The sequence below is a fragment of the Blastococcus sp. SYSU DS0617 genome, from assembly GCF_054051075.1.
The window spans coordinates 1-55752 of sequence record NZ_JBJHAO010000003.1 but is presented as its reverse complement, the minus strand read 5'-3'; the positions used below and the strand labels follow the sequence as shown (position 1 = coordinate 55752).

58 protein-coding genes, 1 rRNA gene and 2 riboswitches (1 of these 61 only partly in view) are annotated in these 55752 nt (G+C 74.0%); of the genes, 31 read left to right on the top strand and 28 right to left on the bottom strand.

Annotation, left to right across the window (positions count from 1 at the left end; all coding sequences use genetic code 11):
* From ACI793_RS04895 to ACI793_RS04880, 4 genes are all read right to left on the bottom strand, one after another.
* Positions 1–38: the 5' end (the start) of a thiazole synthase gene (locus ACI793_RS04895; protein WP_456605248.1), read on the bottom strand. It extends 790 nt beyond the left edge of the window; only the first 38 of its 828 coding nucleotides appear in the window; the start codon lies at positions 36–38; its stop codon lies beyond the left edge, outside the window.
* A 1-nt stretch (position 39) separates the two neighbouring features.
* Positions 40–240, bottom strand: coding sequence for a sulfur carrier protein ThiS (gene thiS / locus ACI793_RS04890; protein ID WP_456605247.1), 201 nt, complete (start codon positions 238–240; stop codon positions 40–42).
* On the bottom strand, positions 231–1370 hold the full coding sequence (gene thiO, locus ACI793_RS04885; protein ID WP_456605246.1) for a glycine oxidase ThiO: 1140 nt from the start codon (positions 1368–1370) through the stop codon (positions 231–233). The genes thiS and thiO overlap by 10 nt, the downstream gene beginning before the upstream one ends.
* Positions 1367–2686 (bottom strand): purine-cytosine permease family protein, encoded by a 1320-nt coding sequence (locus ACI793_RS04880; protein ID WP_456605245.1) that lies wholly within the window; start codon positions 2684–2686, stop codon positions 1367–1369. The genes thiO and ACI793_RS04880 overlap by 4 nt, the downstream gene beginning before the upstream one ends.
* Positions 2676–2788, bottom strand: a riboswitch (TPP riboswitch). (Overlaps the previous gene by 11 nt.)
* Before the next feature lie 33 nt (positions 2789–2821).
* On the opposite strand from ACI793_RS04880, the gene ACI793_RS04875 reads away from it, so the two are divergent.
* The 5 genes from ACI793_RS04875 (at position 2822) to thiD (ending at position 6421) form a co-directional block, all read left to right on the top strand.
* On the top strand, positions 2822–3415 hold the full coding sequence (locus ACI793_RS04875; RefSeq protein WP_456605244.1) for a thiaminase II/PqqC family protein: 594 nt from the start codon (positions 2822–2824) through the stop codon (positions 3413–3415).
* A complete protein-coding gene (locus ACI793_RS04870; protein WP_456605243.1) occupies positions 3412–4041 on the top strand; it encodes a TenA family protein in 630 nt (209 codons plus the stop codon). Before ACI793_RS04875 ends, ACI793_RS04870 begins: the two co-directional genes overlap by 4 nt.
* A gap of 21 nt (positions 4042–4062) precedes the next feature.
* Positions 4063–4156: riboswitch (TPP riboswitch) on the top strand.
* Complete coding sequence (gene thiM / locus ACI793_RS04865) at positions 4150–4935, top strand: hydroxyethylthiazole kinase (protein WP_456605242.1); 786 nt, start codon at positions 4150–4152, stop codon at positions 4933–4935. It overlaps the preceding riboswitch by 7 nt.
* Positions 4932–5588 carry a thiamine phosphate synthase gene (gene thiE, locus ACI793_RS04860; RefSeq protein WP_456605241.1) on the top strand — a complete coding sequence of 219 codons (657 nt, stop codon included), beginning with the start codon at positions 4932–4934 and terminating at the stop codon, positions 5586–5588. Before thiM ends, thiE begins: the two co-directional genes overlap by 4 nt.
* The gene (gene thiD, locus ACI793_RS04855) at positions 5585–6421 is read left to right on the top strand and encodes a bifunctional hydroxymethylpyrimidine kinase/phosphomethylpyrimidine kinase (RefSeq protein ID WP_456605240.1); all 837 of its coding nucleotides are present in this window, start codon (positions 5585–5587) and stop codon (positions 6419–6421) included. Before thiE ends, thiD begins: the two co-directional genes overlap by 4 nt.
* 7 nt (positions 6422–6428) lie before the next feature.
* Here thiD and ACI793_RS04850 read toward each other — a convergent pair whose 3' ends face one another.
* Positions 6429–7727, bottom strand: coding sequence for an Nramp family divalent metal transporter (locus ACI793_RS04850; RefSeq protein WP_456605239.1), 1299 nt, complete (start codon positions 7725–7727; stop codon positions 6429–6431).
* A gap of 277 nt (positions 7728–8004) precedes the next feature.
* Between ACI793_RS04850 and ACI793_RS04845 the strand changes: the two genes are divergently transcribed.
* From ACI793_RS04845 to ACI793_RS04835, 3 genes are all read left to right on the top strand, one after another.
* Entirely contained in the window at positions 8005–8517 is a 513-nt protein-coding gene (locus ACI793_RS04845; protein ID WP_456605238.1) for a VOC family protein, read from the top strand.
* 75 nt (positions 8518–8592) lie between these two features.
* Positions 8593–9393 (top strand): SDR family NAD(P)-dependent oxidoreductase, encoded by an 801-nt coding sequence (locus tag ACI793_RS04840; RefSeq protein ID WP_456605237.1) that lies wholly within the window; start codon positions 8593–8595, stop codon positions 9391–9393.
* Between the two features lie 32 nt (positions 9394–9425).
* The gene (locus ACI793_RS04835; RefSeq protein WP_456605236.1) at positions 9426–10013 is read left to right on the top strand and encodes a GNAT family N-acetyltransferase; all 588 of its coding nucleotides are present in this window, start codon (positions 9426–9428) and stop codon (positions 10011–10013) included.
* Here ACI793_RS04835 and ACI793_RS04830 read toward each other — a convergent pair.
* The 5 genes from ACI793_RS04830 to ACI793_RS04810 are packed head-to-tail and all read right to left on the bottom strand — an operon-like array spanning position 9977 to position 12728.
* Positions 9977–10282 (bottom strand): hypothetical protein, encoded by a 306-nt coding sequence (locus ACI793_RS04830; protein ID WP_456605235.1) that lies wholly within the window; start codon positions 10280–10282, stop codon positions 9977–9979. The genes ACI793_RS04835 and ACI793_RS04830 overlap by 37 nt on opposite strands.
* Positions 10279–10665 (bottom strand): DUF1622 domain-containing protein, encoded by a 387-nt coding sequence (locus tag ACI793_RS04825; protein ID WP_456605234.1) that lies wholly within the window; start codon positions 10663–10665, stop codon positions 10279–10281. The genes ACI793_RS04830 and ACI793_RS04825 overlap by 4 nt, the downstream gene beginning before the upstream one ends.
* A gap of 49 nt (positions 10666–10714) precedes the next feature.
* Complete coding sequence (locus ACI793_RS04820) at positions 10715–11434, bottom strand: alpha/beta hydrolase (protein WP_456605233.1); 720 nt, start codon at positions 11432–11434, stop codon at positions 10715–10717.
* 25 nt (positions 11435–11459) lie between these two features.
* Complete coding sequence (locus ACI793_RS04815) at positions 11460–11660, bottom strand: hypothetical protein (protein ID WP_456605232.1); 201 nt, start codon at positions 11658–11660, stop codon at positions 11460–11462.
* A gap of 45 nt (positions 11661–11705) precedes the next feature.
* Positions 11706–12728, bottom strand: coding sequence for an NADP-dependent oxidoreductase (locus ACI793_RS04810; RefSeq protein WP_456605231.1), 1023 nt, complete (start codon positions 12726–12728; stop codon positions 11706–11708).
* Positions 12729–12819: 91 nt separating this feature from the next.
* Here ACI793_RS04810 and msrA point away from each other — a divergent pair, with 91 nt between their 5' ends.
* The 6 genes from msrA (at position 12820) to ACI793_RS04780 (ending at position 19381) form a co-directional block, all read left to right on the top strand.
* Complete coding sequence (gene msrA, locus ACI793_RS04805) at positions 12820–13473, top strand: peptide-methionine (S)-S-oxide reductase MsrA (protein WP_456605230.1); 654 nt, start codon at positions 12820–12822, stop codon at positions 13471–13473.
* A 56-nt stretch (positions 13474–13529) separates the two neighbouring features.
* The gene (locus ACI793_RS04800; RefSeq protein ID WP_456605229.1) at positions 13530–14444 is read left to right on the top strand and encodes a haloalkane dehalogenase; all 915 of its coding nucleotides are present in this window, start codon (positions 13530–13532) and stop codon (positions 14442–14444) included.
* The gene (locus tag ACI793_RS04795) at positions 14441–15565 is read left to right on the top strand and encodes a class I SAM-dependent methyltransferase (RefSeq protein ID WP_456605228.1); all 1125 of its coding nucleotides are present in this window, start codon (positions 14441–14443) and stop codon (positions 15563–15565) included. Before ACI793_RS04800 ends, ACI793_RS04795 begins: the two co-directional genes overlap by 4 nt.
* A 135-nt stretch (positions 15566–15700) precedes the next feature.
* Positions 15701–17287, top strand: a complete 1587-nt coding sequence (locus ACI793_RS04790; protein WP_456605227.1) for a methyl-accepting chemotaxis protein — start codon at positions 15701–15703, stop codon at positions 17285–17287.
* A 167-nt stretch (positions 17288–17454) separates the two neighbouring features.
* Positions 17455–18459, top strand: coding sequence for an anti-sigma factor RsbA family regulatory protein (locus tag ACI793_RS04785; RefSeq protein WP_456605226.1), 1005 nt, complete (start codon positions 17455–17457; stop codon positions 18457–18459).
* A 73-nt stretch (positions 18460–18532) separates the two neighbouring features.
* Positions 18533–19381 (top strand): SDR family oxidoreductase, encoded by an 849-nt coding sequence (locus tag ACI793_RS04780; protein ID WP_456605225.1) that lies wholly within the window; start codon positions 18533–18535, stop codon positions 19379–19381.
* Between the two features lie 33 nt (positions 19382–19414).
* Here the strand turns inward: ACI793_RS04780 and ACI793_RS04775 are convergent, their stop codons facing one another.
* The gene (locus ACI793_RS04775; protein WP_456605224.1) at positions 19415–21259 is read right to left on the bottom strand and encodes a diguanylate cyclase domain-containing protein; all 1845 of its coding nucleotides are present in this window, start codon (positions 21257–21259) and stop codon (positions 19415–19417) included.
* Positions 21260–21341: 82 nt separating this feature from the next.
* Complete coding sequence (locus ACI793_RS04770; RefSeq protein WP_456605223.1) at positions 21342–22355, bottom strand: ATP-dependent DNA ligase; 1014 nt, start codon at positions 22353–22355, stop codon at positions 21342–21344.
* A gap of 148 nt (positions 22356–22503) precedes the next feature.
* Here ACI793_RS04770 and ACI793_RS04765 point away from each other — a divergent pair, with 148 nt between their 5' ends.
* Positions 22504–22983, top strand: coding sequence for a DnaJ family domain-containing protein (locus ACI793_RS04765; protein WP_456605222.1), 480 nt, complete (start codon positions 22504–22506; stop codon positions 22981–22983).
* A gap of 7 nt (positions 22984–22990) precedes the next feature.
* On the opposite strand, the gene ACI793_RS04760 is transcribed toward ACI793_RS04765, so the two are convergent.
* Positions 22991–23116, bottom strand: coding sequence for a hypothetical protein (locus ACI793_RS04760; RefSeq protein WP_456605221.1), 126 nt, complete (start codon positions 23114–23116; stop codon positions 22991–22993).
* A gap of 128 nt (positions 23117–23244) precedes the next feature.
* Complete coding sequence (locus ACI793_RS04755; RefSeq protein ID WP_456605220.1) at positions 23245–23658, bottom strand: hypothetical protein; 414 nt, start codon at positions 23656–23658, stop codon at positions 23245–23247.
* An 87-nt stretch (positions 23659–23745) separates the two neighbouring features.
* Here ACI793_RS04755 and ACI793_RS04750 point away from each other — a divergent pair, with 87 nt between their 5' ends.
* The gene (locus tag ACI793_RS04750; RefSeq protein WP_456605219.1) at positions 23746–24525 is read left to right on the top strand and encodes a helix-turn-helix domain-containing protein; all 780 of its coding nucleotides are present in this window, start codon (positions 23746–23748) and stop codon (positions 24523–24525) included.
* A 66-nt stretch (positions 24526–24591) separates the two neighbouring features.
* The gene (locus tag ACI793_RS04745) at positions 24592–25851 is read left to right on the top strand and encodes a hypothetical protein (protein WP_456605218.1); all 1260 of its coding nucleotides are present in this window, start codon (positions 24592–24594) and stop codon (positions 25849–25851) included.
* Positions 25852–25914: 63 nt separating this feature from the next.
* Here ACI793_RS04745 and ACI793_RS04740 read toward each other — a convergent pair whose 3' ends face one another.
* The gene (locus ACI793_RS04740; RefSeq protein ID WP_456605217.1) at positions 25915–26331 is read right to left on the bottom strand and encodes a MarR family winged helix-turn-helix transcriptional regulator; all 417 of its coding nucleotides are present in this window, start codon (positions 26329–26331) and stop codon (positions 25915–25917) included.
* A gap of 86 nt (positions 26332–26417) precedes the next feature.
* Here ACI793_RS04740 and ACI793_RS04735 point away from each other — a divergent pair, with 86 nt between their 5' ends.
* Positions 26418–28262, top strand: coding sequence for an ABC transporter ATP-binding protein (locus ACI793_RS04735; RefSeq protein WP_456605216.1), 1845 nt, complete (start codon positions 26418–26420; stop codon positions 28260–28262).
* A 222-nt stretch (positions 28263–28484) separates the two neighbouring features.
* Complete coding sequence (locus ACI793_RS04730; protein ID WP_456605215.1) at positions 28485–29381, top strand: diguanylate cyclase domain-containing protein; 897 nt, start codon at positions 28485–28487, stop codon at positions 29379–29381.
* 193 nt (positions 29382–29574) lie between these two features.
* Here ACI793_RS04730 and ACI793_RS04725 read toward each other — a convergent pair whose 3' ends face one another.
* Positions 29575–30093, bottom strand: a complete 519-nt coding sequence (locus tag ACI793_RS04725) for a hypothetical protein (protein WP_456605214.1) — start codon at positions 30091–30093, stop codon at positions 29575–29577.
* A gap of 140 nt (positions 30094–30233) precedes the next feature.
* Between ACI793_RS04725 and ACI793_RS04720 the strand changes: the two genes are divergently transcribed.
* The 3 genes from ACI793_RS04720 to ACI793_RS04710 are packed head-to-tail and all read left to right on the top strand — an operon-like array spanning position 30234 to position 32533.
* The gene (locus tag ACI793_RS04720) at positions 30234–31370 is read left to right on the top strand and encodes a serine hydrolase domain-containing protein (RefSeq protein ID WP_456605213.1); all 1137 of its coding nucleotides are present in this window, start codon (positions 30234–30236) and stop codon (positions 31368–31370) included.
* A gap of 25 nt (positions 31371–31395) precedes the next feature.
* Positions 31396–31584: a hypothetical protein gene (locus ACI793_RS04715; protein WP_456605212.1), complete on the top strand. Its 189-nt coding sequence runs from the start codon at positions 31396–31398 to the stop codon at positions 31582–31584.
* A gap of 19 nt (positions 31585–31603) precedes the next feature.
* Positions 31604–32533, top strand: a complete 930-nt coding sequence (locus tag ACI793_RS04710) for an oxidoreductase (protein WP_456605211.1) — start codon at positions 31604–31606, stop codon at positions 32531–32533.
* A 24-nt stretch (positions 32534–32557) separates the two neighbouring features.
* On the opposite strand, the gene ACI793_RS04705 is transcribed toward ACI793_RS04710, so the two are convergent.
* Both ACI793_RS04705 and ACI793_RS04700 read right to left on the bottom strand, forming a co-directional pair.
* Entirely contained in the window at positions 32558–32968 is a 411-nt protein-coding gene (locus ACI793_RS04705; RefSeq protein ID WP_456605210.1) for a hypothetical protein, read from the bottom strand.
* A gap of 175 nt (positions 32969–33143) precedes the next feature.
* Positions 33144–33596, bottom strand: a complete 453-nt coding sequence (locus tag ACI793_RS04700) for a winged helix-turn-helix transcriptional regulator (RefSeq protein ID WP_456605209.1) — start codon at positions 33594–33596, stop codon at positions 33144–33146.
* 219 nt (positions 33597–33815) lie between these two features.
* Here ACI793_RS04700 and ACI793_RS04695 point away from each other — a divergent pair, with 219 nt between their 5' ends.
* Positions 33816–35291, top strand: a complete 1476-nt coding sequence (locus ACI793_RS04695; RefSeq protein ID WP_456605208.1) for a DHA2 family efflux MFS transporter permease subunit — start codon at positions 33816–33818, stop codon at positions 35289–35291.
* Positions 35288–36058, top strand: coding sequence for a thioesterase family protein (locus ACI793_RS04690; RefSeq protein ID WP_456605207.1), 771 nt, complete (start codon positions 35288–35290; stop codon positions 36056–36058). The genes ACI793_RS04695 and ACI793_RS04690 overlap by 4 nt, the downstream gene beginning before the upstream one ends.
* 92 nt (positions 36059–36150) lie before the next feature.
* Here ACI793_RS04690 and ACI793_RS04685 read toward each other — a convergent pair whose 3' ends face one another.
* A complete protein-coding gene (locus ACI793_RS04685; protein ID WP_456605206.1) occupies positions 36151–37518 on the bottom strand; it encodes an alpha/beta fold hydrolase in 1368 nt (455 codons plus the stop codon).
* 78 nt (positions 37519–37596) lie between these two features.
* Between ACI793_RS04685 and ACI793_RS04680 the strand changes: the two genes are divergently transcribed.
* Positions 37597–38676 (top strand): alkene reductase, encoded by a 1080-nt coding sequence (locus ACI793_RS04680; RefSeq protein ID WP_456605205.1) that lies wholly within the window; start codon positions 37597–37599, stop codon positions 38674–38676.
* A 64-nt stretch (positions 38677–38740) separates the two neighbouring features.
* Here the strand turns inward: ACI793_RS04680 and ACI793_RS04675 are convergent, their stop codons facing one another.
* The 7 genes from ACI793_RS04675 to ACI793_RS04645 all read right to left on the bottom strand — a co-directional run bounded on the left by ACI793_RS04675 (position 38741) and on the right by ACI793_RS04645 (position 45608).
* On the bottom strand, positions 38741–39655 hold the full coding sequence (locus tag ACI793_RS04675; RefSeq protein ID WP_456605204.1) for a hypothetical protein: 915 nt from the start codon (positions 39653–39655) through the stop codon (positions 38741–38743).
* A 245-nt stretch (positions 39656–39900) separates the two neighbouring features.
* Positions 39901–40539 (bottom strand): hypothetical protein, encoded by a 639-nt coding sequence (locus ACI793_RS04670; protein WP_456605203.1) that lies wholly within the window; start codon positions 40537–40539, stop codon positions 39901–39903.
* Positions 40536–40973, bottom strand: coding sequence for a MarR family winged helix-turn-helix transcriptional regulator (locus ACI793_RS04665; protein ID WP_456605202.1), 438 nt, complete (start codon positions 40971–40973; stop codon positions 40536–40538). The genes ACI793_RS04670 and ACI793_RS04665 overlap by 4 nt, the downstream gene beginning before the upstream one ends.
* A 105-nt stretch (positions 40974–41078) precedes the next feature.
* Positions 41079–42629, bottom strand: a complete 1551-nt coding sequence (locus ACI793_RS04660) for a methyl-accepting chemotaxis protein (protein WP_456605201.1) — start codon at positions 42627–42629, stop codon at positions 41079–41081.
* Positions 42630–42756: 127 nt separating this feature from the next.
* Positions 42757–44262, bottom strand: coding sequence for a uracil-xanthine permease family protein (locus ACI793_RS04655; protein WP_456605200.1), 1506 nt, complete (start codon positions 44260–44262; stop codon positions 42757–42759).
* 90 nt (positions 44263–44352) lie between these two features.
* Positions 44353–44760 (bottom strand): DUF4345 domain-containing protein, encoded by a 408-nt coding sequence (locus ACI793_RS04650; RefSeq protein WP_456605199.1) that lies wholly within the window; start codon positions 44758–44760, stop codon positions 44353–44355.
* 56 nt (positions 44761–44816) lie between these two features.
* Positions 44817–45608, bottom strand: coding sequence for a DUF2470 domain-containing protein (locus tag ACI793_RS04645; protein WP_456605198.1), 792 nt, complete (start codon positions 45606–45608; stop codon positions 44817–44819).
* A 63-nt stretch (positions 45609–45671) separates the two neighbouring features.
* On the opposite strand from ACI793_RS04645, the gene rpsD reads away from it, so the two are divergent.
* Positions 45672–46274: a 30S ribosomal protein S4 gene (rpsD, locus tag ACI793_RS04640; RefSeq protein WP_456605197.1), complete on the top strand. Its 603-nt coding sequence runs from the start codon at positions 45672–45674 to the stop codon at positions 46272–46274.
* Positions 46275–46331: 57 nt separating this feature from the next.
* Here the strand turns inward: rpsD and ACI793_RS04635 are convergent, their stop codons facing one another.
* The gene (locus ACI793_RS04635) at positions 46332–47390 is read right to left on the bottom strand and encodes a PP2C family protein-serine/threonine phosphatase (protein WP_456605196.1); all 1059 of its coding nucleotides are present in this window, start codon (positions 47388–47390) and stop codon (positions 46332–46334) included.
* Between the two features lie 342 nt (positions 47391–47732).
* On the opposite strand from ACI793_RS04635, the gene ACI793_RS04630 reads away from it, so the two are divergent.
* Both ACI793_RS04630 and ACI793_RS04625 read left to right on the top strand, forming a co-directional pair.
* A complete protein-coding gene (locus tag ACI793_RS04630; protein WP_456605195.1) occupies positions 47733–48161 on the top strand; it encodes a hypothetical protein in 429 nt (142 codons plus the stop codon).
* A 20-nt stretch (positions 48162–48181) separates the two neighbouring features.
* Positions 48182–49795, top strand: a complete 1614-nt coding sequence (locus ACI793_RS04625; RefSeq protein ID WP_456605194.1) for a signal peptidase I — start codon at positions 48182–48184, stop codon at positions 49793–49795.
* A 15-nt stretch (positions 49796–49810) separates the two neighbouring features.
* Here the strand turns inward: ACI793_RS04625 and ACI793_RS04620 are convergent, their stop codons facing one another.
* Complete coding sequence (locus tag ACI793_RS04620; RefSeq protein WP_456605193.1) at positions 49811–50701, bottom strand: PHP domain-containing protein; 891 nt, start codon at positions 50699–50701, stop codon at positions 49811–49813.
* 22 nt (positions 50702–50723) lie between these two features.
* On the opposite strand from ACI793_RS04620, the gene ACI793_RS04615 reads away from it, so the two are divergent.
* From ACI793_RS04615 to ACI793_RS04605, 3 genes are all read left to right on the top strand, one after another.
* On the top strand, positions 50724–52952 hold the full coding sequence (locus ACI793_RS04615) for a DEAD/DEAH box helicase (RefSeq protein ID WP_456605192.1): 2229 nt from the start codon (positions 50724–50726) through the stop codon (positions 52950–52952).
* 61 nt (positions 52953–53013) lie between these two features.
* On the top strand, positions 53014–53643 hold the full coding sequence (locus tag ACI793_RS04610; protein WP_456605191.1) for an alpha-ketoglutarate-dependent dioxygenase AlkB: 630 nt from the start codon (positions 53014–53016) through the stop codon (positions 53641–53643).
* Between the two features lie 411 nt (positions 53644–54054).
* Positions 54055–55573, top strand: a 16S ribosomal RNA gene (locus ACI793_RS04605).
* The last annotated feature ends 179 nt before the right edge of the window (positions 55574–55752 follow it).

Here is a 55752-nt window from a genome sequence, read left to right as displayed (position 1 = left end):
GGCGCGAGGTCGTCGGTGCGCAGGTCCTCGGTCGTCATCTCAGCCTCCTGCGGTCGGGGCGAGCACCTCGACGGCGTCGCCGGGTGCCAGCGGGGTCTGCGCCCAGCTGCTGCGCGGGACGACGTCGCCGTTGCGGGCCACGGCGACGCGGTCGTGCCCGCCGGCGCGGTCCGCGACCAGATCGGCCACGGTCGCACTGTCGCCCAGCTCGACCATCTCGCCGTTGACGGTCACCTGCATCTCGGATCTCCCTCCGACGTGCCGACGGCGAACCGGTCGGCGGTGAACGGCGCGGCCACCTCGGGCAGGGAGCCGCTGACCAGCAGCTCGGCCGTCGTCTCGGCCGTGACCGGGGTGAGCAGCACACCGTTGCGGTGGTGCCCGGTGGCCAGCACCAGGCCGGCCAGGGACGACGGACCGAGCAGCGGGGCGTTGTCCGGGGTGCCCGGGCGCCAGCGGGCCAGGGTCTCGGCGAGCTCGAGCTCCTCCACCTCGGGCACGACCTCGATCGCGTCGTGCAGCAGGTCGTGCACGCCGCCGGCGGTCACCCGTGCGTCGAAGCCGCGGTCCTCCACCGTGGCGCCCACGATCACCCCGCCGTCGCCGTAGGGGACGAGGTAGACGTGCCGGCCGCGCACCAGGGCCCGGACGGTGCCCTGCAGCAGCCCGTCGGCACCGGCCAGCCGCAGGATCTGCCCCTTCACCGGCCGGACGGGCAGGGCGGGGAGGCCGGGCAGGCCGCCGCTGTGCGCGCCCAGGGCCAGCACGGTGCTGCCGGCCGGGACGAGCCGCCCGGAGGCCAGCCGCAGGCCGACGGCGCGGTCGCCCTCGACCACCACCTCGGCCACCCGCTCGCGCACCAGCTGCACGCCGGCCGCGGCGGCCGCGGCCAGCAGCGCGGCGTGCACCGCGCGACCGTCCACCGAGTGATCGCCCTCGACCAGCAGCCCACCGCGGACCCGCGGGGTGAGCGCGGGTTCCCGGCGGCGCGCCTCGCGGGGGGTCAGCCGCTCGGCGGTCAGCCCCAGTTCGCGCTGGAAGCGCAGCAGCGCGTCGACCTCGCGGACGTCGTCCTCGTCGAAGCCCAGCACCAGGGTGCCGGTGGTGCGCAGCCCCACCGGCAGGCCGGAGGCCGCCTCGAGCTCCGCGGCGAACGCCGGCCAGCTCGCCAGCGAGGCGAGGCCCAGGCGCAGCAGGTCCTCCTCGCGGTAGCCGGCCTCGGCCACCGGTGCCAGCATCCCGGCCGCGGCCAGCGACGCACCCGCTCCGGGGGCGTCGTCGACGACGGTCACCGAGAGCCCCCGGCGGGCGGCCCGCCAGGCGACCGACAGCCCCACCAGGCCGCCGCCGGCGACCACGACGTCGGTCATCCCCGTCGGCGGGTGGCCAGGACGACGGGCACGGTCAGGGCGACGGCCACCGCAAGCCCGACCAGCGACGCGGACCAGCCGTTGGCCGGATCGATGCCGAGATCGGCCTGTCGCGCGCTCCACCACGCCGTCCAGCCGGCGCCCGGGCCCGGGAAGAACGTGGGCAGGGTCAGCTGGTAGGCGACGAACCCGGTGACCCACGGCAGCAGGTACAGCGGGCGGGCCGGCGCGGTGTCGGAGGTGTCCCAGCCCCCGCGCGGGGTGAGCCAGTACGCCACCAGCAGCACGCCGGCCAGGGGCACGAACACCGCGCCGATGAGGAAGAGGAACGGCTCGTAGGCGACCACGTCGAGGCTGAAGGCCAGCAGCGTCGCCACGCCGCCGACGGCCACCGCCAGCACCCGCCGATCGAGCCGGCCGACGACGTTCTGCGCGGACACCGCGGTCGAGTACACGTTGGCGAAGGCCTCGTCGAGCTCCACGGTGACCAGCACGAGCACCGCCAGCGCGCCGAGCGGCACGGCCAGCAGCGCGTCGATCACGTCCAGCCCGCCGCTGCCGTAGGCGGCCAGCGCCAGCACGCCGAGGGTGAACATGGCGACGGTGGCCAGCCCGTACCCCACGCCAGCGCCCACACCGGCGGCCCGCGCGCTGCGCGCGTGCCGGGTGTAGTCGGCGGCCAGCGGCAACCACGAGACCGGCAGCGCGATGACGATGTCGGCCGCCGTCCAGAACGAGGTGGCCCCGCCGCCCTCGAGCGGGGGCAGCGGCTCGGCCAGCACCTGGACGAACAGGTAGACGACGGCGGCCAGCGCGGCCCAGATCGCGTAGCGGGCGAGCACGCGCACGACCCCGAGCGGCCGGAGCGCCATGGCGGTGGCGAGCACGCCCGCGGCGAGGACGAACGGCCAGCGCGGTGCGTCGAGCACCCGCGACGCCGCCTCGGCGATGATGACGATCTCGAACGTCGCCCAGCCGATGCACTGGACGAGGTTGAAGGCCGTCGGCAGCCAGGACGTGCGCCGGCCGAGCAGGCCGCGCAGCAGCACCATCCCGGGCACCCGCTCCCGCGCGCCCGCCGCCGCGACCAGGCCCAGCAGGACCGAGCCGATGACCGCGCCCACGACGATGGCGGTGAGGGTCACCGACAACGGCCGGCCGGGCAGCACGACGAACACCGCCGCGACCGGCAGCAGCAGGCTGACGCCGAGGTTCGCCCAGAGGCCGAACGTGTCCCGGAGGCCGAGCGTGGGCGGTGGTGCCTCACCGAGGGTGAGGGGTGCTTCAGTGGTCCGGACGTCGTCCGATGTACTCATGATCGCTCCCTACGCCGGCATTACCCGGTCAGGTTCCAGCGGTCGGCGACGCATCCAGTCGCCCTCTCAGCCCGGTCGACCCGAGCTCCCGCACATGTGCGACCGAACTCTAGCCCCCGCCCGTACTGTCGCGCCGTGCCGACGTCCGACCTGCTCCGCGACCACCCCACCGCCTGGGAACGGGCCACCCGTCATCCCTTCCTGCTCGGCGTCCGCGACGGCACGCTGCCGGCCGGGGCCTTCGACACCTGGCTCGTGCAGGACCACCACTACGTCGCTGACCTGCTGCGCTTCCAGGCCCGGCTGCTGGCGCGCGCCCCCCGCCCGGCGCAGGCGGTCCTCGCCGGCGGGGCGGTCGCCCTCGTGGAGGAGCTGGCCTGGTTCGAGGAGCTGGCCGGCCGCCGTGGCCTCGACCTCGATGCGCCGCGACTGCCGGCCACTGCGGCCTACGCCGCGCTGCTGGAACGCCTGGACGCCGCCGCCGTCCCGGCGGCCGTGACCGCGCTGTGGGCGGTGGAGCGGGTCTACCTCGACGCATGGACGGTGGCCGCTCCGGGGGCCCCGGAGTACGCCGCGTACGTCGCGCACTGGACCGCGCCGGGCTTCGCCGGGTACGTGGACGGGCTGGCGGCCGCGGCCGACGCCCTCGGCGGCCGGCACGACGACGTGGTCCTCGAGGTGCTCGACGCCGAGGTCGCCTTCTGGGACACCGCGTGGGACGCCGCATGAGCCTCGCCCGCCGCCTCTGGGCGGACTCGGCCGACCTGGCGGACGCCACGCTGGCCCACCCGTTCGTGCAGGGCCTGGCCGACGGGTCGCTGCCGCGCGAGCGGTTCGCCGGCTACGTCGCCCAGGACGCGTTCTTCCTGCAGGCCTTCGCCCGTGCCTACGCCATGGCGGTCGTCCGCAGCCCCGACCGGGCCGGTCTGGAGGCGTTCGCCGACCTGCTGGCCGGCGTGCGGGAGGAGCTCCGGCTGCACGACGGGTACGCCGCCCGCTGGGGGATCGACCTGGCCGGCGTCGAGCCCGCCCCGGCGACCTCGGCCTACACGGACTTCCTGCTGGCCACGGCGGCGACCGGCGGGCTGGGGGAGATCTGCGCGGCGATGACGCCGTGCATGCGGCTCTACGCCCACCTCGGGCAGTCGCTGGCCGGCCGCCCCGCCGGCACCTACGCGGAATGGGTGACCACCTACGCCGACCCCGGTTTCGAGGAGCTCGCGGCCACGCTCGAGCGGCTGCTCGACCGGTACGCCGAGGACAGCCCGGACGTGGCACGGGCCTACCGGCGGGCCATGGAGCTGGAGCTGGGGTTCTTCGCGGGGGCCTGGTCGCCGGAGGGCGGGCGGACCTGAGGGCGCGGTCGGGCTAGGCTCGTCCGTGACACGGGGTGCCCGCTCGCCGGGCTGAGAAGACACCCGTCGAACCTGCCCAGGTCATGCTGGCGAAGGGATGTCACCGACGTGGACGTCGATGCACTCGCGGCCGCTCGTGCCGCACTGACCACGAGCAGCCCGCTCGTGCACTGCCTGACCAACACCGTCGTGCAGACCCTCACCGCGAACGTGCTGCTCGCGGTGGGCGCCGCGCCGGCCATGGTCGAGGCGCCCGAGGAGGCCGGCGACTTCGCCGCGGTCGCCTCGGCCCTGCTCGTCAACGTGGGCACGGTGCACGGCCGCTCGGCCGAGGCCATGCGGGTCGCCGTCCGCTCCGCCGTCGCGGCCGGCACGCCGTGGGTGCTGGACCCGGTGGCCGTCGGCGGGCTGCGGTTCCGCACCGACCTCGCCGTCGAGCTGGCGGGCAGCGGGCCGGCCGTGGTGCGGGGCAACGCCTCGGAGGTCATGGCGCTGGCCGGCGCCGGCTCCGGCGGGCGCGGCGTGGACTCGACGGCCACCGCCGACGACGCCCTGGAGGCCGCGACCGCACTGGCCGCGCGCACCGGCGGGGTGGTGGCCGTCAGCGGGCCGGTGGACCTGGTGACGGACGGGTCCCGCACCGTGCGGATCGGGGGCGGGTCGGCCCTGCTCACCCGGACGACGGGGGCCGGGTGCGCCCTCGGCGCCCTGGTGGCCGCCTACGTCGCGGTCAGCGGCGATGCGCTGACCGGGGCGGTCGCCGCCCACGCGCACGTCGCCCTCGCCGCCGAGGCCGCGGCCGCCGTCGCCGCCGGCCCCGGCACGTTCACCCCGCTCTGGCTCGACGCCCTCGATGCGGTGACCGACCTCGGCGCTGCGCAGGTGACGGGATGAGGCCGGCCTTCGACCCCGCGCTCTACCTGGTCACCGACACGGCGCTGGCCGGGCCGCGGGGCGTCCCCGACGTCGTCCGGGCCGCGGTGGCCGGCGGCGTCACGGCGGTGCAGGTCCGCGACAAGACGGCGTCGCGGCGGGAGCTGTACGCGCTCACGCTCGCCGTCCGCGAGGCGCTGGCCGGCACGCCCGGCGTGGCGCTGTTCGTCAACGACGCGGTGGACGTCGCGCTGCTCGCCGGCGCCGACGGCGTGCACATCGGCCAGGACGACCTGCCGCCTGCCGAGGTCCGCGCGCTCCTGGGCCCCGATCGGCTGCTGGGCCTGTCCGCGGGCACCCCGGCGGAGATGGCGGCCACGCTGGCGCTGCCCCCGGGCACCGTCGACGTCGTCGGCATCGGGCCGGTCTGGTCGACCCCCACCAAGCCCGACGCCGGCACCGGCCTCGCCCCCGAGGGCGTCGCGGCGCTGGCGGCGCAGGCCCGCACCGCAGGGCTGTCGACGGTGGCGATCGGGGGCATCGACGTCGCGCGGGCTCCGCAGGTGACCGGCGTGGACGGGATCTGCGTGGTGTCCGCCATCTGCGCCGCCCCCGATCCGCAGGCGGCGGCCCGGTCCCTGCGGTCGGCCCTCGCCGCACGGGAGCCGGCATGACGCCCGTCGCGCTCACCGTCGCCGGCAGCGACCCCAGCGGCGGGGCCGGCATCCAGGCGGACCTGAAGACCTTCAGCGCGCTCGGCGCCTACGGCACCGCCGTCCTCACCGCGCTCACCGCGCAGAACACCCGGGGCGTCACCGGCGTGCACCCGGTGCCGGCGGCGTTCGTGGCCGACCAGGTGACCACGCTGCTCGACGACGTGACGGTGCACGCGACCAAGACGGGCATGCTGGGCACGGCCGACGTCGTCCGCGCCGTCGCCGCCGCGCTGGCCGGTCGGGCTGCCGGGCCGGTCGTGGTCGACCCGGTCATGGTCGCCACGAGCGGGGACCGGCTGGTCGACGACGGCGCCGTCGCCGCCGTCCGCGACGTGCTGCTGCCGGTGGCCGACCTCGTGACGCCCAACGTGCCCGAGGCGGCGGTGCTGCTCGGCGTCCCGCCGGCGGGGTCGGCGGACGAGTTGCCGGGTCAGGCGCGCGCCCTGCTGGAGCTCGGCCCGCGGGCCGTCCTGCTCAAGGGCGGGCACCTCGGCGGGCCCGCGAGCGTCGACGTCCTCGCCACCCCGGCCGGCGTCCTGACGTTCACGCGGCCGCGGCTGGACACCCGGGCCACCCACGGGACCGGCTGCACGCTGGCCGCCGCGATCGCCGCCCTGCTGGCCCGGGAGCGGGCGGGGGCGGTGGACCGGGCGGCAGAGGTGACCGGCTGGGCGCCGGTGGTCGAGGGGGCCCGCGACTACCTGCAGCGGGCCCTGGCCGAGGGGGAGGCGCTGGGCATCGGCTCGGGGCACGGGCCGGTCCACCACTTCGCCGGCATCTGGGACGCCTGAGCGCCGATCAGAGCACGAAGCCGAGCAGCAGATGGCCGTTGAGGCCGATGACCAGCGCGGCGACGACCCCACCGACGACGGTCGTGATCCGCCGGTTCACCCAGCCACCCATGAGGTCGCGGCTGCTGGTCAGCCACAGCAGCGGCACGAGGGCGAACGGGATGCCGAAGGAGAGCACCACCTGCGACCACACCAGCGCGGTGGTCGGGTCCCCGCCGAACACCAGCACCGCGAGCGCCGGGGCCAGGGTGATCAGCCGGCGGGCCAGCACGGGGATGTGCCGGCGCAGGAAGCCGGCCATCACCACCTGGCCGGCGTGCGTGCCCACCGAGGACGACGCGAAGCCCGAGGCCAGCAGGGCCAGGGCGAAGGCCAGCGCCGCCCCGGTGCCCAGCTGGTCGCCGAGGCCGGCGTGGATGCCCTCGAGGGTGTCGGCGTCGTCCCCGCCGGTGAACAGCTGGGCGGCGATGATCAGCATCGCGGCGTTCACCAGACCGGCCAGCCCCATGGCCACGACGATGTCGATGCGCTGCGCACGGAGCAGCCGGCGTCGCCCGCCGGCGGTGCGGCCGGCGGTGACCACGTCGCCGTAGCGGCCCGGCGTGAGCGCGGAGTGCACGTAGATGACGTGCGGCATGACCGTCGCGCCGAGGATGCCGGTGGCCAGCACGATGCTCTCCGAACCGGAGAACGACGGCACCATGCCCCCGGCGACACCGCCGGGGTCCACGCCCGAGCCGAGCAGCGTGTAGCCGAAACCCAGCCCGATGACCAGCAGCAGCCCGGTGATGACCCGCTCGAAGGGCCGGTGCCCGCGGGACTGCGCCGCCAGCAGGATGAAGGCGACGACGGCGGTGATCAGCCCGCCGATCGGCAGCGGCACCCCGAACAGCAGGTTGAGCGCCACGGCGCCGCCGACGATCTCGGCGAGGTCGGTCGCGATCGCCACCGCCTCGGCCTGCAGCCACAGCCCCTTGGTGACCGGCCTGGGGAGGCGTTCCCGGCACAGCGTGGCCAGGTCGCGGCCGGTGGCCATGCCGAGCTTGGCGGTGAGGGACTGGATGAGCATCGCCATGAGGTTGGCCGCGACGATCACCCAGAGCAGCGTGTAGCCGAAGGCGGCGCCGCCGGAGAAGTTGGTCGCGAAGTTGCCCGGGTCGACGTAGGCCACCGCCGCCACGAACGCCGGGCCGAGCAGCGGCCAGATGCGCCGCCGTCCCGTCGGTGCGGGCGCCGGCGGGGCCGGCCGCGGGCCGGCGACCAGCGTGGTGGGGAGGACGGCGGCCTCGGTCTTCGACAGGTACACGGCGGCCTCTCGGGGTGGTACGGGCGGGGAGATCGGACGGTCGGGCGCGAGCTGTGGGCGGTCGCTCCTGTCCTGCCCGGCACCGGTGACACGTCGGGGCCGACCCGTGGCCCCCGGGGGCCAAGCAAGGCTTACCGAAGACCACCCCCGGGCCACCGGCCGCTCGGGGCGGCCGAGTCCCCCGAGGGCCCAGGTACCGCGCACGCCGGATCTACTTGAACTCTCAAACAGTGGGGAGGACACTGAGGGCGTCGACCGCCAGTGCAAGGAGCTCCCGGTGCCCGTCCAGCGCCTCAACCACGCCGTCCTCTACGTCCGCGACGTCGAGCGCAGCCTCGCCTTCTACCGCGACGTCCTCGGCTTCCGGGTCCGGGTCGAGATCCCGGGGCGCGCGGTGTTCCTGCAGGCCGAGGGGTCGACCAACGACCACGACCTCGGCCTGTTCGCCATCGGCGCCGGCGCCGGACCGTCGCAGGCCGGGCGCGCCACCGTCGGGCTCTACCACCTGGCGTGGGAGGTGGACACGCTCGCGGAGCTGGCCCGCATCCGGGACGGGCTCCTGCTCGCCGGCGCCCTGGTCGGGGAGTCCGACCACGCCACCACCAAGGCGCTCTACGCCCAGGACCCCGACGGCCTCGAGTTCGAGGTCTCCTGGCTGCTGCCGGCCGACCTGATCACCGACGAGGTGCGGGCCCAGGGTGCGACGACCCGCCCGCTCGACCTGGCCCGCGAGATCGAGCGGTACGGGGCGAGCACCCCCGGGGGGATCGGCGTCTCCGTGCACGCCTGAGCGGTGGCCGGCGGGAGTGAGGAGGCCGGCACCTGGGCAGGGACGGACCGTTCCCCACCGTTCCTGGAGGTCCCCGTGCCCGAGTCCGCCCGCCCCCTCGCCCTCGTCACCGGTGCCTCCAGCGGCATCGGCCTGGAGCTGGCCAAGCAGTTCGCCCAGAACGGGTTCGACCTGATCGTCGTCGCCGAGGACGACGAGCTCGCGCCCGCGGCCGCCGAGCTGCGCGGCCTGGGGGTCGACGTCTCCGACGTCCGCGCCGACCTGACCAGGAGGGCCGAGGTCGAGAAGGTCATCGCCGCCTATCGCGGCGGATCTGGCCGCCCGCTGGCCGCCGCGGCGCTCAACGCCGGCGTCGGCGTCGCCGGTCGCTTCGCCGAGACCGACCTCGAGGCCGAGCTCGGCATGGTGGAGCTGAACTGCGCCTCCACCGTCCAGCTGGCCAAGGCCGTCGTGCAGGACATGGTCGCCCGCGGCGAGGGCCGGATCCTGTTCACCTCGTCGGTCGCCTCCCAGGCGCCCGAGCCCTTCCAGGCCGTGTACTCCGCGACCAAGGCGTTCGTGCAGTTCCTCGCCCTCGGCATCCGCGAAGAGCTCACCGACACCGGCGTCACGGTCACCGCGCTGCTGCCCGGACCGACGGACACCGAGTTCTTCGACCGGGCCGACGCCACGGACACCAAGCTCGGTGCCTCCGACTCCAAGGACGACCCCGCCCAGGTCGCCCGCCAGGGCTTCGAGGGGCTGATGAAGGGCGAGGCGTCGGTCTTCGCGGGCTCGGTGACCAGCAAGCTGATGGGCAAGCTGTCCGCTGTCCTGCCCGACGCGGTCGCCGGGAAGTCGCACAAGCCGATGACCCGTCCCGGCTCCGCCGAGTAGCTGCCCGGCGGGGGCGCGGCGACGATCGGACCGTGCCCGTGCCCCCGCCGCCCTCGCCGCTCGTGCCCTGCACGCTGCAGGCCGGGCCGTGGTGCCTGCGCCCGTGGCGCGAGGACGACGTCGACCAAGTGTGGGCGGCGTTCCAGGACCCCGACATCCGGCTCTGGAACGGCGGCGGCGTCGGCTCGCGCACGGACGCGCTGGTGCTGCTGGGCCGCCGGCTGGACTGGAGCACCGGCGACCACGCGTCCTGGGCGGTCGTGGGCCGCGGCGACGACGGCGCCGTCCTCGCCTCGGTCTCCCTGCACTCCATCGACCGGCTGCAGGGCGGCGCCGAGGTCGGCTACTGGACCGTGCCGTCGGCGCGCGGCCGGGGCCTGGCGGCGATCGCCGTCGACACGGTGTGCCGGTGGGCGTTCGCCACCCTGCCGGTCGACCGGATCGAGCTCTGCCACGCGGTCGAGAACGTCGCGTCGGGCCGGGTGGCCCGGAAGGCCGGCTTCACGCACGAGGGGCGGCTGCGGCGCTCCTACCGGTACGGCGACGGCGAGAAGCACGACGAGCACCTCTGGTCGCGGCTCGCTCAGGATCCCGGGCCGGAGCTCCCCCGGCCCGCCTGAGCGGTTCCCGGGACCAGGCTCCGCTCGCCGGCGCGCAGCCCCGCGCCGATCAGCCGCCGCAGCAGCACGAGGGCGGCGGCGGTGGCGATCGCGCCCCAGGACGGGTCCCCGGCGAGGCGGAGCAGGCCCGCGGCCAGCAGCAGCTCGAGCAGGACAGGCAGCGCCGCAGTGGGCCGGCGGGTACGGACGAGCACCACCGCGCCCGCCGCCAGCGCGGCCACGCCGATGACCAGAGCTGCGACGCCGGTCAGCTCCTCGAGCGCGCTCACACCGCGTGCCCCTGGTGCCCGGGCGCGGTGACGCGGGCGTGCTCCTCGTCGACCTGGCGGCGTTCCTCGGCGATCTCCTTGGAGAGGAAGAAGTTCAGCGCCGTCCGGATGGCGGCCACCGCGGCGAGCTGGCCGAGCTCCTCCCAACTGGGCGCGACCGCTGTCCGCAGGACGTCACTGGCCAGCTGGAACTCCAGCCCGAGCGCGAGGAAGCGGCCCAGGGTCAGCCGGACCGGGACGAAGGCCGCGGTGGTGCGCTGGGTGAACCCGACCCAGACGAAGCGCGCGAAGGCCCAGACCGCCCCGATGATGATCACGGCGGCGCCACAGGCCTCGACGATCGCGACCAGGACGTTCACGGCCTCGGCCAGGAGTTCTTCCATGCCGCGGCCCTACCCCCTCCCCGCGCCCGCAGACCCCGGTCGGGGCCTTTCAGAGGGGGACGGCGAGGCCCTCGGGGCTCGGCTGGACGAGGGCGGAGGCGATCTCCTCGCGCATCGGCTCGAGCCCGGCCCCGCCCAGGACGACGTCTCGGGCGAAGCGGTGCCAGCGTGCGGACCCCCGCACCATGCCGTGCCCGCCGGCGATGGTGAAGCGGGCCACCCGGGCGTGCGCCCGGCGGGCGCGGACGGCGAAGTCAGCCGACAGCCGGGCCGGCACCCAGCGATCGCCCAGGCCGTGCAGGATCACCACGGTCTGCCCGCCCAGGTGCATGACCGGCTCGCCGGGCGGGGTCCAGGGCGCGAGGGCGCAGACGGCGGTGACCGACGGCTCCCCGCCGGCACGGAGCACGGCCCGGCCACCCATCGAGTGGCCGACCAGCACGATCGGGACGTCGGTGCCGTACTGGGTGCGCAGCCGGTCGACGGCCCAGCGCACGTCGTGGAAGGCGTCGGCGGCCTCGCCGTTCCAGCCGGCGACCCGGTAGCGGAGCAGGGCGGTGGCGATGCCCCGGTCGGCCGTGCTGCGTTGCACGAGCTGCTCGACGGCCCGCATCCGGACCACGGAGAGAGCCCGATCCCGGGGCGGCTCGATGCCGGCGACGGTGCCGCCGTGGCAGAACAGCGCGACGCCCCGGGTCTCCCCGAGCGCCGGCCGCTGCTCCAGCTGAGGGGAGCGGCGGCCGGCGTCCGGGTCGATCGGGGCGGTCACGGGGTCCTTCTGAGCTCAGGAATCGTCAACGACGGGGCTTGCCGCCCAGTTTCACCCGCGCCCGCTCGCCCAGTTCGCCGGCCTTGAGCAGCCCGTTGCTCACCGCGGAGGGACCGGTCCGCCGCTCCAGCGCGCGGCCGAGCCCGCTCAGCACCTTGGTGGCGAGCGGGGCGAGGACGGTGAGGACGACCCACATGCGGAGCCGGCGGGTGAGGAAGAGCCACATGGGCACCCACTCTGCCCTGGTCCGGCGCAGGCCGCCCTGGCGAGGTCAGGCCGGGTCGTCGGCCAGCTTGACGATCATCTTGCCGGTGTTGCCGCCGCGCAGGAGGTCGAGGAAGGCCGGTACTGCCTGGTCGAGCCCCTCGCGCACCGTCTCGCGGACGACCAGCTCCCCGGAGGTCACCAGCGGCGTCACCTTCTGGATGAAGTCCTCGCGCATGTCGGCGTGGTCGCTGACGATGAAGCCACGCAGGCTCAGCTTCCGGCCGACCATCAGCCCCATGTTGCGCGGGCCGGGCTGCGGCTCGGTGGCGTTGTAGCTGGAGATGGCGCCGCACAGGGCGCCGCGGCCGAACTCGTTGAAGGCGCCGATCGCGGCCTCCAGGTGCTCGCCGCCGACGTTGTCGAAGTAGACGTCGATGCCGTCGGGGGCGGCCTGGGCGAGCTGCTTGGCGACCGGCCCGTCGTGGTAGTCGAACGCGGTGGTGAAGCCGAGCTCCTCGGTGAGCCAGCGGACCTTCTCCGGGCTGCCGGCGCTGCCGATGACCGCGGCCGCGCCGTGCAGGCGGGCGAGCTGCCCCACGATGCTGCCGACCGCTCCCGCGGCTCCGGAGACGAAGACGACGTCACCGGCCTTGAACTCCGCGAGACGGAACAGGCCCACCCACGCCGTCAGCCCGGGCATCCCGAGGACGCCGAGGTGGTAGCTGGGCGGGATGCCGGGGAGCTCGGGCAGGACCTGGACGGCCCGGGCGTCCAGGACGGCGACGTCCCGCCAGCCGGCGTTGGTGGACACCAGGGCGCCCTCGGGGACGTCGGGGGAGCGGGACTCGATCACCCGGCCGACCGCGCCGCCCTGCATCGTCTCGTCCACCTCCCACGCTGCCGCGTAGGACTTCCCGGCGTTCATCCGGCCGCGCATGTACGGGTCGACGGACATCGCCAGCATCCGGACGACGACCTGGCCGTCGGCCGGGTCGGGGTGCTCGACCTCGACCAGGCGGAAGTCCTCGGGCTTCGGCTCGCCGTGCGGACGGGCCGCCAGCTGCCACTCACGTGTGGTTAGGGACACATGGCCGATCATGCCCGCGGCGCGTTCCCGCCCCCGGGCGGGGTCATCGGTGGTGCACGACGCAGTTGCCGGGCGGGCCTACGCTCGGAGCATGATCTTCTCCCGGACCAAGACGCAGCCGGTCTCGGCCGAGGACGCGCTGCCCGGCCGTCCCGGCCCGCTCCCCGGCGTGCCGCAGGTGCACGCCGTCAACGGCAACCGCATCCAGCCGCCGTTCCCGGAGGGCATGCAGACCGCCGTGTTCGGTGCCGGCTGCTTCTGGGGCGTCGAGAAGGTCTTCTGGCAGGTGCCGGGCGTCTACGCCACCGCGGCCGGTTACGCGGGTGGCTTCACGCCCAACCCGACCTACGAGGAGACCTGCTCCGGCCGGACCGGGCACACCGAGGTCGTCCTCGTGGTCTTCGACCCCGCGGTGACCTCCTACGAGCAGTTGCTCAAGGTGTTCTGGGAGGACCACGACCCGACGCAGGGCATGCGGCAGGGCAACGACGTCGGCACCCAGTACCGCTCGGCGATCTACTACGCCTCGCCCGAGCAGGAGGCCGCCGCCCGCGCGACCCGCGACGCCTACCAGGAGCGGCTGAAGGCGGCCGGTTACGGCGAGATCACCACGGAGATCGAGCCGCTGGGCGAGTTCTTCTACGCCGAGGACTACCACCAGCAGTACCTGTACAAGGTGCCGAACGGCTACTGCCCGGTGCACTCCACCGGCGTCTCCTGCCCGGTGGGGCTCTCCGGCGTCTGATCGGGCCGGACGGCGCCGCACGGGCCGGCGTCCGGGCCGGCTGGTTTGCTGGGGGCATGGAGTCCCTGCGCACGCCGGACGAGCGGTTCGCCGATCTGCCCGGCTTCCCCTACGAGCCCCGGTACGTCGAGGTCGACGACGGCGAGGGCGGGCGGCTCCGCGTCGCCTACGTCGACGAGGGCCCGGCCGACGGCGAGACCGTGCTGCTGCTGCACGGTGAGCCGTCCTGGTCGTTCCTGTACCGGAAGATGATCCCGGTGCTGGCCGGCGCGGGCCTGCGCGTCGTGGCGCCGGACCTGATCGGGTTCGGCCGGTCGGACAAGCCGGTGAACCGGGACGACTACAGCTACGCGCGGCACGTCGGGTGGATGCGCCAGGCCCTGCTGGACCAGCTCGACCTCTCCGGCATCACGCTGGTCGGCCAGGACTGGGGCGGCCTGATCGGGCTGCGGCTGGTTGCGGAGAACCCCGACCGGTTCGCGCGCGTCGTCGTCGCCAACACCGGGCTGCCCACCGGCGACCAGCCGATGAGCGATGCGTTCCTCGCCTGGCAGCGGTTCTCGCAGGAGAGCCCCGACTTCCAGATCGGCCGGATCGTCGGCAACGGCACCGCCCAGGGCGCCGCCCCCGAGGTGGTCGCCGCCTACGACGCGCCGTTCCCGGACGACCGCTACACCGCCGGTGCGCGGATCTTCCCGACGCTGGTGCCCACGTCGCCGGACGACCCGGCCGCGGCGGACAACCGCGCCGCCTGGGAGGTCCTGTCCCGCTGGGAGAAGCCCTTCCTGACCGCGTTCTCCGACAGCGACGCGATCACCCGGGGCGGCGAGCGGGTGTTCCAGAAGCTCGTCCCCGGCGCCCAGGGGATGCCGCACACCACCCTGGCCGGCGGCGGGCACTTCCTGCAGGAGGACGTCGGCCCGGAGCTCGCCCGCGTCGTGGTCGAGCTGATCGCGGCCACCCCCCGGTGACCGCTGCCGCGGACTTCTTCGCCCAGTTGCGGCGCGCACCGGACATCGAGGCGCCCGAGCTGGTCGCCGTCGACGCCACCGACCGGCTGCTGCTGGACGAGGCCGCGGCCGCTCTCGCGCTGTGCGGCCCCGGGGAGGTCGCCGTCGTCGACGACTCGCACGGGGCGCTGACCCTGGGTGCGGTGGCGCTGCACGGTGCCCGCGACGTCCGGGTGGCGCAGGACCTGCTGGTGGGGGAGCGGGCGCTGACCCGCAACGCCGAGCGCACCGGTCTGGCCGGCACCTACCGCTCCCTTCCGCTGGCCGAGGTGGCCGCCGGCGCCCGTGTGGTCCTCGTGCAGGCGCCCAGGGCGCTGGACGCCCTGCGGGAGATCGCCGAGCTGGTGGCGGCCGTGGCCCCGCCGGACGTCACCGTGCTCGTCGGTGGCCGGGTCAAGCACATGACCCGCGCGATGAACGACGTCCTGGGCGACTCGTTCACCGACGTGTCGGCCACGCTGGCCCGGCAGAAGTCGCGGGTGCTGGTGGCCCGCGGTCCGCGCCCGGGGCCGCCGTCCTTCCCGCGCTGCCAGCAGCACCCGGAGCTGGGGCTGACCGTCTGCGCGCACGGTGCCGCGTTCGCCGGGACGAAGATCGACATCGGCACCCGGGCGCTGCTCGGCCGGCTCGGGGACATGGCCCCGGAGGCCGGGACCGCCCTCGACCTGGGCTGCGGTACGGGGGTCCTCGCCGCCGCCCTGGCCTCGGCGCGGCCCGCGCTCGGCGTGCTCGCCGTGGACCAGTCGGCGGCGGCGGTGGCCTCCACCCGCGCGACGGCCGCCGCGAGCGGGCTCGAGGGACGGCTGAGGGTGATCCGGGACGACGCGGCCGAGACCGTGCCGGACGCGAGCGTCGACCTGGTGGTGTGCAATCCGCCCTTCCACGTCGGGGCCGCGGTCGTCACCACGGCGGCCGACCGGCTGTTCGGCGCCGCCGCGCGGGTGCTGCGCCCGGGCGGCGAGCTGTGGACGGTCTACAACAGCGCCCTCCGCTACAAGCCGACGCTGGCCCGCCTGGTCGGGCCGACCCGGGTGGCCGAGCAGTCCCCCAAGTTCACCGTCACGGTCTCCACGCGGCGCTGACCCGCGGGGGCCGCCCGACGGGCGGGACGAGAAGGTGCGGCAGCCGTCCTGCTTTCCGCTGTAGTCGCTCCAGCAGGGGCCGAAGTAGAGCGCACGGTGGAGAACCACCGCTCAGCTCGGCGATGGAGATGCACGATGCCGCGTTCCTTCTGGTCCGACCGGCCGCTCGGCGTCAAGCTGGCCGCCCTCGTCGCAGCGGGCGCGGCGGCGCTCGGCGTGTTCGCCGTCGTCACCGTCGGCGCGCTGCAGGACACCGGCGAGCGCACCGAGGAGGTGCTGGCCAGCGCCGAGGTGACCGGGGACGTCCTGCTCGCCGACATGATGCACGACGCCGTGCGGGCCGACGTGCTCCAGGCGCTGCTCAGCGACGGCACCGGCGAGCTCTACGCCGGTGCGGTCAGCGACCTGGCCGACCACGCCGACACCTTCCGCGCGATCATGGCCGAGGCGCTGTCCGACGATCTCAGCCCGGCCGTGACCGCGGCCGTCGAGACCGTGACGCCCGCCGTGGAGGCCTACCTGACCTCGGCGGACGCGATCGTCACCACCGCCGGCAGCGACCCGGTGGCCGCCGCGGCCGCCTACCCGGAGTTCTCCCTGGCCTTCGCCGCGCTGGAGGAGGAGCTGCCCGCGATGGGCGACGCCGTCACCGCCTTCGCCGAGTCGGCCGCCACCAGGAGCAGCGACGAGCGCGGGACCGCGATCACGCAGTCGATCGCCGTCGCCGTCGTCGGCGTGCTGGTGCTCGCCCTGCTCGGCTGGGTGGTGACCCGGTCGGTGGTCCGTCCGCTGAACAAGGTGCGCGCCGTCCTGGCGGGGCTCGCGGACGGCGACCTGCGGGGCTCCACCGACGTCACCAGCCGGGACGAGGTCGGGCAGATGGCCGCCTCGCTGGAGACCTCGATGGCCAATGTCCGCGAGGTGATGACGGCGATCGGTGACAGCTCCACGACGCTGGCGTCGGCCACCGAGCAGCTCACCGCCAGCGCCCGCGACATGGCCCGGCTCGCCGAGGAGTCCTCGCAGCAGAGCAACATCGTGGCCGGTGCGGCCGGCCAGGTGTCGACCAACGTGCAGACGGTGTCCGCCGGCTCCGAGCAGATGGGCGCCTCGATCCGCGAGATCGCCCAGAACGCCAGCGAGGTGTCCCGGGTCGCCGGACAGGCGGTTGCCGCGGCCGACGACACGACGGCGACCGTCGCGAAGCTGGGGGAGTCCTCCCTCGAGATCGCCGGCGTCGTGAAGGTCATCACCAGCATCGCCGAGCAGACGAACCTGCTGGCGCTCAACGCCACGATCGAGGCCGCCCGGGCGGGCGAGGCGGGCAAGGGCTTCGCGGTGGTGGCCAACGAGGTCAAGGAGCTGGCGCAGGAGACGGCGAAGGCCACCCAGGACATCACCGCCCGGGTCGAGGCGATCCAGGCCGACACCGAGGGTGCGGTCCGGGCGATCGGGGAGATCTCCTCGATCATCGCGCTGATCAACGACTCCCAGGGCACCATCGCCGCCGCCGTCGAGGAGCAGACCGCCACGACGACGGAGATGAACCGCAACGTGGCCGAGGCCGCGGTCTCGGCCGATCAGATCGCGGCCAACATCGACGCCGTCGCGACCGCCACCACGTCGACGACCCGTGCGATGACCGACGCGCAGGCGGCGATCGACGAGGTCGCCCGCATGGCGACCTCCCTGCACGGCTCGGTGGCCCGCTTCCGCTACTGATGCACCCCCGGGGCCGGGGCTACACTCGCCCGCGGCCACCGGTGCGTCCGGTGGCTCATCGCCGATCCACCCGTTCGGGTACCCCTGTGTCCGCGGAAGTGACCGGTGTGTCCGAGACTGGATGGATGCGGCCGGGAACGTCGGCCGACGGACAGGACGAGGGGCCGGTGGAGAGAGCGGCGGGCGAGCACGCGGAGCAGTCCTGGCTGCCCGCGCCGCGCGAGCCCGTCCCGTCCGGCCGGCGGCCGCACGCCGCGGGGGTGGTCGCGTCCGACGCCGAGGTGCTCGCCGTCGCCGTCCCGTACCTCGAGGAAGGCCTGCGCGAGGGAGACCTGGTCGCCCTGACCTGTCGCCCGGAGATCGCCCACCTGTTGAGCGACGCGCTGGACGGGCTCCTGCACCCCATCCCCAACGATCCACAGCTGTCCTTGCTCGGCAGCCGGGCGCCCGACGCCCTGGTCTCCTGCAACGCCTACCTCGAGCGAGCGAGCCAGACCCGCAACGGTCGCTTGCGGGTGCTCTCGGCGGTGGACTTCGGGGACGATCCGGCCGACTGGCGCGAGGGCCAACGATTCGAGTCCGTCGTCAACGGGCTGCTGGACGGCGACCAGGTGTCGACGCTCTGCCTGTACGACCGCCGGTACCTCCCCGAACCCGTGGTCGCCAGTGCCGCCGCGACGCATCCCCTGCTGGTCGACGGCGGTACCTGGGCGTCCAGCCCGCACTTCCAGGACCCCGGCGACTACGTGCGCTCGCTGCCGGTCCCCCGGGAGTCGGCCGAGGACGTGCCGCCCGCCCTCGTCGTCGAGGGCGCCACCAGCCTGGTCGGGCTGCGGCACACCATGGGAGCGGTCTTCGAGCGGGTGGTGCCCGATCGCGACCAACGGGAGGACACGCTCCTCGCCGGGGCCGAGATCGCGGCCAATGCCTTCCGGCACGGGCGTCCTCCGGTGTCCGCGCGGGTGTGGGCCGACGCCCGCACGCTGGTCGTGACCATCACCGACCGCGGCTCCGGCTTCGCCGACCCGCTCGCGGGGTTCCAGCCCGCGCACGGACCGGACCTCGGCCGCGGCGGCATGGGCCTGTGGCTGGCCCGCAAGCTCTTCGACCACGTCGATCTGCTGCCGGGGCCGGACGGGCTCACCGTCCGCCTCGCGACCCGCCTGCGCTGACGCGCGGGCCGCGCCCCGCCCGCCCGACCTGCCGGTCCTTGCTTCCTCTCTCCCGCACTGTTGACTGTGCGGTGTGATCGTGGTGACGGCGGCGGGCGGGCAGACCGGTGCCGCCGTCGTCCGAGCGCTGCGGGACCGCGGCGAGCAGGTGCGCGCGGTCGTGTCCCGGCGCGGGCCGCGTCCCGAGCTCACCGCCCTCGGCGCGGAGGTCGTCGTCGCGGAGCTGACACAGCCGATGCCGTGGGCGAAGCTCCTCGACGGCGCCGACGCGTTCCACCTCATCTGGCCGCACTTCGACCCGGACGAGGCCGAGGGGGCCCCGGCCCTGTTCGCCGAGGCGCGCCGGGCCGGGGTGGGCCGGGTCGTCTACCACTCGGTGCTGCGCCCGCAGACCCGCGTCCTGCCGCACCACGCGGCCAAGGACCGGGCGGAGGAGGCGCTGGAGAGCTCCGGCGTCGCCTGGCGGGTGCTGCAGCCGTGCGGCTACGCGCAGAACCTCGACGCCGTGCTGCCCGAGGTGGCGCGCACCGGGGTGCTGCGGTCCTACTGGGGCCTGCGGACGGCGCAGTCGCTGGTCGACGTCGAGGACGTCGCCGAGGCCGCGGCGGTGCTGCTGACCGAGGACGGTCTCGACGGCGGCACGTTCGAGGCAGCCGGCCCGGAGCCGCTGACGGCACCGCGGATGGCCGAGCTCATCGGCGAACGGCTGGGGCGCGACGTGGTCGCCGACGACGTCATCCCGGCCGGTGAGCAGCCGAGCGCGTACGCGGCACGCTGCCGCCGGGCGATGCTGGACCACCAGCGCGCCCACGGGTTCGTCGGCAGCCCGCGGGTGCTCACGGACCTGCTGGGACGGCCGCCGCGCGGCTTCGCCGAGCACCTGGCCCGGCTCGACCTCGAGGAGCTGCTCGACCGGGCCTGAGCGGACCGGCCCGGGAGCCGGCGTGCGGACCGGTCAGACGGGCTGGACCGCGCCGCTGCCGATCAGCGACGAGGAGTCCTTGCCGGACCGCTTGGCCTCGTACATCGCGGTGTCGGCGCGGTGCAGCAGCTGCTCCGCGGTGTCCCCGGGGGCGCCCAGCGCACCGCCGAGGCTCGCGGTCACCGACAGCGACGTCCCGTCGAGCACCATCGGGGCCCGCAACGCGCCCAGCAGCCGGTCCGCGACGTCCCGGAGCCGGTCGTCGTCGGCGTCGGCGAGCAGGACGGCGAACTCATCGCCGCCCAGCCGGGCGACCACGTCGTCGGCACGGACGTCGGCGGTGAGCCGGGCGGCCACGGTGACCAGCAGGCCGTCGCCGGCCGCGTGGCCCAGCGAGTCGTTCACGTCCTTGAAGTCGTCGATGTCGACGAAGAGGACGGCGGGCGGGGAGCCGGGGTCGATCGAGGCGGTGGCGGCGACCAGGCGCTCGGAGAACGCGGCGCGGTTGAGCAGACCGGTCAGCGGGTCGCTCAGGGCCTGGCGGCGCAGCTCGTCCTCGAGGCTCTTGCGGTCGGTGACCTCGCGGAAGTTGACCACCCAGCCCTTGATGCCGGCGGCGTTCACCCGGCCGCTGATCCGCATCTCCACCCACCGGGTGCCACCGGAGCTGTGCTCGACCCGGATGTCGGTGTCGACCGCGCCGGCATGGACGTCGGCGGCGTCGTCCGCGGCGGCCACCGCCGTGCGCAGGCGCGGCTGGTCCCGTGGGTCGGCCAGCTCGATGGCCTCCCGCCCCACGTAGTAGGCGGGCGGACGGCCGAGCAGCGACTGGACGGCGGGGCTGATGTAGGTGATGGTGCCGGACCGCGCCTCGACGATGGCGATCACGTCGGCGGCGTTCTCGAGCAGCAGCTGGAGCCGGGCCTCGCTGGCGGTCAGCGCGGCGCGGGTCCGCTCGCGGTCGGCGTCGAGGCCGGCCAGCCGCCACAGCGCCAGGCCGGTGAGCACCGCGGTGCCGAGACCGAGGACGTATCCGATGCCGCCGTGGCGGATGCTCCACAGGACCAGCAGGGCGGGGCTGATGAGGAGAGTGGTGCCCACGCCCATGACCCGGGAGCCGTCGGCCTCCTCGTCCGGTTCCGGTTCCCGCCCCATGTCGGCGACGGAGGGGTGCCGCGCGGCGATGGTCAGCGCGGCGACGGCCAGGAGCGGCAGCGGGTCGAGCAGTGCGATCTCGCGCAGCGGCGCCCCGACGATCAGCCGGCCGCCGTAGCCGATGACGGTGAGGGCGGCCGCGGCCAGCAGCCCCGTCGTGGCGACGGCCCGCTGGCGCCGGGACATGGCCAGCGGCACGCAGACCATGAGCAGCACGACGGAGAGCACCGGCGTGCCGATGCTCAGCTCCATGACCTCGTCGGCCGTCGTGCGCCCGTCGCTGGTGACGGCGACCAGCGCCAGCCCCACGGCCAGCACCAGGGTCGCGGTGTCCAGCCACGATCCGCGCTCGAGGCGGCGGCGCCCGCCGCGGACCAGGCCCAGCGCGCCGACCCCCATCGCGACGTAGGCCGCGACGTCCAGGACGGACTCCGCGGCGCCGGCAGCGCCCGCCTGGATGCCGGCCAGCTCGAGAACCTCGGCCAGGCAGCTCAGGAGGAAGAGGACCAGGCCCGCGCCCAGCGCCCGCCACGCCAGGGACGACGGCGTCCGGTGGCGGACGAGGGCGATGCGGACGGCGGCGATGCCGAGGGCGAAGAGCGCGACCTCGGCCGCCGGCCGCCACGGGCCCGTGGGCACGGAGACGACCCCGGCCACCAGCAGCACGACCAGCGCCCCGTGCAGCCAGGCGGCACGGGCGGTGGGGACGACGGAGGCGCTCACGGTCTCCCATCGACATCGGTGCCGATGACCTTGCGGGCATTCACCCGTGTGGGGGAGGTGCGCCCGGACGCATCCGCGCAGCTCAGGGCAGGGGTGGGAGGTCCTCGACCCGGAGATCGGCGCGGACCCGGAGGAAGCGCAGCGGATGCCGGAAGACCCCCGCCTGCAGCGCGGCGTCGGCGCTCACCTCGACCACCACATCGGGACGCACGCGGGTGAGCGGCACCGAGAGCCGTCCGCCGCCGAACCGGCCGGTGCCGATGCGATCGGGCCACGGGTGGTCGTCGTCGCCCGGCCGGAGGACGGCCGCCAGTTCCCCGGCCTGACGGGGCGACAGGGGGCTGGTGCGGCCGACGACCACCAGCTCGCCCGCGCGGTACCGCCCGGCCACCAGCTGGCTCGGCCGGTCGAGGGAGCCGATCACGCCGCCGGCCACCACCTCGGTGCTCTCCCAGCTCTTCACCTTCAGCCACTCCCGGCGGCCCGGCGCGTACCGGGTGCCGGCTCCCTTCGCGACCAGGCCTTCGACGCCGGCGACCCGGAAGTCCTCGAACCACTGCTGCGCCAGGGCGGGGTCGTCGGTGCTCGGGGACAGCTGCAGGGGCGGCGCCCAGCGGGCCGACAGGGTCTCCAGCTCGGCGCGGCGGCGGCCCAGGGTCTTGTCCCGCAGGTCGGTTCCGCCGAGGGCCAGCAGGTCGAAGGCGACGAAGGACGCCGGGTGGGCCGCGACCTGGGCGCCGATCCGGCCGGGAGAGGCGACCATGCGCTTCTGGAGCAGCCCGAAGTCGAGCCGGTCGTCGTGCCAGATCACGACCTCGCCGTCGACCACCGTGCCGGCCGGCACCTGGGCCAGCGCGGCCGCGGCGACGTCGGGGAACCGGTCGGTGAGGTCGCGCCCCTGCTTGCTCCACAGCCGCGTCGAGCCGGCGTCCCGGACGATCACCAGGCGGTAGCCGTCCCACTTCGGCTCGTACCGGCAGCCACCCGGCAAGGCGAAGGCCCGCGGGATCTCGCGCACCGGCTTGGCCAGCTGCACCCCCACGGGGCCGGTCAGCCCGGGCGGGAGCTCCGGGAGGCCGGGAGCGGTCAGCGGCACCGCACCAGCCTGGCCCGGGGGCGACCCGCGCGCACCCGGGAGGGCCGGGGGCACACCCGATCGGGCGGGCCCGAGGCGGCCGAGGCCCGCGGCGAACCACTCGGCGACGCCGGGTGCCGAGGTCTCGGGGACTCGTACCCTGGCGGACGTGACCGAGCGGAAGCCGCCGGGCGTCTCCTACGAGACGTGGGTCGACCGGCAGATCACCCAGGCGCAGGAGCGCGGCGACTTCACCGCGCTGCCCGGCGCGGGCCGGCCGCTGCGGAATCTCGACCGCGAGGAGACCGCCTACGACTGGGCGCTGGCCAAGGCCCGGCGGGAGGGCGTGGACACCGCGGCGATGCTGCCGCCGGGGCTGCGGCTGCGTCGCGAACGCGACGAGCTGCCGGATCGGGTGGCGCACTTTCGGACCGAGGCCGAGGTGCGTGCGCTCGCCGAGGACTACAACGCCCGCGTGGAGGAGTTCTGGCGCCGGCCGGCCGAGAGCCGCTGGGCCGCGGTCCCCGGGCTGGCCGACGTCGATGCGCTCGTCGACGGGTGGGTGCGCGACCGGCCGCCACTGCAGCCCGCGCCGGTCGAGCCGCAGGCGCAGTCGGAGCCCCGGCGACGGTGGTGGCGCCGGCGCTGACGCCGGCTCAGTCCTGCTTCTCCTCCTCCTGGTGGGCGTCGTGCTCGCGGGTGGCCATGCCGCCGTGGCCGCCCTCGTCGTGCTGGCCCGGGTGCAGGTTGTTGGTCTCGTCGTCGTCGCGCGGCTCGGTCACGCTGCGATTCTGCGGCCCCTCGCCTCCCCGCGCCGGGCAGCCGCTGGGATCAGGTGACCTGATCGTGGCGCGTCCCCCCTAACGGTGGGCGGTGAGGGAGGACGCGCTGCGGTGCGGGAGGACGACGCTCAGCGCCGGCGGAGGCCGACGACCTGCGCGGCGGCGAACCCGGCGACGACGGCTGCCTGCAGGAGCAGCCATCCGGCGCCGAGGTCGGTGAGCGCACCGATACCGACGGCGGCGGCGGCGACGCTGCCGAGGGCCCAGAGCACGTTGGCGCCGATGACCGCCTCGACCGCGGCGCCGGGGATCCGGCGACGGGTCGCGACGAGCCACACGGCGCCCGCGTACACCAGCAGGAAGGCTCCGACGCCGCGGAGCAGAGCGGGGGACAGGCCGAGCGGTCCGTCGAGCAACGTGGCGCCCAGCAGGTAGGCGGCGCCGTTCGCGCCGGTGACGACGGCGTCGAGCCCGAGGGCCAGGCGGAGCAGTCCGCCGGCGCGGGTGAGCGGGGAGGCAGCGGGTGCGGTTTGCGTGGTCATGCCGGCAACCGTGGCTCCCCGGGGTAGCCGCGTCGATTACCTCCGAGGTAGGCGACAGGCCCCCCGGTCGTCGCTAGCGTCGGCCCCGTGACCAGCGCGGTAGCGGCGCCAGCCGTCGGCGAACTGCTGCGCCGGTGGCGGCAGCGCCGCCGGCTGAGCCAGCTGGACCTCGCCGGCGAGGCGGGCGTCTCCGCGCGGCACCTGAGCTTCGTCGAGACCGGCCGCGCCCGGCCCAGCCGCGAGATGGTGCTGCGTCTCGCCGAGCACCTGGAGGTGCCGCTGGGCGCGCGGAACGAGCTCCTGGCGGCGGCCGGTTTCGCCCCCGCCTACCGCCGGAGGGACCTCGGCGATCCCGACATGGCCGCGGTCCGCGCGGCGCTCGACCTCGTCCTCGCCGCCTACGAACCCTTCCCGGCGCTGGCCGTCGACCGGTCGTGGAACCTGGTGGCGGCGAACCGGGCGGTGGCGATGCTCCTCGAGGGAACGGCGCCCCACCTGCTCGAGCCGCCGGTCAACGTGCTGCGGCTGAGCCTGCGCCCCGACGGACTGGCGCCGCGGATCCTCAACCTCGCCCAGTGGCGGCGGCACGTCCTGCACCGGCTGGGTCGCGAGGCGCACCTGGGTGGTGACCTCGAGCTGGCGGCGCTGCACCGGGAGCTGCTCGCCCTGCCGGGCGGGCTCGACCGGACCCCGCCGAACGGCATCGCCGTGCCGCTGCTCCTCCGCTCCGGCGACGAGGTGCTGAGCTTCCTGAGCACGGTGACCACCTTCGGCACGGCCGTCGACCTCACTGCGGCCGAGCTCACCGTCGAGGCGTTCCTTCCGGCGGACGCCGCGACCGCCACCGCCCTGCACCGCTTCGCCTGACCAGCACCCCACCGCCACCCCCGGACCGCGGTCGCGGCCGCCTCCCTCGCTGGAGGGAGCTCCGGCGTGCGCCTCAAGCCGGAACGGTGTCGTGCCGATCGACCCCGCAGGTTCGTGATCACCGGAAGCAGGGATGTCATGCGGAGTCTGAGCAGGGCGGCACTGGTCGTGCTGACCGCCGTCGTCGTCCTGGGGGTGACGCCGGCCGCGAAGGCGGCCGACTTCTCCCTCTCCTGGAGCCAGAGCGGCGGCGAGCTGCCGGCCGGACAGAACCCCGCGGTGTGCCCGTCGGGATACGGGTTCGAGAGCGGACAGACCGTGCTCGTCCAGGCTCTGCAGGGGGGCGCGTGGGTGGACAAGCGCACCTACGCGGCCCGCCCGGTGTGGGGCTGGTGTTTCGAGTTCGACGCCACCGCCCTCGTGCCCGGTCCTGGGACACACACGTTCCGTGCCCTGTCCCGAGTTCCCTCCACCGGTCAGCTCGCCACGACCGAGGCGGCCACTTTCACGCTGCGCAAGGACGACGGCCGGGTCTTCTTCCGGAACGCCGGTGACTTCCTGGCCACCTATGACTGGATGGGTGCCGGCCTGCGTCTCACCACGACGTCGCCGCAGAACTTGGTCACGAGCTTGGAGATCGACCGCGCGCACGGCCAGGTCGTCGACCTGCAGCGCAAAGCAGGGTCGAATTGGGTCAACGTCGGCCGCGCGCGGGCACCGGAGACCGGGACCGACGTAACGGTCCGGATCAGGATCCCAGTCCGTGCTGGCCACGCCACCCACCGGTTCGTGAGCCGGGCCACGGCTTGGAGCCCGACGGTGATCACGCCCCCCTTCTCCGTCTACCAGACCGCCAAGCGGAACCGCGCCGCCTACGTCGCCGAGGCCCGTCACTACATGGCGAAGTACTGCCCGAAGACGCAGATCCTCATCGACACCCCGGCCGTCACGAGCGGGTCGGTGGCCGGACGGGCCTCGTACGGGATGGCGTTCGCACGCGGCAAGAAGGTCCTGCTCACCCGCATCGAACTCCGGTCGGGCATGGCGCCGGACGAGCTGCGCTTCGTCGCGCTGCACGAGTGCGCGCACATCGTGCAGTACCGGTCCGTGGTGCAGGGGCGCTTCGGCACGGTGCAGAAGCAGGCGGCCCGGCTCTGGCCCGGCCTCGGCATCGAGGGCCAGGCCGACTGCATGGCCTACCAGGTCACCCGGGACTTTCACTGGTTCGGATACGTCCGGGGATGCTCCAAGGCGCAGTTGGTCAACGCGGCGAAGATGTGGAAGACCTACGGCGGCAAGTACCAAGGGGCCACGCACCGCTTCTGACGGCGTGCCGACCCCGAGCGCCCTCCTGACCCCGTCGGGAGGGCGCTCGGGGCTTCCGGGAGGTCAGTCGACCAGAGCGCTCAGCAGGCGGGCGAGGGTGGCGCGGTCCTCCGGCGACAGCCGGGAGAGCAGCGCCTCGTTGTCCGCCGCACGAGCGCGGCCGACCTCGGTCCGGACGCGGTGGCCCTCCGCCGTAGGGCGCAGGATCACCGCGCGGCGGTCCGCCGGGTCCGGGGTGCGCTCGACGAGGCCCCGGTCCTGCAGGCCGTCGGCCACCTCGGTCGCCGAGCGGGGCGCGATGTGCAGCGACTCGGCGAGGTCGGACAGCCGGACGCCGTCCCGTTCGACGACGACCCGCAGCGCCCGTGCCTGGTGCGGGGACAGGTCCCACGGGGCCAGCGCGTCCCGCCAGCGGCGGCGCTGGGTGCGCGCCACCCGCATCAGCAGCTCGCCCAGCTCGGCGGTCGGTTCGTCGGCCACGGGGGAACAGTAGCGAAGACGCCGAGGCTACCGGACCATGAGGTAACCTCAGCATCTGAGCCAGGAGGTGGCGTATCAGCGAGATGATGTCCGGTGGCCGCGGGGGCGGCCTCGGCGGTGGCGGCGGTGGACCGGGCCGCAGGCCGGATCCGGCCGACCGCGCGCAGCTCGAACGGTCCCCGGTCCGCTGGAGCCGGGTCGCCGCGCTGTTCCGGCCCTACCGCGGCCAGCTCGCCGTCGTCATGGGTCTGATCGTGGCCTCCTCCGTCGTGGCCCTGGCGACCCCGTTCCTGATCCGGCTCGTCATCGACGAGGCGATCCCCGAGCAGGACGTGCCGCTGCTGCTCTGGGCGGTCGGCGGCATGCTCGCCGTCACCGTGGTGACGGCGGTCTTCGGCGTCGTCCAGACCTGGCTGTCCACCACGGTCGGGCAGCGGGTCATGCACGGCCTGCGGACGGCGGTCTTCGCCCACCTGCAGCGCCAGTCGCTGGGCTTCTTCACCCGCACCAAGGGCGGGGAGGTGCAGTCGCGGCTGATGAACGACATCGGCAGCATGCAGTCGGTCGTCACCTCCACCGCCACGTCGTTCGCCGCGAACGCCACCACGGTCATCGGCACCGTCGTGGCCATGGCGGTGCTGAGCTGGCGGCTGTCCCTGCTGTCGCTGGTGGTGCTGCCGCCGGCCATCTGGCTGACCCGCCGGGTGGCGCGGATGCGCCGGGCGATCACCGCGCAGCGCCAGCGCCACCTCGCCGATCTGCACTCGCAGGTGGAGGAGGGCCTGTCGGTCAGCGGCGTCCTGCTGGGCAAGACACTGGGTGCCGGGCCGGCGCAGTCGCAGCGGTTCGCCGGCACGTCGGCGTTCCTGGTCGACCTCGAGGTGCGCTCGCAGCTGGCCGGGCGCTGGCGGATGGCCACCATGAGCATCGTCTTCGCCGGCATCCCCGCGCTGATCTACCTGGCCGCCGGCCTGCCCGCGACGTCGGGCGGCATGACGATCGGCACGCTGGTCGCCTTCACCACGCTGCAGGGCGCGCTGTTCCGCCCGTTGATGCAGCTGCTCGACATCGGGGTCTCGCTCACGGCCTCGATGGCGCTGTTCAGCCGCGTGTTCGAGTACCTCGACCTGCCGGTCGACATCGACGACCCCGAGCACCCGGTCACCGTCGACCCGGCCACGGTGCGCGGCGAGGTGCGCTTCGAGCGGGTGGGCTTCCGCTATCCCGACGGCGTCCGCCCCGCGCTGAGCGACGTCGACATCAGCGTGCCCGCCGGCTCCGCGCTGGCGCTGGTCGGCGAGACCGGCTCGGGCAAGAGCACCCTGGCCTCGCTCGTCGCCCGGCTCGACGACCCCACCACCGGGCGCGTGCTGGTCGACGGCATCGACGTCCGCGATCTGGCGCTCGCCGACCTGGCTCGGATCGTCGGCGTCGTCTCCCAGGAGACGTACCTTCTGCACGGCACTGTGCGGGAGAACCTCCGGCACGCCAAGCCCGGGGCGACCGACGACGAAATGGTCGCCGCGGCCCGCCGGGCGCAGGTGCACGAGGTCATCACCGCGCTGCCGGACGGCTACGACACCGTCGTGGGCGCCCGGGGGTACCGGTTCTCCGGCGGTGAGAAGCAGCGCCTGGCGATCGCCCGCACGCTGCTGCGCGACCCGGCGGTGCTGGTGCTCGACGAGGCCACGAGCGCGCTGGACAACGAGACGGAGCGAGCGGTCCAGGCCGCCCTCGACGAGGCCAGTCGCGGCCGCACCACGATCACCATCGCCCACCGGCTCTCGACCGTGCGCGACGCCGACCGCATCGTCGTCCTGGATGCCGGGGAGGTGGCGGAGCAGGGCACCCACGAGGAGCTGCTGGCGCTGGGTGGTCGCTACGCCCGCCTGGTCGGGCTCGCCCAGCGGGACGCCGTCCTCGCCGGCTGAGGCCTCCCGGCGGGGGCCGCAACTGCGGGGAAGATGGCCCGTGGTGGCGCCGTCGGAGCCCTTCTTCCCCGCAGTAGGGCTTTCCCCAGGCCACGCCCGGATCCGGCGGGACGGAGGCGCGGCCTGCTGCCGGGGGGCGGAACCCCTCGCGGTTCGTGGGGTCGGCACCTGTGGGCGACCGGGACCGGTGTGCGACCGGGGCCGTCGGGGAAGGAGCCGCCGGTGACCACGCGGAGGCTGGAGACGGCGAGCGCCGGCGCCCGCGCGCTGGTGCCCGCGTTCATCGACGCCACGGAGGCGCTGGTCTGCATCGTGGACGCGGACGGCCGGATCGTGTTCGCCAACCCGGCCGTGCAGCGCTTCACCGGCCGGAGCCCCGACCGACTGCTGGGCCAGCCGTTCTGGGACGTCTACGTCGTTCCCGAGCACGTCGAACTGGCGCAGGACGCCGTCGCGCGGGCGCTGGCCACCGGGCAGGCCCATCCGCAGGAAGGTGACTGGCTCACCGGGGACGGCGTCCGGCGTCGCGTGGCGATGCGGAACACCGTCCTGGTGGACGACGCAGGCCGGCCGTTCGCTGTCGCCTGCGTGGGCATCGACGTCACCGCGGACCGGGAACGGGAGGAACGGCTGCACCATCGGGCGCAGACCGACCTGCTCACCGGCATCCCCAACCGCGCTGCGCTGTTCGACGCGCTGCACCGGCACCTCGGGGCGGCCGACGGTGGTCCCGTCGGCGTGCTCTTCTGCGATCTCAACCGGTTCAAGCTCATCAACGACGAGCTCGGGCACGCGGTGGGTGACCAGCTCCTCGCCGAGGCCGCCCGCCGGATCGCGGGGCTCGTCGGCGCGGGAGACCTGGTCGCGCGCTTCGGTGGCGATGAGTTCGTCGTCCTGTGCCCGGCCTGCGACGAGGCGGATCTCGCCGCGCTGGCCGAGCGGGTGCGGGCCGCGGTCCTGGCACCGGTCGTGCTGCCGGCCGGCGCGATCTCGGTCGGCGTCAGCGTCGGCGTGGCCCTGAGCCGGCCCGGGGAGACCCCCGACGATCTCATCGCCCGCGCCGACCGCGCCATGTACGGGGCCAAGAGCCACCACCGCCGGCAGACGCCCCGCGGCTGACGGCCCACGGCGCCTCGTCCGTCCGGCCACCGCCATGGTGCGGGCAGGGACAGGTCCGGGGCCGGAACGTCTGGTCCGCGCGCCCGGCCGACCGCGGCCCGGAACGCGCAACGGGTGCCCGCCCGGAGCCGCAGCTCGGGACGGGCACCCGTGGTGTCCGCGCTCAGGTGCGGCGTCCGCACCTGGGGGTGGATCAGTGGGCGTTGCGTCCGCTGTCCACGCGGTCGGCGCCGTGCCAGTCGTCGTCGCCCTCGGGCTCCTTGGCGAGCAGGAAGGCGCCGATGGTCCAGACGAGCGCGCCGACGAGGCCGATCCAGCTGCCGAGCTCGGCGGAGTAGTCGCCGCCGCGCTCCAGCGCGCCGGGGGCGTCGATGATGTAGCTCAGGGACAGCAGGGTCGCGGCGACACCGGCGGCCATGGTGACCAGGGAGAGTCCGCGGTGCTGGCGGCCGCGGGCCCGGCCGGCGGCGTAGAGCAGGGCCGCGGCGAGGCCGATGCCCAGGTATGCGAGCAGCGGGATGACGGTGTCGGTCTCGTAACCGCTCCCGGTCACCGAGTCGTCCTGGGTGGAGACCCAGTCGAGGAAGGTGGCGATCAGGAAGACGACCACACCGGCGGTCGCCACGTAGGCGCCCATCGGGTTGGCCCGCCGGTCGTGGCGGAGTTCGCCCTGGGGTGCGTGTGCTGCTGAAGAATTGGACATGATCGACAACTACCCAACGTGATCGCAGTCAAAACTCAACGTGATGGTCGGGTCTCCGAAGAGTCCCGCCCCGCGTTGTCTCCGTCCCGGGGGCGTGATGTCATCGCGGGACGGTGCGGCGACCTGGCCGCCCCGAGACGGGGGGTGGAATGGCCGAGGTCCACGGCCGGTGCGACGAGCGGTTCGCCGGTGTCCGCGAGGCGCTGAGCCAGCAGCTGGACGGCGGCGAGGAGCTCGGCGCCTCGATCGCCGTCGACCTGGACGGCGAGACCGTCGTCGACATCTGGGGCGGGTACCGCGACGAGGCCCGCACCCAGGAGTGGTCGGAGCACACGATCGTCAACGTCTGGTCGACGACGAAGTGCGTCACGGCGCTGGCGGCGCTGATGCTGGTCGACCGCGGTGAGCTCGACCTCCACGCGCCGGTGGCCGTCTACTGGCCGGAGTTCGCGGCCAAGGGCAAGAAGGACGTCCAGGTACGGCATCTCCTGTCGCACACCTCCGGCGTCTCGGGCTGGGAGCAGCCCTTCTCGATCCGCGACATGTACGACTGGCACGCGGCGACCGAGCGGCTCGCGCAGCAGCGGCCGTGGTGGGAGCCGGGCACGGCCTCGGGCTACCACGCCAACAACCAGGGACACCTGGTCGGCGAGGTCGTCCGGCGGATCACGAACACCACCTTCAAGAAGTTCGTCGCCGACCGGATCGCCGATCCACTGGGCGCGGACTTCCAGATCGGGGCCCGGGAGTCCGAGGTCTCCCGCATCGCGCCCGTCGTGGCCCCGCCCCGGCCCGAGGCGGGCGGCCCCGCGCCGGACCCGGAGTCGGTCGCGGTCAAGACGTTCACCGGCCCCCAGGCCTCGGCCACGGCGGCGAACACGCCGGAGTGGCGGGCCGCCGACCTGGGTGCGCTCAACGGGCACTCCAACGCCCGTGGGGTGATGCGGGTGCTGCGCGCCCTGAGCCTGGGCGGTGAGGCCGGCGGCGTCCGGCTGCTCTCGCCGGAGACGGTGGAGCGGGTCTTCGACCAGCAGTCCGACGGGGTGGACCTGGTCCTCGGCGTGCCGATCCGGTGGGGCACCGGCTTCTGCCTGGGCACCCCCGCGGTGCCCTACGTGCCCGAGGGCCGGACGTTCTTCTGGGGCGGCTGGGGTGGCTCGCTGGCGATCATGGACCTCGACCGGCGGCTGACGATCACCTACATGATGAACCGGATGGCCGGCGGGGTGCTCGGGTCGCCGCGCAGCGAGGCCTACGTGCGCGCCGTCTACGCCGCACTGCGCTGACGCCCCGGGCTGGACGAAGGTCGCGATGGACTTCCGGCTCACCCCCAGCGGCGGCGGGACGCGGGTGGGCTCCGAGACGCGGATCGCGGCTACCGACGACGCCAGCCGGAAGCGGTTCGCCCGCTACTGGCGGGTGGTCCGCCCTGGCAGCAGTGCCGTCCGCTGGGAGGTGCTGACGGCGGTCGAGCTGCGCGCGACGGGCCGCCTGCGCTGACCTGCGGAAGGATCCGACCGTGGCCTGGACCGAGAAGGACATCCCCGGCCAGAGCGGCCGCACCGCGGTGGTGACGGGGGCCAACGGCGGGCTGGGCTTCCAGACGGCCCTGGCGCTGGCGGGAGCCGGCGCGCACGTCGTCGTCGCCGCCCGGGACCCGGAGAAGACGACGGCGGCCACCGCGCGCATCCGGGAGCGGTATCCCGCCGCGTCGCTGGAGGTCGTGCCGCTGGACCTCGGCCAGCTGGAGGTGGTGGCGACGGCGGCGGAGACGGTGCTGGGCCGGCACGAGCGGATCGACCTCCTGGTCAACAACGCCGGGGTGATGGCGATGCCGCAGCGGACCACCGTCGACGGCTTCGAGATGCAGTTCGGCGTCGACCACCTCGGCCACTGGGCGTTCACCGCGCACCTGCTCCCCGCCCTGTTGAGGGCCCCGGCCGCCCGGGTGGTGACCGTGACCAGCACCGCCCGATTCATGGGCGGACCGCTGGACGCGGCCGATCCGCACATGACGCGGAAGTACCGGACGTGGGGCTCCTACGCGCGGGCGAAGTGGGCGAACTTCCACTTCGGGCTGGGCCTGCAGCAGCGGTTCGAGCGCTCCGGAGCGGCGGCGTCGTCGCTGATCGCCCACCCGGGGCTGTCCAACACCGACCTGCAGGCGCGCACCGTGCGCGAGGGGGGTGCCGGCTGGGTGGGGGCGGCGGCGCACGCGATGACGGCGCGGTCGGGCATGACGCCGCTCGAGGGCGCCCGGCCGCAGCTGCGTGCGGCCACCGATCCGGGGGCCCGGGGCGGTGAGCTCTACGCGCCGCGGTTCGGCTCGCACGGACCGCCGGTGCGGCGGCCGATCCTGCGCCGGCACGACCTGCAGAAGCAGATAGACGTCCTGTGGGCGGTCTCCGAGCAGGAGACCGGGGTTCCCCTGGTGGTGCCGCGCGGCTGACGGACGACGCCCGCGCAGGCCGGGTCAGGTGCCTGGCTGGCGGGGCGACCGCGTGAGGGCGAGGACGCTGCCGGTGGCGCCGATCAGGAGCACCGCCAGCCCCACGCTGACCCAGCCGAACGTGTCCCAGTAGACGTCGTCGAGCTGGATGAGCAGGGCTGCCTCGTCGACGACGAGGGCGAGTCCGACGCCGTAGCCGAACCCCATGGCGGTACGGGCGCGTGGGGCGCGGTCGCCCAGGCCGAGGAAGCCGATCAGGGCGAGCAGGAGGATGCCCCAGAGGTAGTGGTGCAGGTGGACACCGCCGGCCTCGACGTCCCCGATGCCGGCGACGTCCACATCGGATTCGATGAGCCAGGTGAGCAGGCGCAGCAGCGCGAAGGTGGCGGTGAAGCCCCACCAGGCGAGCACGTAGCCGCGGCGGGTGGCGAGCACTTCGCGGAGGCGGCGGGGTCGGGCGCTGTCGGGCAACGGGGTCTCTTCCGCTGGTCGGGGAGGTCGGCGGTCATCCTCCCGGGCCCGTCCCGCGGCCTACGCCCCGGGGCGCGCCCGCCCGGACCGGGCCCCGCCGGCGCGTCGGGGGCCCTCGTTCCCCGCAGTGGCGAGGACGTCAGCCGGCGGCGGGCTCGTGCCGCTCGCGGACGTGCCGCTCGACCCCGCGGCCGACCGGCTCGCCGCAGACGTCGCAGACCCACGAGGCCGAGATCCGGTGCCCGGAGTGGTGGAGCTCGACCGGCGGCTCGTCGGCGACGTAGCGGTCGCCCCACTGCATGAGCGCCTGCAGCACCGGCAGCAGATCCCGGCCGGCCCGCGTCAGGTGGTAGTCCGAGCGCGGCGGGCTGTCGCTGTACGGCCGCCGCTCGAGCACCCCGGCGTCGACCAGGGCGCCCAGGCGTGCGGTCAGCTGCTCCCGCGGTGCGCCCGTGCCGCGCCGGATCTCGCTGAACCGGTGCGCGCCCAGCGACACCTCGCGGACGACGAGCAGCGCCCAGCGATCGCCGACCACGTCGAGCGCGCCCGCGATGGAGCAGCGCCGCCCGGGGAGCTCGTCCAGTCGCGCCATGCCCTCAAGGTTCGCATACCGAACCGACCGAGGGGCGGGCCAGGCCGTCGTCCCCCGGTCGGTGGACGACGGACCAGCACGTCGACGGTTCCGCGCCGCCGCCGTCGAGGGCAGTCTCATCCACGCCGGGCCCGACGATTCATGGTTCGCATACCGAACCTACTCGTGTACGGTCCGGCCAGTCGGTTCGACAGGCGAACCGAGGACGGGCGGGGTGCCATGAGCGCGACAGCGGAGCGACCACCCACGGCGAGCACCGCCCGCAGCCCGGGCCTGGTGCTGTTCGTGGTCTCGTCCGCGGTCTTCCTCGCCGCCCTCGACCTGCTGATCGTGAACGTGGCCTTCCCGGTGCTCGGTGAGGAGCTCGACGCCTCCCCTGCCGCGCTCTCCTGGGTGCTCAGCGGCTACACGATCGTCATCGCCGCGCTCCTGGCGCCGGCCGGCCGGGTCGCCGACCGCATCGGCCGGCGGCGGGTCTTCCTCGCCGGCCTGGCCACCTTCTGCGCCGCGTCGCTGGGCTGCGCGATGGCCTGGGGCGTCGGCAGCCTCGTGGCGTTCCGCGTGGTGCAGGCGATGGGGGCGGCGATGGTGACGGCGACGTCGCTGGCCCTGCTCCTGCACGCCTTCCCCCCGGCCCGCCGGGCGACGGCGATCGCGGTGTGGTCGGCCGTGGGCGGTGTGGCCGCCGCCCTGGGGCCGCCCATCGGGGGCCTGCTGGTGGAGGCGTCGTGGCGCTGGATCTTCCTGGTGAACCTGCCCGTCGGCATCGGTGCCCTGATCCTGGGGCTGCGCGTGCTGCCCGAGTCGCGGGACGAGACCGAGACGCGCCGCCCGGATCTCGTCGGCACGATGCTGCTCGTCCTCGCCGTCGGCCTGCTGGCGTACGGCCTCGTCGACGCACCCGAGCGCGGCTGGGGGAGCGCGGTGGTGCTGGCGGCGTTCGTCGGCTCCGTCCTCAGCGGTGCGCTGGTGGTGCTGCGCGCCGCACGGTCGCCGCGCGGCCTGGTGCCGGTGCTGCCGCTGACGCTGTTCCGCTCCCGGACGTACACGGTGGCCTGCCTGGCCATCGCCGTCTTCATGACCGCCTTCGCCGCGATGCTGCTGGGCAACGTCCTCTGGCTGACCGGCGGCTGGGGGCTGTCAGCGGCCGAGGCCGGCATCGCGCTCGTCCCTGGTCCGGCGCTGGCCGCGCTCACAGCAGTCCCGGCCGGTCGCCTCGGGGCCCGCATCGGATGCGGGCCGGTCGCCGCGGCCGGGACGGCGCTGTTCGCCCTCGGCTCCGTCTGGTGGCTCACCCAGGTCGGTCCGGAGGCCGCCTACGCGTCGGACTTCCTCCCCGGCCAGCTCCTCACCGGCGTCGGGGTCGGGCTGACGCTGACCAACCTGTCGGCCGCGGCGTCGTCGTCCCTGCCACCCGCGGCCCTGGCGACCGGCACGGCCACCTTCGGTGCCTCCCGGCAGCTCGGCGCCACGCTGGGCGTCGCGCTGCTGCTCGCCGTCGTCGCCGGGGCCGGCGGCGAGCTGCCGGGAGCCGACCGCGGCTGGCTCCTCATCGCCCTCGTCGCCGCCACGGCCAGCCTGCTCGCCCTCGCCCTCGGCCGGGCGCACCACCCCGACCTGGGCGTGTTGCCCGCCGCCGCGTCCGTCCCCGCCCCCCTGCCCGCACCCGTCGACCGAGCGGAGCCCCTGCGATGACCCTCACCACCACCCCCGCGGCACCGGTGGACGAGCCCCGGCGGCTGCTCTTCGACCCGACCTGGCGGACGTTCACCGGCACGCAGGGCGGGCTGCTGGTCGGCCACCTGCTCGCCGCCGCGGCCGAGCTGACCGGAACCGTGCCGCGGGCGGTCACCGCCCACCTGCTGGGCGGAGTCGCACCGGGCGTGGACGTCGTGGTCACCGCCGCCGCCGACCGGACCGGCCGGACCGGCAGCGTGCGGGGCGAGCTGCGGCAGGACGGCCTGCTGCGCGCGGTCGCCCAGGTGCTCACCTCCGCCGCGTCCGCGGCGCCGGTGGCCGAGCAGTACCCGCGGGTCGCCGGGCCGGGGCTCGAGGACGGCGAGCCGTTCGAGCTGCCCCGCGACTACGTCCCGATCGCCGAGCACCTGGAGATCCGGGCCCTGGGGGCCTCGCGGCCGATGGGCGGTGGCGACGAGCCGCGGCTGCACGCCTGGGTGCGCGTCCGCGGCGGCGAACTGCCCCCACTGGTCCAGCTCGGGGTGCTGCTCGACGCCCTGCCGCCGTCGCTGTTCGCCGTCCGCACCGTGCCGGCGCCGATGCCGACGGTGGAGCTGACCGCCCACCTGGCCGGTCCACCCCCGCCGACCGGCGCCTGGGTGCGGGTCGACCAGCGCACGGTGTGGGCCGACGCCGAGATCGCGGTGGACGACGTGGAGCTGCGCGGTCTCGACGGGTCCCTGGTGGCGCGCGGCCGGCAGACGCGGCGGCTGCTCGCGGCCTGACGCCGGGATCAGGTGACCTGATCCCGGCGCGTCCTCCCCGACCGCCCACGGTGGGGGAGGACGCGCTCCGGTGAGGGAGGACGCGCGCGGGTTCAGGCGCCGTCGACCGCCCAGTCGGCGAACACGAGGCTCACGGTGTGCTCGCTCGAGGGCCAGTTGGGCACGTTGAGCGTCTGCGGCCGGTCGGCGTCGCCCCGGGGCAGGTTGCGGGCGGTGACGGTGCCGTCCGCGTCGGGCGAGGCCGGCAGGTAGACGTCGATGCCGCTCTGGAACGGCTGCTCGGAGAAGTAGGGCAGCGGGACCAGCGTGGTGTCGCCGGGGGTGGCGACGTCGTCGTGCACGTGCAGCCCGATGGCGCCGTTGCCCACGAAGTCGGTGATGACGTCCACCGGCTCGCCGTCGTCGACGCTGAGCTCCAGGACGTCGGCATCGCCCTCGGCGTGCCACTCGCGCATGCGCATGATCACCAGTGCCGTGTGGTCGTCGCCGGTGTTGGTGTTCTGCCGGATCGTGCCGTCGGGCTCCGACGACAGCAGCCGGACGAAGTCGCTGCTGCGGACGTAGGGCTGCAGGTAGAGGTGGTGCACCACCGGCGAGGCGTCGGAGGTCAGGGCGTACTCGTAGTGGGCGCCGTTCTCGAGCTCGACGGGACCGAACTCGCCGTCCGGGCCCAGCTCCACGCTGGCGTGCGGTTCGTCGTCGGTGCGGGCGCCGGTGTCGGAGTCGATGGCCCAGATGTCGAGGGTGGCGTCGCGGCCGGTGTTGGCGGGGAAGTTGACCGCCCGGCCCGAGATATCCACGGGCTCCTTCTGCGGCACGATGTCGACCACCTCGGGCTCCTCGCCGACGAGGAACTCGTACTGGGCGGCGAAGGACTCCTTCGACGTCGCCACCTCGACGTGCGTCTGCCCCGGGAACTGCGCCTGGACCGGCGCGATGCACGGCACGATCTGCGGCTCGGGGCACGGGCGCCCGTCGATGGCGACGTACTTGGCCACCGTCGCGGCCCGGGCCGGGTCCTCGAGGTAGAGGTTGGCGACGCCGGTGCCGCGGGAGTGGCCGATCAGGTAGACCTGCTCGGCGTCGAACTCGGCCAGGGTCTCGTCGACGACCTCGGTCAGGCCCGCGGCGTAGGCCTCGATGTCCAGGCCGGCGCCGTCGTGGTCGTAGGCGACGATGCGGTCCTCGGGGTAGCCGTTGGCCACGAACCGCATGGCGTTGGACTCGATCTGCTGGGCGGACCCGGCGAAGCCGTGCACGAAGACGATCGGCAGGGCGACGTCGTCGGGCAGGGGCGGGAGCGGATCGGTGCCCTCGACCGCGGCCTCCGTCCGCTCGGCCGCGGAGCCGCCGTCGGTGCTGCCGCCGTCGTCAGCGGAGTCGGAGGAGCAGGCGGTCAGTGCCAGGGCGGCCGCGAGGGCGACGGCGTACAGCGGACGGCGGATCCCGGAGGCGGTCACGGCGACACCTTAGGGCCTCGAAGTGACCTGGGTCGCACCTCGGAATGCGCCTCGTGCCGCCCCACCTTCGTGCAGTCCGTGGACCTGTTCTCCCCGATCGCCCTGGGCGACCTGCAACTGGCCAACCGCGTCGTCATGGCGCCGCTCACCCGTCTGCGCGCGAGCGCGACCGGCGTGCCCGGCGACCTGCTCGTCGAGCACTACCGGCAGCGCGCCGGTCTGGGGCTGATCATCACCGAGGGAACCTGGCCCAACCCGCAGTCGAAGGCCTACCCCGGGCAGCCGGGCATCGTCACCGACGAGCAGGTCGCCGGCTGGAGCCGGGTCGCCGACGCCGTCCACGAGCGCGGCGGCCGCATCGTGATGCAGCTGATGCACGGTGGCCGCGTGACGCACCCGGAGATCAACGGCGGGCTCGAGGCCGAGGCGCCGTCGGCCATCGCGATCCAGGGCGTGGCCCGCACGCCGGCCGGCAAGCTGTCCTACCCGGTGCCGCACGCGCTGACGACCGACGAGCTGGCCCGCGTCCGCGACGACTTCGTGCAGGCCGCGCGCAACGCGATCGCCGCCGGACTGGACGGCGTGGAGCTGCACGGCGCCAACGGCTACCTGCTGCACGAGTTCCTGTCGCCGGCGTCCAACGAGCGCACCGATTCCTACGGCGGCACACCCGCGAACCGCGCCCGCTTCCTCGTCGAGGTGGCCACGGCGGTGGCCGAGGCGATCGGGGCTGGCCGGGTCGGCCTGCGCATCTCGCCGGAGCACAACATCCAGGACGCGTTCGAGACCGACGCCGCCGACGTGCTGCTCACCTACGGCTCGCTGCTCGACCAGCTCCGTCCGCTGGGCCTGGCCTACCTCTCGGTCCTGCACAAGGAGCCGGGCGGCGAGCTGGTGCAGGAGCTGCGGCGGCGCTTCGGTGGTCCGCTGGTCGCCAACAGCGGCTTCGGCACGGTCACCACCCGCGAGGAGGCGGTGGGCCTGATCGAGGACGCGCACGCCGAGGCCGTCGCCGTCGGGCGTGCCGTCATCGCCAACCCGGACCTGGTCGAGCGCTGGGCCGGCGAGCACCCGGAGAACGAGCCACAGCCGCACCTCTTCTACGCCGCCGGCGCCGAGGGCTACACCGACTACCCCACGCTCGAGCACGCCGGCTGAGCCCGGCTCGCTCCTCGTGATCGCCGCACGCTGAGGGTCGCCCCGATCCCGATCCGGGCGACCCTCAGCGCGGGCTGATCGAGGTCGTGGCCGCGGGCTCCTTCCGCAGCCCCTGGTCCCAGAGCTCCCACGTCTGGAGGCCCCAGAACACCGCGAAGCACCCGATCAGGCTCGCCTCGATGGTGAGCAGCCAGTGGTCGAACCCGAGCGCCCAGAGCAGCACGTTCCCCGCGACGGAGACGGCCATCGCGATCGCGGTCCAGGTGTAGCGGTTCAGGCGCCGGACCGGCGCCCGCGTCCCCTTCCGCTCGTAGTAGATGTTCACCGCGTTGACGACGACGTTGGCGAAGATGAAGGTGAACATCGCGATGGCCGCGACCGGGTGGCCGTACCGGTCGAACCACTCCGGCTGCAGCCAGAACACCGCGACCGTCGCGCCGAACAGCAGGACCGACTCCGCGTAGCCCAGGATCTCGATCCGGGTCGGGAGCGGCTCGCCGTTCGACGTCCGGCGGTTGTGCCACCAGAGCACCGCGAGCGCCGCCAGGGCGGCGCCGATGACGGCCAGCAGCGCGACGACGTTGTTGGCGATGTTGAGGTCCCGGTTGAGGTCGTCGGTGACGACCCCGCACGCGCTGGGGTCGTGGATCGGCACCAGGGCCACGAACGGGGCGCACATGCCGGCGAAGTTCAGCAGCACGTCCTCGGAGTCGGTGTTGCCCTTGAGCGACACCAGGCAGACGCCGATGGCGATGAGCGCGCCGACGAAGAGGTTCTGGACGGGGGTGTAGTAGTAGCCGCTCAGCGAGGTCTGCCAGCAGTTGCCGTCGACCCGGAGCACCTCGTGGACCACGGCGACGGCCAGGCCGAACACCATGGCCACCATCGCCAGGCGCAGGTACCGGTAGCTCTTCACGGCGGCGACCGCCGGGTCCGGCCCAGGCGTCTGCCCGGTCGCGACCTCCTCCAGCCACCTCATGCCCGCCCCCGTCCCCGTGCCCGAATCGTCGGGTCGGTCGGCGTCGGTGGCAAGGCCGGCGCGCCAGCTCGGCGTTCGAGTCGCCGGTGCCCAGCAGCGCCAGCACCCCGCTCGCGCTCGGACAGCTCTGCGGCCCTGCCGCGAGTGCCGCGTACACGTACTCGTCCAGTTGCGCCGTGGTGGGGACGGCGACCGGCGGTGGCTGCGGCAGCGCGGGGGCCTGTCCGCGGACGCGGCTGAGGTCCTCAGGCGGACGGCACCTGCGCGCGCACCGCGGCCAGGAACGCCGTCGGGTCGTCGGCGAACAGGCTGATCCTCCGCACTGTCTCCGTCCCCTCTGGCAGGCGGACCTGCAGGGGCTGGTCGAGCTCGACGTCGACGTTGGTCCGGTCCTGCATCCAGAGCTCCAGCGCGTCCGCGCCCGGGGCGAGCCGCGGCGCCTTGTCCTCGCGGGTGCGGGTCCGCCGGACCACGGCGTCGATCGTGTTCCACGGCAGCGCGACGTCCACGTCGGTCGCGTAGCGGACCCGGATGCCCTCGGGGCCGACGGCGTGCGGCCGGGTGACCATCGCAGCGAGCAGCCCGAACATCCAGAGGAGCCCCCAGATGCCGACGACGAGCAGCGGGATCCGGACGAATGGCCACCGGTGCACCAGCACGTCGACGACCACCAGCTCGAGCGCCGACACCACGATGAAGGTGACGAGCACCGCCAGCACCGACCGGTGGTAGGTGAAGCCCGTGGCGCCGGCCGGCACCCGCGGACGGCGGAAGGCGAAGCGGTACAGGCTCTGCCAGATCCCGATCTCCATCTCGACGGCGCGCCGTGCCAGGGACGTCGCCCACTCGCCGGCGGTGCGGTGCTCGGGCACGGCCGCGCTCACGACGGGTCCATGAGCTCGTGCAGCCGCGCCGTCACGGCGTCCAGGTCGGCGCGGAAGCGCTCGAGCCGGGCGGGGTCGAAGTCCGAGACCACGTGCGCCGCGATGCGGGCCCGGCCCGCCGCCATCTCCGTCACCGTCTGCGTGCCCTGCTCGGTGAGCGTCACCAGGGTGGCGCGTCGATCGGTGGGGTGGGGCGAGCGGCGGACGAAGCCGCCGGCCTCCAGGGCGTCGACCAGCCCGGTGACGTTGCGGGGACTGACCTGGAGCGCCTGCGCCAGCGCCTGCTGCGTCGTCGGCCCCGAGTGGTGGGCGACCCAGAGCAGATGGGTCCGAGCAGCCGTGAGCCCGGCGGGTTCGAGTTCGCGCGCCATGTCCGCCTGGATCAGCAGCGCGATCTCCAGCAGCCGGTCGAAGACGTCGATGTCGTCGGGCATTATCGTGAAGCTACTACACGATGTATGCCGTGCACGATGTCGTCGACCAGCGGGCACCGGGCCCGCCTGCAGGTGCAGGCCGGCCGGGTGTGATCGCTCAGTCCGTCAGCCGGCCGATTCGATGAGCTGCGCCATGCGCTCCTGCTCGCCGAGCACGTCTCCGATCCGGTTCTGCACCTCGTCGAGCCGTCCGATGATCTCGCCGGTCGTGCGGATGCCCTCGCCGACGGCCTTGCTGCTGGTCTGGATGCCGGCGATCTGGTCGGCGACCCGCTGCGTTGCCTTCGCCGTCTCGCGCGCCAGGTCCTTCACCTCGCTGGCCACGACCGCGAAGCCCTTGCCCACCTCGCCGGCCCGGGCCGCCTCGATGGTGGCGTTCAGCGCCAGGAGGTTGGTCTGGTCGGCGATGCCCGAGATGATCCGGATGACCTCGCCGACGGCGGCGGACGCCTCGTCCAGCGCGACGACGTCGCCGGTCATGGTCGAAGCCTGGTGCACCGCGCTCTCCGCCACCTGCCCGGCCTCGTTGGCGGCCTCGCGCAAGCGCCCCACGGTCACCAGCAGCTCGCGGGCGTTCTCCGCGCTCTCCTCGTTGCGGCGCAGCACGTCCAGCCGCTGGGAGACCAGCTGCTGCACGTTGCGCAGCGACGCGGACCGCGAGTCGGAGAGCTCGATGGTGTCGGTGACGAAGAAGTCCATCGTGCCGACCACCCGCCCGCTCACGACGAGCGGGAAGCAGACGCCGGACTTCACCCCGGCGCGCTGTGCCGCGGGTGCGCGCACGCAGTCGGTCACCTGGCCGATGTCCTGCACGAACACCAGCTCCTTCGCCCGCCAGGCCCGGCCGGACAGGCCCACGCCCTGGGCGAAGCTGGCGCTGAGGGTGACGGCGCGGAACTCCTCACCGGCCGATCCCGACTCCTGCTGGAACCGCAGCACGTTCGCCGACTCGTCCAGCGCCCAGTACGAGCCGTACGCCCAGCCGAAGGCGCTGCGCACGGTGTCGAGCGCCACCCGCAGCGCCTCCTCCTGGTTGCGCGCGGCGCCGATCTTGGTGACGACGGTGGTCACGGCCTCGCGGTCGTGCAGCGTCTCCTGCAGGTGTGCCCGCGCCAGGGCGGCCCGCTGGGCGTGCACCAGCACGCCGCGCAGCGCCCGCCACTTCGACTGGCGCCCGCCGAAGAAGGGCAGCTCGCTGTCGTTGTAGAACTCGTAGAGGGAGACGACCGCCCCGCGCTCGTCGAGGATCGGGAGGACGCAGCCGCGCCGGGCGCCGGCCGCCTGGGCGGCCTTCCAGCGCCCGCAGAAGCCCGGGTCGGTGGTCTCGTTGGCCAGGACCACGTCCTGCGTCTTGATCGCCCGGCCGGCGAGCCCCTCGTGCGGCATCAGCCGCTCGACCCGCGCGGCCCGCATCGCATCGGTGTAGCGGCCGCCTTCGGCCGCCAGGGAGAACCCGCCGTCGGGGTCGGCCATCCAGGCGGCGCCGTAGTCCAGGCCGAGCTCGCGGGCCAGCGTGGTGACGATCGTCCGGTGGGCGTCGGCGCCGTCGGTGACGCCGGCGTCCAGGGCGTTGATCACCGCCTCGACCGCCTCCACGTCGCGGGGGACGGGCGCAGGGGTGGTCCCATGGGTGGCCCTGAGGGCGCGTCGGCTCATCGGTCTCTCTCGGTCGGCTCGTCGGGCGACCGGAACTCCGCGTCGCCGTATGCCGGTATCGGCAGACCTCGTTCCGTCAGGTACCGACGGCGGGGCACCAATTCGTCGCGGGCAACCCGATGGCCCCTCAGGCGGTTGTGCGGTCGGCGTCCCCGGTGCCCGGGCCCGCGCCGAGCTCCTCGCCGTGCACGTGTCCGAACGTCGATCCGGCCGCGGGGTGCGGCCCCTCGCGCAGCAGCGACGCCTTCATCTCCGCCGGCGCCAGCGCCCGCGCGACGTGCCACCCGACCACCGCGACGATCGTCCCGAGCGCGATCCCGCCCAGGGAGAAGTCGTCGGTGATCTGCAGCAGCGGGGCGTCGCTGCCCGAGTTGCCGACGGCGATGACGATCCCGGCGGCCAGCGGGACCAGGTTGATCGGGTTGGCGAAGTCGACGCGGTTCTCCTTCCAGATCTTCGCGCCGAGCAGCCCGATCATCCCGTAGAGGACGACGGTGATCCCGCCGAGCACGCCACCGGGGATCGCGTTGATCAGCGCGCCGAACTTCGGCACCAGGCCCAGCACGATCGCCACGACGGCGGCCACGTAGTACGCCGCGGTCGAGTACACGCGGGTCGCGGCCATCACGCCGATGTTCTCCGCGTACGTGGTCGTCGGGGCGCCGCCGACCGACGTGGCGACGACGGTGGCCACGCCGTCGGCGAACACCGTCCGGCCGATCATCGGGTCGAGGTCGCGGCGGGTCATCTCGGCCACCGCCTTGACGTGCCCGGCGTTCTCCGCGACCAGCGCGATGACCGCCGGCAGCACCAGCAGCGCGAAGTTGGCCGAGAACGACGGCGCCGTGAACTCCGGCAGACCGAACCAGGGGGCGTTGCCGACGGCGTCGAAGCTGACCCGGTCGTGGGCGAACGGTGTCGCCAGGCAGTAGGGACCCTCGCTGTCGCACGCCTCCCCGGCGGCGTCGCGCAGGTTCTGACCGGGCAGCGCCGAGGTCAGCGGCCCTGCGGTGACGTCGAGCAGGATCGAGAGCAGGTAGCCGAAGACCAGCCCCAGCAGGATCGAGATGCGGGCGAGGAATCCGCGCAGCAGCAGCGAGGCCACGATGACGAACGTCATGGTCGCCAGCGCCACCCACTGGTCCTGCAGCCAGTAGGTCGCCGTCGCCACCGGCGCGAGGTTGAAGCCGATGAGCATGACCACCGCACCGGTCACCGCCGGGGGCAGCACGCGGTTGACCACGCGCACCCCCACCAGGTGGATGACCAGCCCGGCCAGCGCGAGGACGAGGCCGGAGACCAGCAGCGCACCGAGGACGTCGGCGTCCGAGCCACCCGCGGCCCGCACGGCGACGACGCCGCCGACGAAGGAGGCGGAGCTGCCCAGGTAGCTGGGCGCCTTCCCCTGCACGATGAGCAGGAAGAGGATCGTCGCGACCCCGCTCATCATGATCGCCAGGTTGGCGTCCAGGCCCATGAGCAGCGGGAAGACGAACGTCGCCCCGAACATGGCGACGACGTGCTGGGCGCCGATCCCGGCGGTGCGCGGCCAGGAGAGCCGCTCGTCCGGGGCCACCGCCTCGCCCAGCGGCGGGGTCGTCCCGTCGCCGTAGAGCTTCCAGCCGAACGCCATCGGTGCCTCCTCGACTGCCACGTCCGCCCGCGACCGGCGGCGGGCGACGGGCATCGTCGCACCACCGCGGGCCGGCGGTACGGGCGGTCCTCAGCCCCTGCGTGCCCGGGTGGCGACGCGGTGCTGCCAGACCACCAGCGCCGGCGTGCCGAGCAGCTCGAGCGCGGTGGCGCCGACCAGGGCCGGGGAGGGCCGGCCGGTCCTGCGCCAGGCCAGCAGGCGCGCCGCCCCGCCGGCGAAGAGGGCACCCGAGACGCCGCGGACCAGCGCCCCTCGCTGCTCGATCCGGGGGAGGGCGGACCAGATCAGCGGGGCCGCCGCGGCGTAGATGGCGTGGGTGTAGCGGTACTCGCTCTCCACGTCGGGCGCCGCGGCGCCGCCGCCGGGCAGCGATGCCGGGCCGACCAGGGCGCCGGCCAGGCCGGACGCCAGCGGTATGGCCGCCAGCGCGCCCAGGGTGATCTGCAGGCCGCGACGGCCGCCGTCGGAGGAGGTCATCGCAGGACCGTCGCACAGCGCCACGGACCCGACCAGCGCGGGAGTCCCTGCTCCGCTCAGTCCAGCGCGCAGCTCAGCAGCCCCCCGACGGCGTCGGCGAACTCGTCGCTCCGGGTCAGCGGCTCCGGGAACGCGACGCGCACGTCGTAGCCGCCGCGGGACGACTCGACCCGGTACCGCACGCCGAACCGGTCCAGCCCGAGCAGCCGGACGTCGTCCCTCCGCCCGGCCCAGGTCTGCACCCGCACGCGCAGCCGGGCCAGCGCGTCGGCCTCCGCGGTCAGCAGGTCGGCCTCGGCGAGGGTGACCGGATCGGGCGCCGCGGCGACGAAGTCCTCCGGCTCGACGTGCTCCACCGCCTGCGCCTCGTGGAGGACGACGTCGGCGATGTCGAGCTCCAGCAGCGTGGCGGTGAGCCCGACGTCGAAGAGGGCGTCGCACGGGCAGGCGTCGGCGAACGCGAGCACGGCGGCCGGCACCTCCGCGGCGGGCAGCGGTGTCAGCCAGCCGGCGAGCTCCACGAGGGCCCGGACCGGCTGGCGCGGGAGCGCGGGCGCCCGGTCGGTCACGGTCAGCCGTGCCGGGAGGTCGCCGACCGGGGAACCGGCCAGCGCCGGCAGGAGCGGTCCGGAGCTGGGGACGACGACGAGGGTCCGGCCGTCGGCCGTCGTCGCCGCTGCCAGCGCGGGGGTCGTGCCCGTGCCGAGGACGTGCAGCGCCGCCGTGGGGCGAGCGGCCACCGTGCGGGCCCGCTCGGCCGGCGACGGCTGACCGCCCGCGGCCGCGGGAGCCGTGACCGGAGCCGGGGTGCCGGCACCGAGCCGGCTCGGCCTGCGATCACTCGTCATGGGACCACCTCGAAGCTCTCCGTCGGGCTAGTAAGGTGAGCCTAACCAAACATGGAGGTCCCCGTGAACACACCCCGCCCCAAGATCCGGATCAGCCGCACGCTCGGCATCGCGCTCACCCCCAAGGCGGTCGCCTACTTCGAGCGCCGGCCGTACCCGCCGGGCGAGCACGGCCGCAAACGCCGCAAGGACAGCGACTACTCCACCCGGCTCAAGGAGAAGCAGCGGCTGCGGGCGCAGTACGACATCAGCGAGACCCAGCTGCGGGCGGCGTTCGACCGTGCCAAGCGGACGGGCGGCAAGACCGGCGAGGCGCTGATCCAGGACCTCGAGTCGCGGCTGGACGCCACCGTCCTGCGCGCCGGCTTCGCCCGCACCATCTACCAGGCGCGCCAGTTCGTGACCCACCAGCACGTGCTGGTCAACGGCAAGCGGGTCGACCGCCCCTCCTACCGCCTCAAGCCCGGCGACTTCGTCCAGATCGCGGAGAAGTCAGCCACCTTGGAGCCCTTCCTCGTCGCTGCGTCCGGCGCGCACGCCGAGCCGCCGAAGTACCTCGAGGTGAGCCTGGCCGACCTGGTCGCGCGCTACGAGCGGACGCCGACCCGCGACGAGGTCCCGGTGATCTGCGAGGAGCAGCTGGTCGTGGAGTACTACTCCCGCTGATCCCGCCCCACGAGTGGTGGCTGAGCCCGCTGCCGCCCGACGGGTCCCGGCGGCCGCTCAGTGATGCAGGTCGGCCGGGACCCGGACGGCCAGGACGGCGACGTCGTCGTCCGTGCGACCGCCCAGCTCGGTGAGCAGCCCGTCGCAGAGCTTGTCGAGCGGCTGGCGACCTCGCCGCTCGAGCTCCGTGACCAGCCAGTCGGTGCCCTCGTCGAGCGTCGAGCCCCGCCGCTCGACCAGCCCGTCGGTGTAGAAGAAGACGGTGTCGCCGGGGGCCAGGCCCAGCTGGTGATCCAGCCGTGGGGCCGCCGGGTCGATGCCGAGCAGCAGCTCCGGCGTCCGGGCCAGCAGCTCGGTGCTGCCGTCGCGGCGGACCAGGACCGGCGCGGGGTGGCCGGCGTTCGACCACCGCATCGTCACCGTCCCGTCCCCGCCGTCCACGGCCGCGACGACCACGGTGACCAGCGTCGGGCGGCGCCGGGTGGTGAGCACCCGGTCCAGTCCGCCGAGGACGGCCGCGGGCGACGCGGAGCCGGTCTGGGCGATGGCGCGGAGCATGCCCCGCACCTCCGCCATGGCCGCCGCGGCCTTTCCGTCGTGGCCGGCGACGTCCCCGATGACCAGCACCGTCCCACCGCCGGGGAGGCCGAAGCCGTCGTACCAGTCCCCGCCCACCTGCGCGTGCCGGCCGGCCGGGACGTAGCGGACCGCGGACTGCATCCCGGGGAGGGACGGCGGGTCGCCGAGCAGGTGCCGCTGCAGCGTCTCGGCGGTATCGAGCACCGCCCTGGCGGCCGCGGCCTCCTCGCCGAGGCGGGCCATCTCCGCCTCCCGGCGCAGCCGCAGGGTGCTCGCGACGACGGCGGCGGCGGTGCCCGCCGCGATGCCCGCCAGCCGGATCAGCTGCGCCGTGAACTGGGTGCCGGTGTACAGCTGGTCGTAGACGCCGAGCAGTGCTGCCACGACGACGGCCAGGGCCCCGTACGCCAGGGTCGCCCGCCGCCCCAGCGCGGTGGCGGCGACGAGCGGCGCGATGACGACCAGGGTGAGGACGGCGCGGTCGCGGCCCATGAGGATGTCGAGCAGCGCGACGATCGTCAGGACGGCGAGCGGCAACGCTCGTTGGATGCGGGCCAGCCTGTCCAATGATCGCTCCCGTCCGACGCGGCCCCGGGCCGCTGCTGGACCCTGCGCGCGAACCGTAGAGGACGAGACCGGTCCGGAAGGACAGGAGCGGTGCGGCCGGGCCCCGTGGCGGGCAGCCGGCATCGGGCGGGGCGGTGGGCGGCCATCGCCCGCAGGGTCGATTCGAGCGACTCCAAGCTCTTCTGGGACAGGAGTAAACAACGCGGCCGGTCTGCCGAAAGCTGCTCCGTCAAGGATGACGGCACAGCCATCGCGGACCGGATGCATCGCACCCGGACGGGGTCTGGGCCACCGAGAGAACGGACTCCCCCCATGCGCCTGTCGCGCGTTCTGCTCGCCGGTGCCGCGGTCGCCGCCGCCGGCATCGCCACCTCCGCCTTCACGGCCAGCAACACCGTGCCCGACAGCGTCGCCGGCTACGGCCAGGGCCTGGTCACCGGTGCGACGGTCACCGACATCAACTACGTCGCCAACGTCGACGACGGCACGATCCTGGACGCCGTCGTCTTCACCGTGACCACCGACATCACGAACGCCACCTCCACCATGACGCTGAAGAGCGGGGCCGACAGCAACGGCGACGGCGGCAACGTCGTGGGCGACCCCTACGCCTGCAGCGTGACGACCGGCTGGGATGCCGGAGCGCCCACGCCGTTCCTGCTCCTGACCTGCGACACCACCGTCGGTGGCCCCCGCAACTTCGAGGACTTCAACTCCGTCGGTCTGACGGTCCTCCAGTAGTCGGAGGCGCGTGCCCTCGCATGAGCAACGCAGTCAAGGCCGCCAGCGCCAGCGCCGTCGTGGCGCTGGTGCTGGCGGCTGTCTGGTTGTTCTGGCCGGTGCAGCTCGGTGGCGCCACCACCTACGTCACCACCCACGGTGTGAGCATGGAGCCGTCGTTCTCCACCGGTGACCTCGCAGTGCTGCGGCCCGCCGACTCCTACGAGGTGGGCGACGTGGTCGCCTACCACTCGGAGACGCTGGACACCGTCGTCATGCACCGGATCGTCGCCGTCGAGGGCGACCGGTTCGTGCTGCAGGGCGACAACAACGACTGGCTCGACGAGGACCGCCCCACCTCCGACGAGCTGCTCGGCACGCTGTTCCGCCAGGTGCCGCAGGGCGGCAAGGTGCTGGCCGCCATCGCCTCGCCGTGGTCGCTGGCGCTCATCGCCGCCGTCGTGTCCGGGGTGTTCGGCAACAGCCGCCGCCCGGCGAAGGGCCGCCACGCAGCCCGCCGGCGCCCTGCCGGCCCCGGCCCTGTGCTCGCGCTGCCGACCGCGTTCTCGATGCCCACGCGCGCGCAGGCCCGCCAGGTGGCGGTCGCCTCGGGCGCCGTCGCCATCCTGGCGGCTGCCGCCGGCGCCACGCTGCTCGCGCTGCCCTCGACCGAGACCGAGGCCAGGAACCAGCCGGTGGCCCAGCAGGGCCGGTTCACCTACACCGGCGCTGCCCAGGCCGGGACGACCTACCCGACCGGCGTCATCTCGACCGGTGACCCGATCTACACCAAGCTCGCCGATGCCGTCACGGTCTCCTTCGAGCACACGGTCAGCGCCCCTGGCCTCGATGACGTCGCCGGCGCCTTGCGGCTCGACCTCTCCGTCGCGACCGCCGACGGGTGGAGCGCCGTGCTCGGCAGCAGCCCTTCCGCCGTCGTGCGGGACGGGAAGGCCACCGCAACGGCCGCCGTCGACCCGACCCAGGCCGCGGCCCTCGTCGGCCGGCACGTCGCGGAGATCGGCAGCAGTGCCGGAGCGGCGAAGATCGTGGTCACTCCCGTCGTGGACGTGACCGGCAGCCTCCGGGGACAGGGCTTCACAGCCGCGGAACTGGAGCCGCTCACCTTCGCCATGGACGCCGTCGCGTTGCGTCCGCCGGCCGCCGAGGCCGCCTTCGCGCCCACGACCTCCGTCCCCGTGTCCGTCGACGAGGTGGTGGCGCGGTCGTTCACCCTGCTCGGCGTGGACCTGTCCATCCACGTGGCGCGGGTCGTAGCGGTCGGAGTGCTCGTCATGGCCGTGTTCGTGGGCGCCGTGGCCGGGGGCATCGGCCGCGCGCGGCAGGGGGACGCGGCCGACGAGTTCGCCGTCCGCAACGCCGCGCGCATCCTGCCCGTCGCCGGGCTCACCCCCGGGCGGAGCGTCGTCGACGTCTCCGACGCCCAGGCGCTGCGGCGCGTCGCGGAGCGGATGGACGGCCTGCTGCTGCACCACGCCGGTCCCGACGGGCAGACCTTCGCCGTCCAGGACAACGAGACGACCTACCGCTTCGTCTTCCCCGACACGGCGGTCACCAGGACGCCGCCGCCCCCGCCACCACCGGCACGGGTCGCGCCGGCCCCGGTCACCGCGCCCCTGCCGCGCGTCGCCTGACGGCGACCGGACCGGTCAGCGGCGCCAGAAGTCGAAGCGGTCCCGGCCGGGACGGAACCCCGCCGCCTCGACGACGTCGACGGCGAGGTCGAACTTCTGGCCCACCGCGGACGGCGTGTGCGCGTCGCTGCCGAAGCTGACCGCCTCACCGCCCTCCTCGTGGAACCAGCGCATCTGGTCGGCGGAGGCCAGGGGGCTGGTGGTGTTGATCTCCAGCGCCCGCCCGGAGCGGGCCAGCGCGCGGAACACCGCCCGGTACTCCTCCTCGTAGTCCTTCTCGACGTACCGGTGCGTTCCGCCGGGCCAGTAGCGGCGCGGGAAGTCCGCGTGCGCCAGCACCTGGAAGACCGCGCTGCTCTCGATCATGTCCACCAGCTCGCCGAGGTAGCGGCGCATCGTGCCGTCCGCGTCGTCCCACAGCAGGTGGCCCACGCCGTAGAGCCGGCCACCCTTGGCCAGCGAGTGCAGCGAGCCGAGGATGCGGTCGACCGGTGCGTCCCGCAGGTAGGCGGCCACGCTGCTGCCGAACAGGTGCGGCTCGCCCGTCTCGACGCCGGACAGGATGCGCAGGTCGGGGAAGCGGCCGCGGACGTCCTCCAGCTCGGCGAAGTAGCCCTCGACGTCGATCTCCGCGTGCCGGGACGCGTGCCGTTCGACCAGGCCCTCGTCGGTCGCCCGGTCGTCGGGGTCCCAGACGGTGAAGTCGAGGTGCTCGGTGAAGGCGATCGCCGGGAGTCCCAGCTGGACGGCCTTCTCGCAGGCCCGGCGCATCGTCGAGGAGTCGGCGGTGTCCCAGGACCAGTGCGTGTGGACGTGGTTGTCCGGCGGTCGCTGCCCCTCGTGTGCCATCGCCTGTGGATTCTCCACCGTCGTCCACCGGTCCTGCGCGCTGGTCCGTCCTGTCACCGGCGGTGCCTACTGTCGGGGCATGACCACCGCCGCGCCGTCGTCCGAGGTCGCCAGCTCCGTGCACGCCGAGGCGCTGGCCGTACTCCGCGAGCTCACCGGCCGGCCGGACGCCGTCTTCCGCGAGGGCCAGGACGCCGCGGTCTCGGCGCTGGTCGAGCGCTCGCAGCGGGCGCTGGTCGTGCAGCGCACCGGCTGGGGCAAGTCCGCCGTCTACTTCGTCTCCACCGCGCTGCTCCGCCGCCGGGGCAAGGGCCCGACCTTGCTCGTGAGCCCCCTGCTGGCGCTGATGCGCGACCAGGTGGCGGCAGCGGCCCGCGCCGGCATCCGCGCGGTCGAGATCTCCAGCGCCAACATGACCGAGTGGGACGACATCGCCGCCCGCCTCGCGGCCGACGACGTCGACGTCCTGCTGGTCTCGCCCGAACGCCTCACCAACCCGCGGTTCCGCGAGGAGCAGCTGCCCGGCTTGGTCGCCCGCTGCGGCCTGGTGGTCGTCGACGAGGCGCACTGCGTCTCCGACTGGGGCCACGACTTCCGCCCCGATTACCGCCGCATCCGCGACCTGCTGGGCACGCTCCCGGCCGGGACGCCGGTGCTCGCGACGACCGCCACCGCCAACGAGCGCGTGGTGGAGGACGTCGCCGAGCAGCTGGGCGCCGGCGGCGTCGAGGTGACGACCGTCCGCGGCCCCCTCTCCCGCGACTCGCTCCGGCTGGGCGTGCTCCGGCTGCCGTCCGACCGCGCCCGGCTCGCCTGGCTGGCCGCGCGCATCGGCGACCTCCCGGGCAGCGGCATCGTCTACGCGCTCACCGTCGCCGCGGCGGAGGAGACCGCCGCCCTGCTCCGGGACGCCGGGCACGAGGTGCGCGCCTACACCGGCCGGCTGGACGACGCCGACCGCAAGGACGCCGAGGAGGCGCTGCGGGAGAACCGGGTCAAGGCCCTGGTGGCCACCTCCGCGCTGGGCATGGGCTTCGACAAGCCCGACCTCGGGTTCGTCGTCCACCTCGGCGCGCCGTCGTCCCCGGTCAGCTACTACCAGCAGGTCGGCCGTGCCGGCCGCGCGGTGGAGCACGCCGACGTGCTGCTGCTCCCCGGTCCCGAGGACATCGCGATCTGGCAGTGGTTCGCCACCTCCTCCATGCCGCGGGAGGACCACGCCGCCGCGGTGCTCACGGCGATGGCCGACGGCAAGGCCTGGTCGGTGGCCCGGCTGGAGACGGTCGCCGACGTGCGCCGGTCGCGGCTGGAGCTGCTGCTCAAGGTCCTCGCCGTCGACGGGGCGGTCGAGCGGGTGCAGGGCGGCTGGCGCTCCACCGGCCGGCCCTGGGTCTACGACGCCGAGCGGTACGGGCGCGTGACCCGCACCCGGGAGGCCGAGCAGCGGGCGATGATCGCCTACGCCAAGCCGGTGGACGAGGCCGAGTGCCGGATGGCCTTCCTGCAGTCCGCGCTCGACGACCCGACGGCCGCTCCGTGCGGGCGGTGCGACGTCTGCGCCGGGCCCTGGTACTCCACCGACGTCCCCGAGGCCGCCGCGGAGGCCGCCTCGGCGGCGCTGGACCGGCCCGGCGTGGAGCTCGCTCCGCGCGCGCAGTGGCCGACCGGCGCGGACCGGCTGGGCGTCGACGTCAAGGGCAAGATCGCCGTGGGCGACCAGCTCGAGCCCGGCCGCGCCGTCGCCCGGCTCACCGACCTGGGCTGGGGTCAGCGGCTGCGCTCCCTGCTCGGCGACGACGGCGTGGGTGGTGTCGTCGACCTCGAGGCGCCCGGCATCGAGGAGGACCCCGACGCCGCGTTCGACGTGCCCCTGCAGCGCTCGATCTCCGACCTCCCCCCGGACGACGAGCTCCTCCGCGCGTGCGCGCGGGTGCTGGCCGCCTGGGACTGGTCGCAGCGGCCGGTCGCCGTCGTGGCGGTTCCGTCCCGCCGGCGGCCCCGTCTGGTGACCGGAGTGGCCCAGGGGCTGGCCCGCATGGGGCGGCTGGACTACCTGGGGGAGATGTCGCTCGCGCACGGCGGGCCGACCGGCCAGCCCGGGGGGAACAGCGCCTTCCGGCTGGCGGGGGTCTGGGACCGGATCGTCGTGGGGCCCGAGCTCCGCGAGCGGCTCGCGTCGCTCCCCGGACCGGTCCTGCTGGTCGACGACCTCGCCGACTCCCGCTGGACGATGACCGTGGCGGGTCGCGAGCTGCGCCGGGCCGGTGCCCCGGCGGTGCTGCCGTTCGCGCTCGCGCTCACCGCCTGACCGAACGTCTGTCCACAGCTTTTCGCACACATGTGCGAAAACTCGGAGTAGCGTCCAGGGCATGACGCTGGCCCATCAGCCTTCGATGTGGGACGTGGCCGAAGAGGCCACGCTGACCCCGCTGGCCGGCCGCGTGCAGCGGCACGCGCTGAGCGCCGGCGCCTGGGTGGACCACCTGCCCGGCTGGGTGGACGGTTCGGACGCGGTGCTCGAGGTGCTGCTCGGGGACATCGGCTGGCGGGCCGATCGGCGCCAGATGTACGACCGCGAGGTGGCCGTGCCGCGCCTGCTGCGCTGGTACGGCGGGGACGAGACGCTGCCGCACCCGCTGCTGACCGAGGCGCGCACGGCGCTGAACGACCACTACTGGCCCGAGCTCGGTGAGCCGTTCGTGAGCGCGGGCATGTGCCTGTACCGCGACGGCCGGGACAGCGTGGCCTGGCACGGCGACCGGATGGGCCGCGGACGGTCCGGCGACACGATGGTCGCGATCGTCTCGTTCGGGTCCCCGCGACCGCTCCTGCTGCGCCCGGTCGCCGGCGGGCCGAGCCTGCGCTTCCCCCTGGGACACGGGGACCTCGTGGTCATGGGGGGTTCGTGCCAGCGCACCTGGGAGCACTGCATCCCCAAGACCAGCAAGCCGGTCGGGCCGAGGGTGAGCGTGCAGTTCCGGCCCCGCGGTGTGGCCTGAACGCACCGTCGAGCCGCGGGGTGACAACCCTCCAGAGCGTGCAGAACCCCGTCGAACCGCGGGTCCTGCCCACCGGATCGACGGCTCCAGGCCCCCTCGCGGGACCCCCCTGCAGAGACCCCCTGAGACCGTGTAATGTTCTCCATGCGCCGCGCGGCCCTGAGGGGCCGCCGGACCGGGACCCGCCGCTGGCGGGGGCAACGGAAACCGGCGTAGTGTTGGACATCCAGCCAGGGACGAAGCCCGGAAGGGTCGAGTGTCTGCGCGTCCGCTCTTTGAGAACTCAACAGCGTGCCGAAAGTCAGTGCCAAGTAATACCCCGTGCCAGGGCATTCGTGTTCTGGTTTGGGATTCCTTTGGTTGATTGATATCGAGAGTGCTAGCTCTCGGTTCTCAGCTGCGATCAAATCATCTACGGAGAGTTTGATCCTGGCTCAGGACGAACGCTGGCGGCGTGCTTAACACATGCAAGTCGAACGGTGAACCCGCTTCGGTGGGGGATCAGTGGCGAACGGGTGAGTAACACGTGGGCAACCTGCCCTCAGCTCTGGGATAACTCCAAGAAATTGGGGCTAATACCGGATATGACCGCTGACCGCATGGTCTGGTGGTGGAAAGATTTATCGGCTGGGGATGGGCCCGCGGCCTATCAGCTTGTTGGTGGGGTAGTGGCCTACCAAGGCGACGACGGGTAGCCGGCCTGAGAGGGTGACCGGCCACACTGGGACTGAGACACGGCCCAGACTCCTACGGGAGGCAGCAGTGGGGAATATTGCGCAATGGGCGAAAGCCTGACGCAGCGACGCCGCGTGGGGGATGACGGCCTTCGGGTTGTAAACCTCTTTCAGCAGGGACGAAGCGAAAGTGACGGTACCTGCAGAAGAAGCACCGGCCAACTACGTGCCAGCAGCCGCGGTAATACGTAGGGTGCAAGCGTTGTCCGGAATTATTGGGCGTAAAGAGCTCGTAGGCGGTTTGTTGCGTCGGCTGTGAAAACCTGAGGCTCAACCTCAGGCCTGCAGTCGATACGAGCAGACTAGAGTGTTGCAGGGGAGACTGGAATTCCTGGTGTAGCGGTGAAATGCGCAGATATCAGGAGGAACACCGGTGGCGAAGGCGGGTCTCTGGGCAACAACTGACGCTGAGGAGCGAAAGCGTGGGGAGCGAACAGGATTAGATACCCTGGTAGTCCACGCCGTAAACGTTGGGCGCTAGGTGTGGGGCTCATTCCACGAGTTCCGTGCCGCAGCTAACGCATTAAGCGCCCCGCCTGGGGAGTACGGCCGCAAGGCTAAAACTCAAAGGAATTGACGGGGGCCCGCACAAGCGGCGGAGCATGTTGCTTAATTCGATGCAACGCGAAGAACCTTACCTAGGCTTGACATGCACGGAAATCCTCCAGAGATGGTGGGTCCGTAAGGGCCGTGCACAGGTGGTGCATGGTTGTCGTCAGCTCGTGTCGTGAGATGTTGGGTTAAGTCCCGCAACGAGCGCAACCCTCGTTCTATGTTGCCAGCACGTCATGGTGGGGACTCATAGGAGACTGCCGGGGTCAACTCGGAGGAAGGTGGGGATGACGTCAAATCATCATGCCCCTTATGTCTAGGGCTGCAAACATGCTACAATGGCCGGTACAAAGGGCTGCGATACCGCGAGGTGGAGCGAATCCCAAAAAGCCGGTCTCAGTTCGGATTGGGGTCTGCAACTCGACCCCATGAAGTTGGAGTCGCTAGTAATCGCAGATCAGCAACGCTGCGGTGAATACGTTCCCGGGCCTTGTACACACCGCCCGTCACGTCACGAAAGTCGGTAACGCCCGAAGCCGGTGGCCCAACCCTTGTGGAGGGAGCCGTCGAAGGCGGGATCGGCGATTGGGACGAAGTCGTAACAAGGTAGCCGTACCGGAAGGTGCGGCTGGATCACCTCCTTTCTAAGGAGCACTTCACCGGCAAGCTCAGCTTGTCGGTGCAGAGCCGCGCCCACACCATGATCGGTGCCCCGTCTGGGGGTGCCGGCGCAGCGTGTGGGGTGGTGCTCGAGGGTGGAACGCTGACCAGTTCGGCCGGCAGCTGCGGCTGCCCCTAGTACGGCGTCACGTGTGGCGTGTGG

Bases quoted from the DNA above. Each gene is read 5' to 3' on its own strand.
- ACI793_RS04625 (WP_456605194.1), top strand. From the start codon at position 48,182: ATGAGCAACGCAGTCAAGGCCGCCAGCGCCAGCGCCGTCGTGGCGCTG.
- ACI793_RS04615 (WP_456605192.1), top strand. From the start codon at position 50,724: ATGACCACCGCCGCGCCGTCGTCCGAGGTCGCCAGCTCCGTGCACGCC.
- ACI793_RS04715 (WP_456605212.1), top strand. From the start codon at position 31,396: ATGGACTTCCGGCTCACCCCCAGCGGCGGCGGGACGCGGGTGGGCTCC.
- ACI793_RS04655 (WP_456605200.1), bottom strand. From the start codon at position 44,262: ATGGCGTTCGGCTGGAAGCTCTACGGCGACGGGACGACCCCGCCGCTG.
- ACI793_RS04870 (WP_456605243.1), top strand. From the start codon at position 3,412: ATGAGCCTCGCCCGCCGCCTCTGGGCGGACTCGGCCGACCTGGCGGAC.
- ACI793_RS04660 (WP_456605201.1), bottom strand. From the start codon at position 42,629: ATGAGCCGACGCGCCCTCAGGGCCACCCATGGGACCACCCCTGCGCCC.
- thiO (WP_456605246.1), bottom strand. From the start codon at position 1,370: ATGACCGACGTCGTGGTCGCCGGCGGCGGCCTGGTGGGGCTGTCGGTC.
- ACI793_RS04675 (WP_456605204.1), bottom strand. From the start codon at position 39,655: ATGAGGTGGCTGGAGGAGGTCGCGACCGGGCAGACGCCTGGGCCGGAC.
- ACI793_RS04700 (WP_456605209.1), bottom strand. From the start codon at position 33,596: ATGGCGCGACTGGACGAGCTCCCCGGGCGGCGCTGCTCCATCGCGGGC.
- thiE (WP_456605241.1), top strand. From the start codon at position 4,932: ATGAGGCCGGCCTTCGACCCCGCGCTCTACCTGGTCACCGACACGGCG.
- ACI793_RS04735 (WP_456605216.1), top strand. From the start codon at position 26,418: ATGTCCGGTGGCCGCGGGGGCGGCCTCGGCGGTGGCGGCGGTGGACCG.
- ACI793_RS04645 (WP_456605198.1), bottom strand. From the start codon at position 45,608: ATGACGAGTGATCGCAGGCCGAGCCGGCTCGGTGCCGGCACCCCGGCT.
- ACI793_RS04825 (WP_456605234.1), bottom strand. From the start codon at position 10,665: ATGGAAGAACTCCTGGCCGAGGCCGTGAACGTCCTGGTCGCGATCGTC.
- ACI793_RS04720 (WP_456605213.1), top strand. From the start codon at position 30,234: ATGGCCGAGGTCCACGGCCGGTGCGACGAGCGGTTCGCCGGTGTCCGC.
- ACI793_RS04815 (WP_456605232.1), bottom strand. From the start codon at position 11,660: ATGTGGCTCTTCCTCACCCGCCGGCTCCGCATGTGGGTCGTCCTCACC.
- ACI793_RS04880 (WP_456605245.1), bottom strand. From the start codon at position 2,686: ATGAGTACATCGGACGACGTCCGGACCACTGAAGCACCCCTCACCCTC.
- thiD (WP_456605240.1), top strand. From the start codon at position 5,585: ATGACGCCCGTCGCGCTCACCGTCGCCGGCAGCGACCCCAGCGGCGGG.
- ACI793_RS04665 (WP_456605202.1), bottom strand. From the start codon at position 40,973: ATGCCCGACGACATCGACGTCTTCGACCGGCTGCTGGAGATCGCGCTG.
- ACI793_RS04610 (WP_456605191.1), top strand. From the start codon at position 53,014: ATGACGCTGGCCCATCAGCCTTCGATGTGGGACGTGGCCGAAGAGGCC.
- msrA (WP_456605230.1), top strand. From the start codon at position 12,820: ATGATCTTCTCCCGGACCAAGACGCAGCCGGTCTCGGCCGAGGACGCG.
- ACI793_RS04630 (WP_456605195.1), top strand. From the start codon at position 47,733: ATGCGCCTGTCGCGCGTTCTGCTCGCCGGTGCCGCGGTCGCCGCCGCC.
- ACI793_RS04790 (WP_456605227.1), top strand. From the start codon at position 15,701: ATGCCGCGTTCCTTCTGGTCCGACCGGCCGCTCGGCGTCAAGCTGGCC.
- ACI793_RS04690 (WP_456605207.1), top strand. From the start codon at position 35,288: ATGACCCTCACCACCACCCCCGCGGCACCGGTGGACGAGCCCCGGCGG.
- ACI793_RS04800 (WP_456605229.1), top strand. From the start codon at position 13,530: ATGGAGTCCCTGCGCACGCCGGACGAGCGGTTCGCCGATCTGCCCGGC.
- ACI793_RS04695 (WP_456605208.1), top strand. From the start codon at position 33,816: ATGAGCGCGACAGCGGAGCGACCACCCACGGCGAGCACCGCCCGCAGC.
- thiS (WP_456605247.1), bottom strand. From the start codon at position 240: ATGCAGGTGACCGTCAACGGCGAGATGGTCGAGCTGGGCGACAGTGCG.
- ACI793_RS04650 (WP_456605199.1), bottom strand. From the start codon at position 44,760: ATGACCTCCTCCGACGGCGGCCGTCGCGGCCTGCAGATCACCCTGGGC.
- ACI793_RS04755 (WP_456605220.1), bottom strand. From the start codon at position 23,658: ATGACCACGCAAACCGCACCCGCTGCCTCCCCGCTCACCCGCGCCGGC.